Origin of the sequence: Kurthia zopfii (genome assembly GCF_003143955.1) — a bacterium.
Taxonomy (GTDB): domain Bacteria; phylum Bacillota; class Bacilli; order Bacillales_A; family Planococcaceae; genus Kurthia; species Kurthia zopfii.
This window is the reverse complement of record NZ_QFVS01000014.1, coordinates 1-57,671: the sequence shown is the minus strand read 5'-3', so window position 1 is coordinate 57,671 and position 57,671 is coordinate 1. Positions and strand designations below refer to the sequence as shown.

The window sequence follows — 57,671 nt, the reverse complement described above, 5'->3', positions numbered from 1 at the left end:
TCGCATATCGCATTTTCACATTGCATAGTAATCACTTAGAAGCACCACATACACTAGGAAGTGAAGTTAAGTCAGCGCATAAACCAATTCTTGAAAATACGCCAGAAGGTACACACATTGTTGTTTTGACCAATCGTCAAAAACTCGATATTGAGACACAATTCTCAGAGCGTAAATGGCATTTGAATGTTATTTCAAATGCCGTTAGTTCAGAATTGCATGAGGTGAAAAGGAAGGATAATCTAGCTGTAGTCGTAAGTCGCTACAGTGATGAAAAACGCCTTGACCTGATCATTCAAGCATTCAAAAAGACGTTGGAAGATGTACCAGATGCGAAACTTCACTTCTACGGTGATGGCAGTGAGAAACCAGAGTTATTGAAACTCATCAAAAAACTCAAACTATCACGCGCTGTAAAATTATATAACTATACGAATGAAGCTGAAAAACATCTAGGAAGCGCCTTATTCACAGTACTTACTTCAACAGCAGAAGGTCAAAGCCTCGCGCTGCTTGAAGCAATGTCGCAAAAGACACCAGCAATCACATTTGACATTAACTACATCGTTAAAGAAGTAGCAGATGGCAAGTGTGGGGTTGTTGTTAAAGACGGCGATGTTGATGCATTAGCGAATGAGATGACGGAAGCCTTCTATGAACCAGAGCGCATGAAAGCACTCGGAGAAGCAGGGTATGAAATTGCCAAACAAGAATATTCACAAGCGAAGCAATATGAACGCTGGCAAACACTATTTGAAAAAATTATCACAGAATAAAGAAAAGACGTCGAATTCAAATTCGATGTCTTTTTCAATATTTCAATAATCCACAAAAAAAAGCCACTCACTAGGAGTAGCTCTGCCCATCCATTACTTCGCTTTCTTTTGTTCAGCTTGTAACTTAAGGTCTTCTTTAATTTTTGTAGTTGAAATACCGTCCGTACGTGGCAAGTAAGTTACCTCACAATACTCGGAAAGAAAATCGAATTTGCCTTCCCAGTCGTGGCCCATGACGAATTGGTCTACATTATATTCTTGAACATCTTTGACTTTTTGTTCCCAATTATGCTCAGGAATTACTTTGTCAACATACTTAATTGCTTCTAAAATGAGTTTACGATCTTCAAAACTATAGTACGCCTTTTTCCCTTTAAGGGCATTGAATTCATCAGAAGAAATCGCAACGATTAAGTAATCGCCCATCTCTTTTGCTCTGCGAAGAATGTTAATATGACCAACGTGAAGTAAGTCAAACGTACCATATGTGATTATGGTTTTCATAGCTTGCCTCCAAAATTATACTTTTGGTTATTATAGTACACTTGATGTGAAAAGGAAAGTTGATAAATTAAGAAGAAACGATATATTCAGCTAATTGATCGGCAGAATTTCCTTTTGAAAATGTATTCCATTGAGCTGAATAATCCTCGATTACACGCGCATCAAAGTCCATGTGAAGAATCGTGTGAATCAATTCATCATCACTATCGACAACTGGCCCTGGTACCATAGTCGCATATTCCGACCAAAAACCACGACTCATACGATACTGATCTAAATCATATGGATAGAAGATTTGAGGCTTGTTGAAAAATGCGAATTCGAACGGAATCGAAGAATAATCACTAATTAAAAATTCTGTTACGGTCAAAAGTTTGTGGATCGGTACATGATTATCGAGAACGATGATGCGTTCATGCGATAGCGACTGCATGGATTGCTTCACAGCAGGGTGCAGCTTCACTAATAATAGATAGTCGTCACCAATTTCGTCCATGATGCGACTGAAATTAATCGGGATTGACTGACTTTGCAATTCGAAATCGCGGAAAGTCGGTGCATAGAGCAACACTTTCTTCGTCACGATCTGCGGATACAACTTCACTAATTCTCGACGCGCTTGCATCATCGCAGGCTCATCAAAATAAAAATCCGTACGCGGAATCCCCGTTCTTAAAAAAGCATCAGGCTCCTTATGCAGTGCTAGACGAAAAATCTTACTCATTTGTTCCGAACCAACGACGATTTTGTCCATGCGATCATAGACATCACGGAATCGCTGAATTGCTTTCGGCGAGCGATATGAAATGCTCGGATCAGAAAGGGCGAATTTCTTAATTGCGCCAGCTGCATGCCAAAGTTGGATGCACTCAATATGTTTAGGAATGACCGTCAAAATCGGTACATAATTATCAATCAGCAGTTTTTTACTCGTAGCTATATGGTAAATACCCTTTATGTAGTCGAATAAATGCTTAAATTCAAAATTTAAAGTAACTATGCCCTGTAATTGGCTGAAATCCTCGGTACATTTTGCGGTTTTTAATACGACAATTTTATGTGAATCTTTATGAAGTAAACTTTTAATTGTATGGTTGGCGTTATCTCCGAAATCACAAAGGAAGACAACTTTTTTTCGAGATGGAAAGATGGAAAATAACCCGAAAAGCGATTTATTAATCATTAGAAATAGTTGTATTAACCATTCTTTTCTCATGAATTCACCTATATCTTTTAGATTTTAGTAAGAAGTATGTACTTACTAAAATAAAGTATATCATATTATTTTCGAGAATTAGATTGAAAATATTTGGAAAGACGATTTACAATGTCATAAAGTTTTACGGGGGAAATTACTTTTGTGTCAGAAATACGTCATATATCTCAAGTATAATACAGAATTTTAGCATTAAAATTTCGTTAAATATGGTACTATAGAACGTAGTGTAATTTTAAGATGAAAGAGTGAAAAGAAGATGCCGATAAAAGATATTTTAGTGAGAATCTTGAAAAAAGGTTATCGCTATTTTTCAAAAAAACCACGTATAAAAAATCTAGTTGTTTTTGAAAGTTTCCATGGGAAAAGATACAGTGACAACCCCCGTGCAATCTACGAATACATGAAGGAGAACTGTCCAGAGTTCGACTTGATTTGGTCGGTAGATAAAGGTAGCATTCCGATGTTCAAAGAGATGAATGTTCCATACATGAAGCGTTTTTCACTACAATGGCTACGCACATTCCCAAGAGCGCAATATTGGGTAAATAACGTTCGATTAGCAAAATGGATGAAGAAACCCAAAGGTACTACATACTTACAAACATGGCACGGTACACCACTTAAACGCCTCGGCACAGATATTGAAGAAGTGCATATGCCAGGAACGGTGACGACGAAATATCGCAAAAATATTATTTCCGAATCAAAAAACTGGAGTTACTTAGTTGGACCGAACGCCTATTCAACTGAAATTCTATCACGCGCATTCCATTTCAAAGGACCGGTTATTGAATCCGGCTACCCACGTAATGATGTTCTACATGAACCATCAGATGTGCAAATCAAAAAAATCCGTGAATCGTTGAATATTTCACCTGACAAAAAAGTAGTGCTTTATGCCCCAACTTGGCGAGATGATCAATTTTTCGAAAAAGGGAAGTATCGTTTTGAGTTCCAGTTCGATATTAATCGCCTAAAAGAGCAGTATGGTGATGATTTCGTCTTATTAGCCCGCATGCACTATCTTGTTTCGGAGAGTTTCGACTTCTCACCTTACAAAGACTTCATTTTAGATGTGTCGGATTACTATGATATTGCAGATTTATACTTAATTAGTGATTTATTAATTACAGATTATTCTTCTGTATTTTTCGATTATGCGACATTGAATCGCCCGATTATTTTCTATATGTATGATTTAGAAGATTATCGTGACCGCCTACGCGGCTTCTATATCGACATCGAAGCAGACGCGCCAGGTAAAATCGTCAAAACGGAAGATGACTTATTTGCTGAAATCGGTCGTGCACTTGAAGAAGGCCACTGCGATGAACAGCGTTACGAAAAATTCCGTGACCGCTTCTGCGAATGGGAAGACGGCCGCTCATCAGAACGCGTTGTCAAACGAGTATTTTACAAGGAAACTCAGAATGCTATTGCAGTCGAAACAACTGAACAAAACAATGCATAAAAGTTCGGAAGTTTGTCATCATGACAGACTTCCTTTTTTAATGAAAAATGTCATTCTATGATATAATAGTGGATATGTTTTATAGGAAGAAACCCACTTTGAAACTTAATGAATCATCTTTCGTTCTAATAATTGTAAATACGCGGAATTGAGGAAAAAACTATGAGAGCACTTCTAAATATTCTGAAGGAACAAGTGAATTCCTTCTATCTAATACAACGACTTGCAAAATTCCAACTTCGCATTGACAACCAAAGTAATTACCTCGGTTTCCTATGGGAAATCTTGAACCCAGCGATCCAAATGGCGATGTACTGGTTCATCTTTGGTTATATTATGCGCCGTAATGACCCAGTTGATGGGCTACCTTATGCATTTTGGATGTTGGCAGGTATTTCGTTCTGGTTCTTTTTCAACAAGTCAATCTTGCAAGGATCGAAATCCATCTATCAAAAATATTCGATGGTCGCCAAGATGAATTTCCCATTATCGGCGATTCCGAGTTACATCATCATGAGCAAATATTATAGTCATCTATTCTTACTAGGTGCGATCATGGTCGTTTTCTGGATCGGCGGTTACTACCCAAGCATCCATTACTTTGAATTAATTATTTTCGTTCTCTGGTCGTATATACTAGCGTTCGCCATCACATTACTGACATCGACATTAACGGTTGTCGTACGTGATTTACAAATGATTATTCAATCGGTCTTACAGGCGATGTTCTTCATCTCGCCAATCTTATGGGATCGTTCGGGAAGCTTACCGGAATGGTTACAAAGTATTTTAATGCTCAACCCGATTTACTTCCTAGCGAATGGCTACAGAGCAGGCTTACTAACGCAGGAATGGTATATTATCAACAACTGGGAACTCGCACTTTACAATGTCGGCCTCGTAATCGTCCTATTATGGATCGGTTCAAAAGCGCATTATAAATTCCGACACCGTTTCTCAGACTTTGTCTAAACTTATGGAGGATGCTACATATGGCGGAATCAGTGATTTTAAAAAATGTTACAAAAAAATATAGAATGTACGAATCGAAGGGACAGCAATTAGCTGACCTTATTTTCCCAGGCAAAAAAGGCTCTACCTTTAATGCGATTGAGGACATCTCTTTCGCAGTAGAGGAAGGCGATGTTGTCGGTCTAGTGGGTATTAACGGGTCTGGTAAATCGACTTTATCCAACATTATTGGTGGCCTAATCCCTGCCAGCTCAGGTGAAGTCGATGTGAAGGGGGATGTCAATGTCATCGCCATCAAATCGGGCTTGAACAATGCACTTACTGGAGCAGAAAATATCGAATTCAAATGTTTATTAATGGGCTATACGAAGGAGAAAATTGCCGAAGTAATGCCTGAGATTATCGAGTTTTCGGAGCTAGGTGATTTCATCTATCAACCGGTCAAACAATACTCAAGTGGTATGAAGTCGAAGCTAGGATTTGCGATTAGCGTGACGGCCAACCCAGACGTACTCATCATTGATGAGGCGCTATCAGTAGGTGACCAGACTTTCACTGACAAATCACTCGCGAAAATGATGGAATACAAGAAGCAGGGCAAGACGATTTTCTTCGTCAGTCACAACTTGTCACAAGTGCGTAATTTCTGTACGAAAATTGCTTGGATCGAAGGCGGTAGACTCCGTGAATACGGCCCGACCAATATCGTCATGCGAAATTACACGGCATTTTTAAAAGATTATAATCAATTATCACCAAAGCAGCAGAAGAAATTCAGAGACGACTTAGCGAAGCAACGTAAACATAAATAAGGATGAAGGAGGTAATAACATGCAAAAAACATTGTTCGTAGTAAGTGCCGAGATGAATACGGAGCCAGTGGGCATTCATAAAGCAATATTAGATCGTGTACGTGTGCTTAATACTAAAGACTACAAACCTGTCCTTCTTACGACTGATTTCAAAAAGGATTACAAACGAGTTGAGCGAGAATTACATGCGACTGGGAAACTACATTTAAAAGTACCAATCTTAAATTTATACAATTATTACTGTGAAAAATTCTCATCGTCGACAATCTCACCAAAAGCGAAAGAGCATTTTGAGAGAAATCGCGAGAAATTTGAAGGTGACTATTGGGTGGAAGATGGCGGTAATCACGCTCGCTATTTCGACAATGGTCGCTATGTGAAGTACAAGCGATGGAATGAGGACGGAACACTAATGGTCGTCGATTACTTTGATGAGAACCGTGTCCGAATTTGCCGTGAAGAGTTCCATCCAGATGGCTACAAAGCGAAGGAAATTATCTATCACCCATCTAATAACAAGCGTAATCAAGAGAATTACTATACACCAGATGGATTTTGCTACTTAACATATTGGTTCAACTATACGACAGGCGGCCAACAACGTGCCTTCCTATTCGATCCAAAGTTCCCGAAAGCGATTGATTTTAAAAATCGAGCAGAATTACAAAGTTATTGGTTGGAGGAGCTTTGCCGACTTGAAGTGGTTCGTCCAGTAATGATTTCTGATGGTATGATGATTTCAGAGCGAGTGGTTAATGTCGATGAGAAGCTTGTAGACAAGGTTTATGTCATACATAGTGGTCATCTCACTTCTCCATTCACGCTCGGTAGTCCCGTTCGAAAATCATTGCAGCCGATTATTTCGGTTATTCCAAAAGGATATGCAACAGTCGTTATGACGGAAGCACAGCGCGATGACTTACATAGTGATGTCGGTAACCGTGGCAATATCCACGTCATTCCGAATATGATTGAATCGCTTGGCAACACGGCTACTCGTGATGACAAGAAATTCGTCATGGTGACAAGACTTACAGCAGAGAAACAAGTCGATCACGCAATCACAGCGATGAAGAAAGTCATCGAGCAGCATCCAGATGCGACATTAGCGATTTACGGAGACGGAGCGGAGCGCGACAACTTACAAAAAAGTATTGATGATTTAAAATTGTCGAAGCATATTCAATTGCATAGCTACACTGCGAATATTGATGAAGTATATAGCAGTGCATTAGCAACAATTGTCACTTCACAATTTGAAGGCTTGAGCCGCGCTTACCAAGAAGCTTCTATTAATGGTACAGCGACAATCTCATACGATTTCAAATATAGCCCAGCTGAATTCATCCACCATGATGTGAACGGTTATTTAATCGAAGCAGATCAAGTGGAACAATTAACAGAGGCGATGATTGCCGCGCTTGATGACCCAGCACATATGGCGAAGCTAGGCGCAGCCGCAAAAGCCCAAGCAGAAATCGTCTTCAATGAAGAAAGCTATAAACGCAAATGGCTAGCCGTATTGGAAGAAGCCATCCACCATAGCCCAAAAATCAATTATATATAATGACAAAGAACCGTGGAAACACGGTTCTTTTTTTATGCGAAAAGTGAAAAACGCTCGATCATATGCGGAAGATCTGGAAAATTCGAAGGAAAAGTAAGCGCCCCACCACTTTTCCCCGAGAATTTGAAGAGCTGAAAGCATATAGCGTTTGTAACTAGACACAAATAGAAAAGCGTTTCCACTCGGGACTCTCGAGAGCACTGCAGAAAACGAAACGAAAGTAAGCGCCCTATCACTTTCGTCCGAGTTTTTGAAGTGACTCAAAGAGAGTAGTGGAACAAGCTAGACAAAGAAAGAAAAGCGCAAAACGCTCGTTCATATGCGAGGGTACTGCAAGGTTTGAAGAGAAAGTAAAAGCTCCATCACTTTCTCCCGAAAACCTGAAGTATCCCATAGCATATAGCGTTTGTAACTAGACAAAGAAAGAAAAGTGAAAACGCTCGTTCATATGCGGAAGATCTGGAAAATTCGAAGGAAAAGTAAACGCCCCACCACTTTTCCCCGAGAATTTGAAGAGCTGTAAGCATATAGCGTTTGTAACTAGACACCAAAACCCGAGGAGAAAGCCTTTCGAAGTGACTCAAAGAGAGTAGTGGAACAAGCTAGACAACACTAAACCCGAGAAGGACCCGAAAACCCAATGCATATAGCGTGAATTTGCTAGACACAAAACGAAAACCGCAAATGCTTTCCGCCGACAAGTGCCGCACTATTTCTTTCCACTTTAGGTGGAAAGAAAGGATTGCTTCACACTTGTTTTTCGGCAGGAGTCATTGCGATTTCTTTCACCGTTGTAAAAATTTCAAATAGATGGCAAATTAGTCATATTATTTATGATTTTATGTGGTATAATTTTCACGTTATTATTCTAAAATAAGGAAGGTATTGAAATGCCAGATAAGAATGATCAACTAAACAACAGAAGAAATGATAAAGAAAAAAATGAATTTCTTTCTACAGAAGTTCAAGAGGTAGAAAAGAAATTTTCTGATGTTGTTAGATACATTGAAAAATTAGGAAAAGATGCCGCAAAAATCCAAGAACAACTATCGAAATTGAAGCCGAATTATCAAGATGAAGCTTCGAATATTAATTTCAGTTTTACTAGAAAACATTTGAATCATTATTTAGTTTTAATAAATAGGGATAAGAAGGGTCTAGGTATAAACTCTATTAAAAATCTATTCATTTGTTTGTTCTTCTTATTAGTAATAGCTTCAATTTTTTTTGAAAAAAAGAAAGTATCTAATTTTAACTTTGAAATTGCCAAAGGGTCTTTGACTTATGAAAAAATAATGTTTTCTGATTTAATTGTCATTGGTATTATATCCATTATTATTGTTCATTTAATGGCAGTTTTTTCACATTCTCATGCAAGAATAGAGAATGGTATAAAACCAAGAATAGGCTTAATACTAATTCTAATATCAATCCCAATAATAGTAGTAATGCCAATAATAATCCAAACCCCAAATTCAATAATAATCCTAACCCTAATATCAATCTTGATCATAAATTTTTGCATAGATAAAAACATGAAGTTTCTCAAGAATGTTTTTCAATTTGCTTTATCTCCAGATTTATTTTATGCGAGTCTTAATAAGGAATCTATTAAGAAAAGTATATTTGAGAACGAATACTTTGGAGGAAATTCCTTTTATAAAGATGAGAAGGGGTACACACCGAATCATTGGAATGCGATAAAGATTGAACTTAAAAGCTATATCCAAAATTGTAATTGGCTGAATGTTATTATTTCAGTAATATTGGCGATAATTGGGTTTATAATAATTAAATTAAATTACATACCGTATTTTTATATTCAATTATTCCTTTGCATTATTATTTTTAGAATTATTTCGAGAGGTATAGAAGTAATTATTTCATTTTACAAAGATATCGTAACTACAGAAACAAAACTATTTCATTCTGAATCAGATAATGGTAAAAACTATGAATATATTTACGGTTTTAAATCATCAATATTGAATCAAAAAGCCAGATTATCGTTAGCAATTCATACATTATTTGAATTCGTTATCCTCTTTGCGATCGCATATTATGTCTTCTTTAATTTTCTTGCATTGACTGACTGTTCTTTCATTAGTGTGAATCAGAGTTCTTGTGAAAAGAATGAAATAACACCACCGAGTTTTTATGAGATGTTACTTTTCAGTGGAAGTTTAGGTGTTTTCAATATTTCATATGGAAATTATCAAAATATTTTATTAGGATTCTTACATGTTTCACAAATTCTTATAAGTGCTGTATTAATACTTATATCAATTGCACAGTATGCTGGTGGAAATAGTAAACTTAGCAGTGAAGAAGAAGCTTTATATAGAAATGCAGCAATTGCGGAAAGAGAGAATGAAAGTATAGATGAGGAGATTCAAAGTATAATTGAAGATAAAGAGAAACTGGACGAAAGAATAAAAAAATTAAATGATGGTGAGAAAGAGAAACTAGGTGAGAAGATTGAAGATTTAGATAAACAGATTTGTAGTATAAATGATGAAAAAAAGAAGTTAGATGATTCTTATTTGAGAAAGAGTTTAGACTTATCGAATTCGTAAGCAATAAATATAAAATTAGATGAAGCCATGCCCGCGGAAATCGTTTTTCGAAGCGCGAATCTGACGAATAAACTCCACCTTCCTTAAATCGTTTTTCAAAACGCAACTCCGTCGAATAAAGCTAATCCTTCATTAGATTTAGCAGGATCTACTAAAGCTTTTCCCGTTGCGAAACTCAACTTCTCTCTCAATCTCCTCTCCCTATATTTGCATATCCAATGAATATCCAGTAAATTGGAAGTATTAGGGGTGATGACATGACGAAGAAATTGACAATCGCAGCACTTGCATTTGTTCTATTGCTTGCAATCTCAGGCGGTACATACTATGCGACATTCGACAGTAACTACAAATCACTGCAAAAATTTGAGCAGTTTGTCGTGCCAAAAGATGCCGTACTAGCGACAAGAGACGATCAAAAACTCGTCTTCAAAACAACACAAATGAAAGAAAATGGCCCAACATGGAAGTACAAAACAGCACTGAAAAAAGCAAATTGGATAGAATTTAAACGCCAAAAAGGCCAAATTATTTACGAAAATGACGGACATTTTATTCAAGTAACAACTGGGGATGAAAGAATGGCTGTCGCGAAATTATTAGTAAAAAAATAACATTTATATTACAAATACGCTATTTCTGTTTACCCATCTTTGATGACGGAAAGACTATACATGGTATAGTTTTGTGAAAACTCACATTTTTATAACCTAAAGTCCTATTAAATGGTCAACAATTATGTAATTAGACCGATTAAAAGGGTAGGATAAAAGAAAGGTGTGTTCCGATTGACAATCAAAAGAATGATGATGGTAGCAGCAGTAGCGTTTTTTGTCGTTTTTGCGACTTCAGGCTTTACGAGCCAAGCAGCAAAAGAAACGCAAATCGCTGAACTAAAATCAACAACAGCGAAATTTTACAAAACACCATCTAAAAAAGCGAAATATGTAAAAGCACAAACGACAGATCTCAAAAGATCTTATTATGTAAGAGAATCTAAGAAAGCAGACGGCACGACGTACTACCGACTAGAGAAAGGCGCAACATCACTTGGGTGGGTAGAGACGAAATTTTTAAAACGCACGAGCCGCACAGTCATCAATACGCAAAAGAAAACGATGTATTTAATGAACGAAGGATTTGCGTATACGATGCCAGCAACTACATCTGCGAATCAATCGTATAATTTATCGATTCGCCGCGGGAATTCAGTAGCCATCACACGCTATGAAAAACTAGGCAATGCCTATTGGTACAAAGGCAAAATCGCAGGAACATCAAAAACACGCTGGATTCATGCCGACAATTTAACGAATAACGGATATGTTGGATTAAACCTTCGAAAACCTTCAAATGTGACGACGAAGCAATTACAGCAATTATTACTCTCTAAAGGGAAGACACCAGACAATATTCTATACCGTCTTGCACCCGAATTCGTCAAAGCACAGAACACTTCAGGCGTGAATGCGCAATTCATGTTTGCCCACGCAGCACTTGAGACAGGTTGGGGAAGCTCAGTCATCTCGCAATACAAAAACAACTTCTTCGGCTACCAAGCATATGACTCATGCCCGACAAGTTGTGCGCAATACTTCCCGACAGGTGGAGAAGGACTGAAATTCTACGCATCAAAAATCGTCAACAACTATTTAACCACAGGCGGAGCATACTACAACGGTATGAACGTCTTAGATATGAACGTCCGCTATGCGACAGACAAGGACTGGGGTGGCAAAATCGCCTACATCATGAACTCAATCAAGCCATATGATGCCAACTACTATTCGAAAGTAAAAGCATCAACGAAACGAATTCCAGTCATCGCAAACTATAGCAGTGAAATCCCAGCAGGTAAGCCACGCCCTGATCGCTTCGAAGACTTCTTAGGTGGAGTAGTCGGCAATGTCACGGCAGATCAAGCGACAGTTTACGCGATTCCATACATTTATGGCCCACGCCTAAACGCTTACAAAAAAGGGACGAAAATCACGCTTAAAGGCTATCACTCAGATGTGAAAGAATTCAAAAATAGCGCAGGCAAAAACTCACGCTGGTTACGTGTGAAAACAGGCGGCAGAGAAGGATGGGTACGCAGTGATCAAGTGAAGACGACGAACCTCGCATTCACAAATATCGACGCCAACCTACGTGAAGACGCAGGCACTTCATTCATTCAAGTCAGCAATGCGAAAAAGAATACGCCGCTGAAACTCGTATTAAAATCAGGTAAACCAGTGACGAAAAAAGATAAGAAAAAAGCAACATGGTACCAAATTTATGAACCAAAAACGAAGAAAAAAGCATGGATTCGTACAGATTTAATCGAAATCTATCGTTAAGAACTAAAGGAGAAGTCACTCTGACAGAGAGGCTTCTCCTTTTAAAATAGGTAATTATTAGGTGGTTTATTGAACCTTTATTTGTTATCGTAGAATTAATAGACAATGGAGGTTCGCAAAAGTGAAAATATTCAGTGGCTTACTTATTTTAATCGCCATTATTTCGATCAGCTTTAATCTGAAAATGTTATACGATCAGAAAAAACAAGGGGAAGTGGAGGAATTACAACAATTAGTAGTCGCGACTGTTTTTGAATTGCAAAAACAAGGCTATAAAGAGAAGGATATTCAAGAAATTGAGATGAAGAATGACTATTCCTTATTAAAAGGGCGTGGGATTTACCCTTATAACTACATCGTCTATGTTGTTACGAAGGATGATCCAGATCACACGAAAACCTACACATGGGCAGATGACAACAAAACAGCCGTCAAACTAGAGAAATAAACCAATTCCCTCGGTTCAATGCCGAGGGTTTTTTCATTGGAAATACATGCACCTTCAGCCGATTCACAAGTAGCCTAAATGTAATATTTGGAACGATCCCATTATTAGCAAATGATATGTTATGATAACTAACAAAAGGAGGAGATTTTATGAATCAAAAGAAGGTGTTAGTAGGACTATTGTCGGCATCACTGCTATTATCTGCAGCGACACCGCTCACAACACCGACTGAGGCGAAGGCAGCAACGAAAGTTGTCTACAAGCAATCAGCGACAAGCCAACTCGGTCAATTGAAGACAGTGAATTCGAGAATCTATACGGCGCCCGGCTCAAGTAAGAGCGTAGCGGCATCGACTAAATATACGAATGAAATTTTCTATGTGATGAAGAAAGCAACAGCTACAGGGGGCGAGACATACTACCAAATCAGTCGACTATCGGATCCGAAAAAGCCAGCACTCGGTTGGATTAAGTCGAAATCGATGAAACGCTCATCTTACAAAGTAGTCACAAATGTCAAAAAGACACGCTATATTAAAGGCGTAGGAGCAGGATATACGCGCCCTGGTGGCTTGCAGCGCAATATTCTCCTACCATCATTAGCGAGCTACAAAAATACAGCATTTACGAATACGATGACGGTCAAAGTAGGTACAGTGACATGGTATCGTGCGACGATCAGTGGCAAGACGGTATGGCTTCCTTCGACTGCATTAATGACGAAGAAAATCACACAAGTCGCAGCTCCTGTCATTACGCCAATCAACCGCGTAGCACGTATCGATGACGGCGCATCACTTATTTATGAAGACATTACAAAACCAGCTACAGCTGAAGAAACATCAGATTTAACTGGTATGACTCACATCGTCAAACGCCAAGCTACATACAATAAGGAAGTATATTTTGAATTAGGTGATTACGGTTGGATGAAAGCAGCAGATCTCTCGTACTACAGCTATAAACCAGCAACAGCGACTTCAAAAACGCTCTATCTGACAGGTGCAGGCTATGGCTATACAACGCCGTGGGGGACGAAAGAAGACATCGTGACGAAAAATCTAGTAAAAGACGCGATCTTCGAAGTATCAAAACAAGCGACAGTCGGCAAAACGATTTGGTATTACGGACAGGTGAAAGGCTTAGACATGTGGATCTCGTCGACACGCACGACAACGACGAAACCAACTGAACTGGAGAAGCCAGTAGAACCAGAGAAACCTGTAGAACCCGAAAAGCCAGTAGAACCAGAGAAACCTGTAGAACCCGAAAAGCCAGTGGATCCAGAAAAACCGCAAGCACCTGTCTATAAGACAGAATCACGCCAAGCGACATTAAAATCAACGGCGACACTTTATAAAGATTTAGCGACATTAACGAAGAAAACGATCCAAACGAGCGAGAAAACAGAGCTATTCTCAATCAATCGCTCTGCGAAAATGGGCGCGACAACTTATTACGAACTATCACGCATGACGACAGCAGGCAAAAATTCGGTTGTCGGCTGGGTGAAGACGACAGATGCATCGGCGAAATCTGTAGTAGCCGCAAAATCAGCAACAGCGACAAACTTTTTGAATGGTAAAGGTTTTGCGACGAATATTGCAGGAGCGACTGCCGCAAGTAATAAAACGGTGACGAATCTTTCGAAATACGCCGCATCAACATTCAAAGTAACGAAGGAACAAGTGATCGGTGGCAAAACATACTACCTCGGGAAAATCGGCTCAAAATACGCATGGGTGGAAGCGCAATACTTCGGTAACCCATTCCAATACTTCAATTTACGCAAAGTATCAAATGTCACACAGGCAGAGATGGAAGCCTATCTGATTAAGAAAAAAGGAACAGGCATCAAAACGAATAATCTATACAAAAACATCCCTGTATTCCTAGAGATGCAGAAGAAATACGGAATTAACGCACAATTCATGCTTGCCCATGCCATTTGGGAAACAGGTTGGGGCGGTTCCCAAATTTCACAATACAAAAACAACTTCTTCGGCTACCAAGCGTATGATAGTTGTGCGATGACTTGTGCGATGTACTTCCCAACAGGAACGGACGGTATTCAATATTATGCAGATGCCATTTACCGCAAATATTTACGAGTAGGTGCAATCTATAACAACGGTACGTCACCTGAAGGCATGAACGTCAAGTATGCGACAGACAAAACATGGGCATTCAACATCGCTCGCCTAATGGCAGAGATGAAAGCCTATGATTCGGCTTACTATGACAATTTAGCACCATCAACAATTGATCCAGTACTACCGAACTTCAATTACGACAATGTCATTCCAGACAATAAACCGAAGCCAGCGACCTATCATACATTTGATCCGGGCGTTGTCGCAAAAGTAACAACAGATGCAAAAGCGCAAATACTACCATACGTATGGGGTAAACAACAAGCAGCTTATGCGAAAGGCACGACAATCACATTAGCAGGTACGAATAACGACGTATCTGGCCTATGGATGAAAGTCATGGTAGGCAAGACGGAAGCTTGGATCACACGTAGCTCGATTGAAATTCAAAATCTCGGTCAAGCGACGATGGAAGCCAATGTCCGCAATAACCCGACAGTGACAGGGACGGCTGTTCTCGCAACACTACCAGCGAAGCAGTTCTTCAAGTTAGAGCGAGACGTTAAAGGTAAGCCAGTCATTCAAAAAGATAGCAAAAATACAATATGGTATAAGATCACTATTCCGGGCAGTACGAAAACAGGCTGGATTAGTTCAACAATCGTACAAATATACAAATAACAGCAAAGAAGTGACATCCAATTGTCGACTAATGTCGAAGGGTGTCCCTTCTTTTTTTATGCGGAAAAATGCAAATTTAACGGATATATTACAACAATAAATGGATTTATATGTAAAGTATGCGTTCTGAGTGACTCTATATAATAGGAAGATACTCGTCAATAAATAGTGTCCAACTCGTGAAGTACTATATGACAAATATTACACCACAAATACTTGTTGGAAAAAATATCCTATTACTTTAAAATGAATCAAAAGTATCTGGAAGATGTTAGTTTTAATAAGTAATTAGTAATTATGATAATAATATGAATGTATTGCGAAAGGCAGCTAATATTATTCTGATAATATTATTATGATAATGATATAGTCCTTGATAAGTTGAATATTTTGGAACAAAAAAAGGTGGAAAATATCATCTTGTTAGACGATAATTAGGACAAGCATGGTTAGCTGATGATTTCATAACAGCATGTGCTAATCATATCCAATAAGGGAGGATTTTCATTCATGAGTAATTTTAAATTAATCAAAACAGCTGCTGCTTTAGCATTAGGTGCTTCAGTAGTGACTTCAGCAGTAGTACCAACAGACGCTTCTGCAGCAAGCAAATACAAAATCAAAAACGGTAAACTAGTGATCGCTAAAACTGGTAAAGTAGCTAAAGGTTACGTTACTTACAAATCAACAGTTTACAAAAACGGTAAAAAACTTACTGGTCTTAAAGGCAAAACTTATTACAAAGCTGGTAAAAAAGCAACAGGAACTTACAAAGGTGCTTACTACTACAAAGGCGCTAAAAAAGTAACAACTGGAACTTACAAAGGTGCTTACTACGTTAAAGGCGTTAAGAAAGTAACAACTGGTCTTTACAACGGTCGTTATTACAAATCAGGCGCTAAAGCAACAGGAACTTACAAAGGTGCTTACTACGTAAAAGGAACTAAAAAAGTAACAACTGGAACTTATAACGGTGCTTACTACGTAAAAGGCTTCAAAAAAGTAACAACAGGTCTTTACAAAGAAGAATTCTACCAAGACGGTAAATTAAGCAAAGGTTACGCTCTTTACAAATCAATCCTTTACAAAGATGCAGTACACAACGTTGGTTTAACTGTATTCGAAGGTAAATTATACGATGGCGTATCTGTAAACAAAGGTACTGAAGTATTCGAAGGTAAACTATACAATGGTGCAGTTCTTGCAACAGGTTTAGTTGAACACGCTGGCCTATTCTACAACGAAGGCGCATTAGCTAACGGCGTTGTAAACGGCGTTGAATACAAAGACGGCGTAGTTGTTAAATACGAAGTAACTGAAGTTAAAGCAATCAATGCAAAAGAAGTAGAAATTAAGTTCTCTACAGATGTTAATCATTTAACAGCTCTTAAAGCAGAAAACTACCAAGTTGAAATCAATAAAGTAGGTTCAGTAGGTTCAGTACTTGAAGGAGATTCTGAATTAAATGTTGCATATAAAGGTTCTTCAAAAGATACTGTAATTCTTGAATTGAAATCAGCTGCATTCTCTACTGGCGATAAAGTTGTAGTTCAAGTAAAAGATGGAATTAAAACTGAAGCTGGTAAAACAATTGAAAGATTTGCTTCTGAAGTGATTAATTATTCGAATTCGGCAGCACCAAAATTATTAACAGAGCCAAAATTCTCTAATGGTGATTTAACTCTTGTATTTGATCGTCCAGTTGATACAGATAAACAACCCTTAGTTAAAGTTGATGGTAAAGCATTCACAGGCTCTACACTGAAAAAATCAACATCATATTCTCCAGGAAATTACGTTTACGTAATTGAAGGAATGGAAGTATTTGATAAAAAATTCGTAGAAAATGGAACACATGAGTTAATCATGTATGATATTTTTGAAAAAGCTGGTAAAAACCCAGAGAAAACAAGTGTTATTTCTGATAAGTATTTAGTAACTGCTGATAATGAAGCACCGCGTTTCGAATCTGTTGAAGCGATCAATGCCAATAAATTTATTGTGAAATTTAGTGAATCAGTAACTTTAGGTGATGTAACTAAAAACCTTAAAGTTTCTAAAGGAAATCATACTTTCACATATATCGATGGTACTGAAAACAAACTTGCTACAGTTGAAGATGAAGTAAATGTTTCATATGAAAAAGCAAACACAGCTGGAACAGCTTATTATGTAGTAGTTAATGAACCAAAAAATGATGATGCAGCTAAAACTGCATTAAACCCACTATACGCTGGTAGTGAAACTTCAGTAACACTTGATATTACTGCAGAAAATTACGTTGATAGCTCAAAATTACTTGGAGTTAAAACAACTAAACAAGTGAAATTATCAAAAGGAACTATTTCACCAGAATCTAAAAAAGCTACATTAGTAAAAGATACTTCAACTGCACGAGTTTTATTTGCTGGTGACGCTATTATCTCAAATAAATTAAATGACACAGTGAATCTTGATTCAAATAAACTAGTAGTTCAAGATGAAAACGGTATTGTTATCCCGACAACTGATTATGAAGCTAAAATTGTTGCGCCAGATTCATCTGAACTACAACAAGGCTATAAAACTGTAGTTGAAGTGAAAATCACTAATCCTAAATACCAAAAACAATCTAAATATACAATTGGCTTTAAAGACGATGCAATTAAGTTTAAACAAGTTTTAAATGATGTATCTGAATACAATTTTGAAGATACTAAAAACAAAAAATTCACTGTAGTAGCAGGTGTATCGGCAGATAACAACTTTAAATACTACGCTTTAGATCTTGATGGTAAAGTTACAAGTTCGACAACTAAAGATAATGAGTTATTTGTAAACTTTGGTGCTGATATGGGAGATTCTGCTTTAGAAATCTCAAATTACCAAATTGATGGTAAAGACTTACCTACAGGAACTGAAATTAAATTCTTCGAATCTAAAAAACAAGTTCGTATCGTGTTACCGAAAGCTTATGTAACTAACTCAACAACATTCTTATTCACTGTTAAAAAAGACGTTAAAACAGCTGCTGGACAACAAGTAGTAAATAACTTGCAAAAATTAGAAAACGCTGAAACAAGAATTTCACTTGTTGATAACGTTGCTCCAACGTTAAAAGCTTTATCGAAACAAGTAGTTTCTAAAGATGCAAAACTATTCAACCAACTAGAAGTTGAATTTAGTGAGAACCTTCTTAAAGCTGATACTGGAAACTTTGAAGTAGTTATCAACGGTTCAAAAGTTGAAGTTAAAAAAGCTACATTATTAACTGGAGAAAATGCTAGTAAAGTAAGAATCGAACTTGCAGACTCTTATGCAGTTAATCAAAATGTAAAAGTTACTATTGTTGCAAATGCAACAAATGATGTATTAATCGAAGATAAATCAAATAACAAAGCAACTATTGGTTCATCAGTTGAACTATCAAAAGATGCTCTAGGTGAAGTAGATACTTTACTAGTTGCAGAATTATTATCTGAGAAACAAAAAGCACTTACTACATTAGAAACTGAGTATCCAAAAGCTGATTTTACTGCTAAACAAACTGCATATGAAGCTCAGATTAATTCTGTAAAAGATGTAACAGAACTAAAAGATGTAGCTGTTAAACTTGCAGCAGCAAAAACTGAAATCGCTAAACTTGATTCAGATCAAAAAATTGTTGATGCTAAAGCAGCAGCAGTAACTGTAGCAGATGTTAAATTTGATGCAACAGCAACAGCAACTCCTGTTATTAAAGCAATCGCTGACGCAACTTTCACAACTGCTGACTTAGCTGGAACAGGTGTAGCAACTAAAGTAGAGACAACTGGTGATGTAACAATCACTCGTGGTTCAGTTGATGGTACATTCACTTTAGTAGCAACTTTCACTGTTGGATCAAAAACAGCAGTTAAAGAATTCACTGTAACTGTACCAACTGCTGCATCTACTGCAGTAACTGTGGCAGTAAAAGCTTAATAATCCCTTACCCATCTAAGATGACGTAATCGGTACAATCGACCCCATGATTTCATGGGGTCTTTTTGTATGCATTTTTACCATAATTATTTGATAATGAGCATAAGGAATTGCTATTTTGTTAATATTTGGTTATCGTTTCATCTTTTTTGTTATAATGGAACTATACGATTAAAGGAGGAATTTACATGAAATTGCGTTCTACTTGGAAGGGTCTTCTCGCGATCCCTCTCTGTGCTACATTACTCATGACTGATTTTGATAAGGGGAAGGCTGCCGATGCGGAGTTGCATGAGGAAAATATTATCATCAACAACAATCCGGGGAATACCGACTTTATTACCGTTGCGGGCATCAAATCGGGTGATCAACTATATGTCTATGATCATCCATCAATGTACACACCAATCGAGGTGAAGAAAGCGACAAGCTCTGTCCTACGCTTTTCTACGAAGCTGCTAAAAGATGAGCAGCAAACATTATACTTCGTCTTAAAAAGAGGTGGAGAGCAAGTAGGTACATACAAATCAGTAACCTATGATGCACCGGGAACAAATCATATCGGGCAAAGCGGCTATCATCTAGTCAACCGTGCGGGTTTCAATGATTACTTGAAAATCCATGATGCGCGTAAAGGATTCTCGTACAAAATCTATGATTCACAAGAACTCTATCGTGAAATTGCTTCAGCAACTGCTTCGAAAGATGGTTACTTGAGCATCAAAGTGACATTGCCGAAATACGAAAATGACTTTGAGAAGAAGTCTGTCTATCTTACATCAACACCACCTGGTAACCGTGAATCAAAGGCACAGCAAATTCTCATCACACCTGAGCAATCGAATCCGATCAATGCCAAAACGGTTACTGTGAAAAATAATAAAACCTATGCGGATACAATCAATCTAAATCCAGCAACAATTGGTTCGACAATCAAAGTGTATCGTACGAAAAAAGAGACAACTTATGTGACACCAGCAACTGAGAAATACGAGCCAACTGTTATTGCGAGTCGTGTGGCGAAGGGCAATCAAGTAACAGTCTACGTTCCACAACTTGGCACAAAAGCAGGCTATGTCTACATGACGATTACAGAGCCGGGCCAACTTGAGAGCGATGCAGTGAAAATCAAATTCGGGAAAGAGAAATAGGAGGGCGTAACGATGGCAATTTCAAAATGGGCAAAACTTAGTTTAGTAGCTCCTGTATTAGTCGGGGCGACATTCGCATTGAATCAACCTGACAAGGCGGATGCAGATAGTGATACTAACTTTGATGCGGGTGCATTTGCGATTCTAAACAACAACGGCACGAAAGACTATATTACGATTGGCGATGTTTCTGCGAAGGATCGAATCGACATCTACACAGATCGGGCGATGAAGAAGAAAATTTACAGTACGACAGTTAAAACAACAGGCGTCTTGAAAATCAAAACGGCGAAATTAAGCGACCGAGGCGGCAATTTATATGTGAAGTATAAAAAGTCATGGCTACAGTCGGCTGATACAGGTGTCGTTCCTTACGTGGCGAGTCCTACCTACACACCGGCACTTCAAAATGCGTCGACTTTAGAACTGACAAATATTAAAAATGGTAAGGATCTTTTAGAAATTTCTAAACCGATTAAAGGCGCGACTTACCGCGTCTATGAAGATGCCAAAAAGAAAAAACGTCTACTACAAGTGACAGCGAAAAGCACTGCGACATTGAGCCGTTCAATCGAAGTACCGAAAGATTATTCATTGCATATGCCACAGACGGTCTATGTATCTGTACAAGAGAAGGGCAAGAAGGAGAGTGCTTTACTAGACTATACTTCAGTCGATCCAGAAGGGTTAGCTCCTCTAAAAGCGAGTCAAGTCACTGTGACGAATAATAAGGACTATGCGGATGTCATTAAAATTACGGGGATTCAATCGAATGATATGATCACTGTACGCTCGACAACTGCGCCATTCCACACCTATGTACTCGACCGCAAATCAAAAGGTAGTACGCTGTCGATCTATGTGGATCAATTGAGCAAACAAGGCAAAACATTGGAAATCATCCACACACCAGCACTCGGCACAAGTAATCCAAAATCACTAAAAGTGAAGTATGCGGCTGAGAAGTAATGATGCATGAAAGAACACTCATCTGATGATGGGTGTTTTCTTATATTCTAGTAAAATGAGCTTCTAAATTTGTTATAATATGGTGAAGGCTATATACAAATACTTATAAAAACCGTGAAAGTCGAGGGATCAACATGAATAAATTTGCAAAATGGACAATTAGTGGTGCGATGGCATTATCACTTGTGGCACCAATTACCTTCCAACCTAGTACGACAGCATCCGCATTCGTTTGGAAAGATACTGGCGAAGCTGCACCAAAAGGGAAATTCGCGACTGTTTACAGCTCTACAAGCATGAAGAAGAAGTTAGGAACGATTAAACTGGGAACTTCATTCATGACTACATATGTAGGGAAGAAATGGACAAAGCTGAAATATAAAGGGCAGACAGGCTATATTTTATCGAAAGAATTAACATATTATGCTGAGCGAGCGAATCCATATGATTCAGCTGTAACAATTAGCAAACGTTTGACGAAGAAAATAAATGCATTAAAAGCAGCTGAAGCAGAAGGCGATATTCAAAAAATCGTAGAAGAATTATACCCTACTTTAGAAAAATCAGTGAAAGATATGAAAGAGGAATTATCACGAGAAGGTTTGACGAAATCGCAAATCGCTAAATTCAAAAAAGAATCCTATAACCCAGCTGAAAAGCAAGCAAACCGTATGAAAAAAATGGTGCAAGCATGGGATCTATACACGAAAGCTGCATACAATATGATCGATTTTAAATATACGGAAGCGCGCGAACAGGTTGATTTAGCAAATAAACTAGTTAATGAATCTAAAAAAGTGAATACATATAATAAAAAGTTCACAGCAGCTGTCAATAAGAAAATGAAAGACATGGAACGTCGCTTTTCTTACTCGACATTTGACGAATTGGCATATGATTTCAGCGATCCGAAAATGATACAACTAACAGGTAAAGAGAAGGATGTATTCAATAAGAAACATTCAAACGGTATTAAGTCAACAAAATATACTTCTTACACTCATATTTTCAACTTTAATAATGGGAATTATTTTAATAAAGAAGATGACTCAAAACGTTTTAAAAAATTGACCTTTACAATGACGGCAGGCGAGTATTGGAAAAATAAAAAACAAGATGTTGAAAATCTAGCAGAAGTATTTGTTAATGGAACAGTGAATTCAAAAATGTATGTCCTTGATTCTACGAAGAAATCTGTAAAAGTCACAGTCGACTTAACAAAAATTCATACCGGTCGCGCAACTGTAATCTACTTAATCGGCTCATTAGATCGCGATGTCATCATCTCAGATATTCGTGTATATCGTTAATTTGAAAAAATATGAGGAAATGCCTTTAATCACGATGATTCTATTAAGTATTTTTGAAATGAGTTAATAATTTGTTATTCAAGTAACTTAAATTTGTGCTTATTTGATCATTATAATGAATAAATATTTCAAACCTAGTGCTTCTCAATTCCTTTCAATCTCAGCGAATGACCCATTTTCGCCCTTGAATGTCCCGTTTGCACGTGCGAATGACCCGAACCCAACACCGAGTGCCCCAACTGCCTCAGCGAATGACCTATTTCGTCGGTCGAATGTTCGAATTCACATAAGAATAGTCAACATAAGTTCTAGCTACTCAAAAGCCTTGAAGAAAGTACGGAGAGCGAGTAGCTCAGGCAGTTGGGGACGAGTGACCCATTTTCGCCCTCGAATGTCCCGTTTGCATGTGCGAATGTCCCGAACCCAGCACCGAGTGCCCCAACTGCCTCAGCGAATGACCTATTTCGTCGGTCGAATGTTCGAATTCACACAAGAATAGTCAACATAAGTTCTAGCTACTCAAAAGCCTTGAAGAAAGTACGGAGAGCGAGTAGCTCAGGCAGTTGGGGACGAGTGCCCCATTTTCGCCCTCGAATGTCCCGTTTGCACGTGCGAATGACCCGAACCCAGCACCGAGTGCCCCATTTTGTCGCCTGAATGTTCGAATTCACCAAAACAACTCAACTCAAGTCCTCAAAACTTTTGCAAAAGAAGACAAAGTTCTTAAACGATGGGGAAATACGCATATGTTTTTAGATAGATGAATGCTTTTGGCTAAATTTGAAGCTCATTTTCTAAAAAAGCGGTTTTGGTTTTTGGAGGTGGATGTCTTAAGATGGAAAAAAGGAGGATTTGATATGATTCAGAAAAGTTTTATGCCAAATATCCGAATTGCTAGTTGGCAAAAATTGAATGCGCGTCTAAAAAATGAATCAGTCCGTCTACGTGTTGCGAAAGATTTGGCGCAAATGGAGGCAGGGGATTTCGGGGAGCGGGTGGTTGCGAAACATCTGGATCGCTATCGTCATGCAGAAAATATTCATATTTTTCATGATGTAATGTTAGATTGTGATGGCTTTTTTCAAATGGATTTTTTAGTTTTAACAGAAAGTTGTATCGTTCTTTTGGAAGTGAAAAATATATCAGGTACTATTTATTTTACTAAAAACCCACAACAATTAATTCGGAAAATTGATGGACAAGGGGAACAAAAATTAAGAAGTCCAGAAGTACAAGTAGAGAAGCAAATTTACAAACTGCGTGAATGGTGTATGCGACGGGGACATGAAATATCGATCTATGGAGCAGTCGTTTTCCCAAATTTAACAAGTATTGTGGATGGTTCGAACACAACAGCTACTTTACTTGATTTATACGAAATTGAAAATTATATTCTAAAAAATATGCGACACCATTCTCCTCATCTAGCTATGGATTCTTTAATTTTAAAATTAAAAAACGGTCAAAAATTATATGAACCCTATGATTTAAGTGCCTATTATAAATTTGAATTCGCTGATTTACATACAGGATTTTTATGTCCTTATTGCTACAATTTTATGGAAAAATTAAATACAAGAACATGGCAATGTCCAGCGTGCCAGCAATTTAGTCGGCAAAATGTACTTGCTGATTTGAAAGAGTATTTTTTATATTTTCCAAAACCCGCTCATAAAAAAATCTTAAAAGCATGGTTGAGCGATTTATCGAGCAGTCGCTTTAAAAGAAGTTGGCGAAAGTTAGATTTACAAGTCCAATATCATCATCGTAAAGCATTTTATAGTTTGAAAAATACTATAAAATTTTATTGACATCATAAACGTACTAATTTAAGTTATCTGAGGTATATTTTGTATGTAAATTCCTTCATAATCTATAAAGATATTAGGAGGTTATACAGTGAATAAATTAGGTATTACAATAGTGACGGGTGTTATTACGGCAACATTTTTAACCCAGGGTATGACAGCACAAGCGCAATCGGCAAAAATTTAAATAAAAAAAGCTGGAATAATGTATCAAAAAGTTAGTACAGCTAGTAAATCCTTGAAAAAAATCAAAGTGTTCAAATGTTATGTATCCGTTACAACACCAGCAGGTACGAGTGCATCTAAAAAAGTGATCGTGAAATAAAGTGAAGTAGAGAAGCCCAGCATTCGCTGGGCTTTTTGTATGAATAAAAGAATAAGTGCAAAATGAGCATTAACGTTTTTCGATTTGACCACCGAAAATTGCAATGGAGTTTGTTAAACCGCCTGAGACATTGTCGAAACTATAGACGCCAAGAGGAGTACCCCAAAATTCTACGACATCGCCATCAAAAATATCCTTTGTTTTTTTATAACTAATATAAGAATACGTGTTACCTTCTTCATCAGTCACATCAACATTTGTAACCATCGGGCCATCTTCTGAAATTTCTTCGATTGAAATAACTGTACCCTTAACAGAGACAATATTTGATAAGTATGGTGTGACAGATTTGAATAGGTGTATTGCTGAAATCGTGGAATCAGTTTGTTTTTTCAATTCATTGAGATCCGCTTTTTTATTACTTGAGAATAATGTTTCATTCGCTTTAATGAATGAACTAGAATCGTCGCTCAATTCAATATGATCCTCCGTCAACCATGGCAAATCATTACTAAGTTGCTTTGCATATCCTAGTGACCCCGCCTTCGATTGACTTGCCTTCGTTTTTGGATCTGCTGTACCTTCTTCTGCGCCACACGCAACTAGTGAACTTGCTAATAATAAACTAAGAGCGATTGTGGACATCTTTTTCAATTTCATTTTATCATTCCTTCCTACACAATATTATATATTTTTTGTCTGATAATTGTCTTTAATAATCAAAAATGGTTAATAAATCCTTATTTTAAAATATAGTTTCAAAATAATGTAATAAAAATAGCGTTAATTTGTCTTTTTTCTATTGAAATGACAGCTGTTTTTGCCAATGCCAAATAGTCGACTTAGGTGTGGAAAATTTCAGCGCAGCTTTTTGTAAGGATGTGGCTTCGGCATAATCGACTGCGATTTGACGAAAGTTTTGTGTTGTACCTTTTTGAACGCCAAGTTGCCCATCACAAGTGAATTGATGTTTACAACAGCTACAGCGATAAGTTCGAATCATCAAATGAATCATGACGACACCCGATTCAAATGTATAGGAATGTTTGATTGCTTGAACTCTTTTCTCGTGCATATGGAGTCGCCCCTCACAGAAACAATTTTGTAGTTTCGGTGGTGTGACAAATAAATCGCCTTCGAAAAATTCGACATTTAAATTCTCTGGTAAATTAAAAATACAATGCATAAAATCCCTCCAAAATAGTGGTATGAGTCTATTTTATAAGGTGAAGAAGGGATTAAATGGTTTTCAGTAAAATAATTACCAAATTAATAAAATGAAGGTTGAATTCATTCGAAAATGCCATGTATTAAATAGCTGGATGTCGATTATGAAAATCGTGCAAAACGAAAGGGGAAAAGCGCAGGAATGATTGGATTTTGGCTAATATTCCCTTGCGATTCGGACGCTTTTTAAATTTGTAAAACCGGCTTTGTACGAAAATCCTCTTTTTTCGTAAGATGAATATACCCAAGGGAATACAAGCAATACCGGTATTGAGCAAAGAGGATCAGATGAAGTTTGAGGAAATGTTAGAGAAGTTGGAGCCAATGATTACATCACATATGAGAAAGTTAGGGATTTACAAAGATCATGAGCAGTTTCGTCAAGCCGCGCGCGTAGCGATTTGGAAGGCATGGGAGAGATTTGATCCAACGAGAGGTGACTTCGAGCCGTACGCTTCGCAGACCATTCGTGGGGCATTGCTGGATGAATTGAAGGCGAGCTACAAGTATGATGAGCATTTTGTGCCAACGGAGAATACGGAAATCCACGAGTTCTTACATGAGGTGAAGCCGAATCGAACGCCATTAATTGTTGAGACATTAGAGCTTTTTTTGACACAGGAGGAGCTGGCAATCATCATCGCATACTATATTGATGGCTATTCACATGAAGAAATAGGCCGCGCATTCGGTATGAACGCAGCAGCCCTCCAAAAAAGAAAAAGTCGCATCATCACGAGACTCCGCAAAGAATGCCGCTTACACATGTAAACAAAGAAACACCACGATCGCTATGCGACCGTGGTGTTTTGGGGTTTATTGTTTTGTTTTTACTCTTTTCGCCTCAAAAGTAGCTTTTACATTACCATTGTCAGAAGACAATTTAAGAATAAAAGGTGCTTCATTTGAAGGTGACTTAGGATTTACTGTGATGTTATAACGATTTGTGTAGTAGCCATCACCTGTAACTACTGGACCATCTAACTTGTCAAAGATTTCTTTTGAAAAGTTATTAGCAGTTACAGTGAACACAGTATAACCATGTTTTTGACTTGGTACAATGTTTAAAGAAGGATCATTCTCGTCTAGTGTCACTGGTTTAGCAGCGTTAATTCTTTCTAAAGTAGCTAGAATACCTTCGTTCATTTGAGTAGTAGTTAATGTTTTTGCTTCTTTTAGATTAGTTGGAGTAATTAATTTACTAAAAGCAGTGACAGTGTTATCCGTATCTAATGCAATACCAGCCATTTGGAAAGTGAATACATCGTCAAAGTTTAAATTTTCGCCTTTAACCGCTAATGAACCATCAGCTTGAATCCCTTTTTCAAGTTCAGCGATTTCTTTTTCTACTAGAAGTTTAGAAGCAGTTTCTAGTTTAGATGATAAATCCTTTGATTTTTGTGAATCTTTAATTTTGTCAACAAGAATTTTAGCAGCGCTGATTTTCGCTTCATCTATGTCAAGACTAAGCGTATTATCATCAGAGAAAAGAGCGTTCACTGCATCAGTAGCAGCATCGATTGAGAATTTATCGTCATTCACAGTACTCTCTACAAATTTCGCTTCTACCTTACCGTCAATAACTTGGAATAAGATTTTATAAGCTTTTGTAGAAATTCCCTCAGCTACTTTATTGTTTACAGTAATTAAATAAGCATTATTTTTATTGCCATCTAACTTGTCAAAGATTTCTTTTGAAAAGTTATTAGCAGTTACGGTGAATACAGTATAACCATGTTTTTGACTTGATTCAATATTCAAAGGAGGATTTTTCTTGTCTAGTGTCACTAGTTTATCCGCGTTGATTCTTTCTAAAGTAGCTAGAATACCTTCGTTCATTTGAGCAGTAGTTAATGTTTTAGACTCTTTTAGAGTATTACCAGTAGCGTTTCTATCAAAAGCAGTGACTTTTTCACTTTCACTTTCACTTTCCTTTACTAATGCAATACCAGCCATTTGGAAAGTGAACAGTTCATCAATTTGCTTGTTAGCGTCTTCTACAACAATTTGACCATCTGTTGAAAGTCCTGTTTTTAAACTTTCTAGAGCTTTCTTTAGTTGAGTAGAAGCTGAAATGATTTTTCCTTCAAGTTCAGTTTTCACTTGTGAGTCTTTAAGATTCTCAACAAGCTTTTTAGCTTCATTAATAGTATTTTGAACTACTGAATCAGCAATAACTGTTTTATTTTCGTCAGAGAAAAGAGCGTTCACAGCATTCGTAGCTTTTTCAATGTTTTCTTTTTCAGTTTTAGCATCTACTAATTTCTGAGCTTCAGCAATCGCAGAATTGAAAGCTTTAACATCATAGTCTTTATCTAAAGCAAGAAGAGCATCTACAGCAGCTTGAGCAGCATCGATTTTCTCTTGAGTAGGATTAGTTTCTAAAGCTTTCACTGCAGCTTCTGCTACTTTCATTGCGTTTTCAATTGCTTGTTTTTTCAGTTTGTTTTGAAGATCTTGTAATCCTTCAAGTTCAACTTTTGCTTCTTCAACTGCTTTTACAGCTTCTAAAGAAGTTTGTAATGCTGTTGAAATCGCAGCTTGTTGTTCTGGTGTAGCAAATGGTGTTAATTTTTCAACAGCTTTGTTGATTACACTGACAGTTGTTACTAAATCTTTCGCAGCCGCATTAAGTTTATCTGTTACTTGTTTTTGTACAGCAGTGTATTCTTTATTAAATTCAATTACTTTATCAGGGTTTAAACCTGTGAAATTAGTATTTTTATACTTGTCAATGAATGCTTTAATAGCATCTGTTTCAGGGGCAGCATCTGATTGGATTAGCTTAGCAGATTTACCTTCTACAACAGGTGGTTCGATTGGAGTTTTGGATTGAGCAGCATCTAATTTATCTTTAATTGCTTTTAATGATGTTTGTTGTTCTGTCGCTTCCTTAAAAGCATCTTGTTTTTCTGCAAGAGCTTTAGTAGCTGATTCGAATTCTTTCTTCGCTACTTCTTCTGGTGTCTCAATTACAGTACCGCCGCCAGTGTTACCGCCGCCAGTGTTACCGCCGCCAGTGTTACCGCCGCCAGTGTTACCGCCGCCAGTGTTACCGCCGCCAGTGTTACCGCCGCCAGTGTTACCGCCACCAGTGTTACCGCCAGTACCTGGAGTTTCAGTACCAGTCCCCGGAGTTTCAGTGCCACCGCCAGTACCTGGAGTTTCGATTTCTGGAACTTTGATGTCAGTTTGCTTTAAAGCGTCTTCTAGTTTAGAAGTATCTACGCCTGCTGCTTTAAGCGCATGAATAACAATATTCGCTTGAGTAGTTAGTTTTGTGAATTCTGCTTTTTGCTCTTCAGTAGCGAATGATTTCATTGCTGAGATCGCACTTAGTAATGACATTGTCGAATCATTTACTAATTTTGAAACTGCTTCTAAGTTTGTAGTAGCTTCTGCAGTACATTTACTTAATTCAGCTTTGAAAGCATCTAATTCAGCAGCTGAAAGTGTTTTGAAATCTGTGTTGCTATATTTAGCGATGAAGTCTTGGATCTCTGTCGCTGATTTCACTTGTAGTGATGCCGCTTTAGCAGGAGTTACACCAGCTTTTTTCGCAAGAGAAGTTAAATCCTCTACTTGTTTTTGAGCCGATTTGAATGAAGCTTCATGTAAATTGAAAGCCGCTTGTGCGTTAGAGAATACTAAATTAGCCGTTTTGTTTGCGTCAACTTTACCATTTACATATACTTCATCTTTTAAAGTACCGTTGAAAGGCTTACCTGATTTATAAAGAACGTCTTTGTATACACCGTTTCCTAATTTACCGTTTTTGTAGTAAACGCCTTTGCTTGTAAGGCCAGTTAATTTCTTACCTACTGAGTAATAGATTCCTTTGTAAGAACCCGTTCCTAATTTACCTTTTTTATAGTAATTGCCTTTAGATGTCACACCCGTGAATACTTTACCTTTTTGATAGTAAACACCTTTTAACTTACCAGTGAATAGTGAACCTTTTTTGTAGTAGTTGTTTTTATATGTGCCAGTTCCAAGTGAACCGTTTTTGTAGTATTTAGATTTGAAAAGGCCAGTCGCTTTTTTACCGTTGTTGTAATAGCGTTTGTTAAGAAGTCCTTTGAATTTCTTACCGTTTTTAAAGATTACGCCCTTGTATGAAGCATAGCCCTTAATGATTTTACCGTCTGATTTTTTAACAAGCTTACCTTTTTTGATTTTTGCTGAAGAAGTTACGTTTTTAACTTTTGTTGCAGCATCTGCTGTAGTAGCTAGACCAGTTAATGAAGATAGTACTAGGGCAGAACTAAGAATTGCTGCGCTTGCCGGTTTTAATTTGTATTTCCTTATAAAGTACCAAATGATAGCAAAAATGGTCTTTTTGGAAAAATAATAATACTTTTATGCTTAAAATTACAAATAATAAGATATTTTTATGCTGTTTTTTGATTATTTTATTAAAGTTATTCATTATATTTTGAAGAAAACGGAATAATGAGTTTTGAACAAATAAATAGTATAAATTATAAAAACGAAGATTATTCTATATGGTCATGGAATTTGTTGGGCATTTTGGTATAATGAAGCGGAAGGGGTGACGAGTAGATGGCTAGATATCCAGCGCAAGTGTTTGTTGATTTGATCGACAAAAAGACAATCGAGGTAAATGGAGTTAAAGTGAAGCTGAGATTCATGCTACAAGCAGATCATATGGAGAGTAATACGGAGATGAAGGTAACTGTCCTCAATCTACACCCACTTGGAGCGGAGCAGTTCAATTCAGATATTGAGACGAACCAAATGATTCGCTTCTTATGTAAGCAAAATTATCAGGTTTTGACGTTTGTTAATCTTTTTCCTTATAATGTAGGGACGTCAGAGCAGTTTAGAGAGCTTGCTTCGGACGATTCATTGAAGGAATTTATTTTAATGAATCGAGAGTCGATTAAATTGGCAATCTCTAACTGCGATACATTCATTTTGGCATGGGGAGATCGACCGAGTTATATCACGAAGAAGCGTTTTGATGAAGCTGTTCAATTTGTCTACCAATTAATAGAAGAAACAGGTCTATTAGAAGACACATTTGTATTCAAATATGGACATAGTCATTCCGTAACGAGAAAGGGGAATCCTGAATCTCCAAAGAAGAAAGTCATCGAGGAGATTTTGCCGATATCCGATTTTGAAGCGCTAACTGATCCCCAAAATCGTAATCAACTCGGTTAACCCATGATGTGTAAATTCAAATTCATCATCAATTGGACGGCCAATTAATGCTTGAGCAAGCGGTGTCGTATAGGAGATGCGATGCTTGTTCAAGTCTGTCTCACCGTATCCTGTAATCGTATATTTCACAATCTCTTCATGATTATATTGTACTTTCACGCGGGAACCGATCTCTATGATAGGAGATGACGGTTTCTTTTTTATGATTTTTATTTGAGGTTTCATAAAGTTTAGTTGTTTAATCATTGCTGAGAGATGTTCCACTTCATTCAGTAAAGGCTGGATATTCACGCCATGCTGATCCATCTGGATGATTTCTTTAAGTTCTTGAAACATTTCATGATGATGTGTAATTAATCGTTGTTGTTCGGCTTCAAATCTTTCAAATCCGTTTGCGGTGAACCAATATGTAGACAATAGCTACACAACCTTTCTCATAAGTTAACTTGATTATATAAGATGCGATGTACAAAAAAGTGTACACAATGCAAAAAGACTGACATATTTATCATATGTCAGCCAAGAAAGAGCGATTCCTATTGAATTTTATTGAATAAGTCACGACTATAATCCGCGATATCTCCAGTGTTAAGAAGTTTATACTTTGACTGCACTTCAGCGAAATAATCAGCCATCGATTCCTTCGTCAAAATGTGCTGACTTGGACGATCAGGAGCTAATTCTCCTCTCGCCTCGATCCAAGGCTTTTCCAAATGCGTCATATTTTTTAGCATGGAACCGCTGTAACAACCGAAATGCTTAATTACCTGATCAAGTATTTCCATTTCATTATAGGAAAGTTCAATTGACTCAAACTCATCTGCTACGTTGCGCCCGTTAATCGGATTGTATTGATATTCTTTAAATTGATCATATACTTCTTTGTAAACTGGACCATGAATCCAAGCTTCGCAATCTTCTTCAAATAAAAATTCTCCTTTGAAAACCTTATAGAAGTTTTGAGTGTAGTAGAGTAATTTTTGCAATGCAAGAGGCGTCGTATCTTTTGAACGCATTAAAATATATACACAAACTGAATTAATTTTTGAAGATGTGTTTGTGGATGAACTTTTCTGTAATAAATCATTTAATGCTTTTCGGCTCTTTTTATAGGCGATCGGTGTAATTAAAGATTGATTCATCTCAAGAAAATGTTCAAATTCAGTCGGTGATTCTAAAATCTTCTCCAGTTGCTGTGCGTAAAGAGGCGAAATCGTAGAATCATCCTGATAGTAGCGAGCAATTGTAGATTCGCCCCAACCAAGAATAAGTGATAAAGGTTTCTTACCAATTTTATAACGTAATAAAATTTGATCAATCATCGGTAATACGGAATCTTTAGAATACTGTGCCTTCTTAAAAGCGAGTACTGCATTTTGGAAAGCTTCATTATTTTCTTTCTCAATTTCAGGAATGTACAATACAGTGTTACAAATAGGACATTCAGCTACTTTTTCTTCATAAGCAATTGAAAAGTCTTCGTAATTCACCTCCGCATCCTCAAAGTACGTACGGCATTCAGAAATTTCTTTTCGACAAGATGTGCAAAATAAATTTTCTGGTAATTTAATTAGTTCGAATTTGTCCTGTTTAAACATAATTCTCCCTCCAAAGGTAATAAATTTAAACCAAAGAGTGACTGAAAATGTCAGTCGCTCTGTGCATTAAATTTAGTAATTATAATAATTAAATTCTTTTTGAGGATCTGCGATATGAATGGAAATAAAAATGCAAAATAAGATTGGTTTTTCAATTAAGTTCGTTTTTATATAAAGTGTTACATGATCATATTCAAAAGTTACTGAGTTAAAAAGTTGTGTTTCTAATTTGAAAATATAAAGTATTTCATTTTGAAATCCATGTTTGTAATTTCTAGTTGAGGTTGAAAAGTTAGTAGGTGAAAGCATATTAATTAGGTCAATATAATCTTCATTAGTTATAGAATAAGTTCTTTGAAATGCTCTATTTTTTTGGCGATTATTGTTATCAATTCTATAGTTACTTAGTTTAATACAAAGTAATACATCGTTTAAATATTTCTTAATTGAATCTTCACTAACAACCTGATTTTCAACTTCTCTCAAATTTAATCCTCCTCCTTGATTTTATAGTACCATATGATACTGTTTTTAACAATTGATACGATTTATTTACATCTCCAACTTTTCCAATATAGGTTATAATTAATAGGAAGAAATATCATGTAAAGAAGCTTTAGGAGGATCATTCATGCAAACGAAAAATTCGTTTTTTTATACATATTTCATTTTGAAAAAGTTTTCGAGTAAACAACATCCAATGAATGCTTCGGAAATTGCCGATAAAACTTTTGAATACTTTCAATTAGATAAAAAGCCAGATCGTCGTACAATTTATGCACATATGAACGATTTAGAAATCATTTCGGAGTTTTATCAAGAAGATTTGGCAATCACTTTCGTCCGAAATTCAAATAAGACGGTCTATTTGGAGTCGACAATTACGATTGGGGAAGCGCATTTACTTTGTGATGCCATTGCAACTTCACGCTTCATCGACCGCGAGCAAAGTCGCGAGCTGATCGACAAATTCGGAGTCATTGTAGGCAAGAATTTAGGCAGTTTTTTCGAGCCGCGTATTCAATTCAAAAATACGGATCGTAAAGAATATAATAAGAAGCTTTTTGAAAACATTGATTTACTGACAAAAGCGATTCACGAAGGCAAAAAAGTCACACTCCAATATTTGAAGTATGACGTCAATAAAAATCTCGTACCGAGTCGACCAGAGAAGGACGGCTACAAAAAGGTGCGACCGTATTATTTAATATGGCAAATTAATAAATATTATTTGATGTACTACTATGATGATAGTACTGCGCCAAGATTCATGCGTGTCGATAAAATTCGCGATGTACAATTGATTGAAGAGAAAGTGGAGCCATTGAAAAACATCACCAACTTGTCGGACTATACGCGTAACCAAGTGTATATGTTCGGGGGGATGCCTGAATTCATCCAATTCCGCTGCAAAATGTATTCGGTTGGGCAGGTCATAGATTTCTTCGGTGAAGATGTCACGATCAAACCGATTGATGATGAATACTTCCATGTTGAAATTTATACTTCACCGGACAGTATCAAATTCTGGTTAATGCAGTACATTACTTCCATTGATCAAATCAAACCAAAAAAACTAGCGATTGAGATTCAAGGCATGCTAGAAGAAGCACTTGAACGCAATCGCATAGAAGTCGAGGAAGAAAGTATTTAGTTAAGCAAAACTTAAGTTAAGTTTACTAATTCTGGGATTTGTTCTTGAAAATCCTTTTTCAAACGATAGGCGAACTCTTTCATGAGCTGTGTCTCATGTCTGCTCGATTTCGTCACAATGCCGAATGAGTGCGTCGTCGGAATCTCTGTTAGAAAGTCAATCTTCACGGATTCCATATCTTGCATAAAGCGCTGCGAATGGTCAAACGTCAGATCCAAGCCTACCGTATATGCCTTATTCTCTTCTACGTATTGTTGTACGATATGTGGATTATTCACACTGATGACAATGTCATTTCGCCCAAACACGCGTTTAATCTCATTCATCGTGCCAATCACAATTTTATCATCAAATAAAATAACGGGCTGTTCACCTAATTCCTCTGTCATCGCGCTACCGCCTTGTATGACAGGGGAATCTTTATGTGCGACAACGAGCATTTCACAATCTTTAATTTTTGTGAATGCTAAGTCGGGATATTTTGCCAAATCTTCGTTATTATAGACAACAAGTGCAAGGTCGACTTTTTCGCTTTGCAATTCTTCTAACATCGTTTGCGAGTTCTGTTCACGGATTTGGATATTAATTTCTGGATAGATATTCTTCAATTGTTGGGCAGTCGTAAACAGCTGGAAGAAAGGACCAGGTATAGATGCGACTTTTAATACGCCTGTCAGCTTATTTTGCATCACATCGGCTGATTCATAAAGGTCATCGAGCGCATAGAGGATTTTCTTCGCCTGTGCGACAATGATGCGACCTTCCTTCGTAATGGTAGAGCCACGTCGATTACGTTGGAAAAGTGTGATGCCAAGTTCTGTCTCGACCTTATTCAATCCCTGACTCAATGCGGAAAGTGTGACGTGAAGTTCTTCGGATGCGTCTTTTAATGTGCCGAATTTTTCAATCGCCACGATGTATCTTAATTGTTCAAAAGTCATGTGTATTCCACCCCTTAGTTTAATGTACGTTAACTATTGTTAATTATAATGAAATTTACATTAACTAAAAAGTTATTTACACTTAAACGAGAGAAAACGTTTTCTAAACATTTAAAAAGGAGTGATTTCTTGTGAAAAATGAGCGTTACCGCATCGCCCATCGAGAAGCGTGGATCGGCGTAGCATTAGTTATTGTCAACTTCGCAATTTGGTATGGTTTTGCATATGGTCTTGGTAGTGGAGACCCTGAGAAATATACATATGTCTTCGGATTCCCAGCCTGGTTCTTCTATAGTTGTATCGCTGGCACGGCTTTCATGATTGTACTAATTTTTATCGTCATCAAATTCTTCTTTAAAGATGTCGATTTTGAAGAGGAGGATGAAGACTAATGCATTGGTCAGTCATAGCTCCACTCATAGTTTTTGTCATAATTATTTTTGGAATCGGCTTCTGGTCGAATAAATTTGTAAAAAGTTCGGACTCATTTTTATCAGAATACTTCCTCGGCGGTCGTGAAATGGGTGGTTTCCTATTAGCGATGACGATGATGGCCACATATGGTAGTGCTTCTTCATTCATTAGTGGGCCGGGTGTTGCATACAATACAGGGCTTGGTTGGGTACTACTTGCTTTAGCGCAATTACCAGCTGGTTACTTCGTCTTAATGATTTTAGGGAAGAAATTTGCAATTGTGACGCGAAAATTGAAGTCCATCACATTAATTGATTTTCTGCGTTCTCGTTATAACAGTAATGTTGTCGTATGGTTGTCGGCAATCAGTATCGTCATTTTCCTATTCGCTTCAATGGTTGCACAATGGGTCGGTGGCGCTCGTCTAATCGAGTCATTAACTGGAATGAGCTATACTACAGCATTATTCATTTTTGCGGTAGTTGTATTAGTCTATGTAATTATCGGTGGTTTCCGTGCCGTTGCTTTAACGGATGCACTGCAAGGATCAATCATGGTAGTCGGCACAATCATCTTATTAGTCGGCGTAGTCATTGCTGGTGGCGGTATCGACAATATTATGGGTGATTTAGTGAAGGAAAATGCGGAGTTAGTATCGCCATTCGGTGTCGGTCATGCGTATTCTCCAGCCTATGTATCGTCATTCTGGATTCTTGTCGGAGTCGGTGTCATCGGTCTTCCGCAAATCGCCGTTCGTGCCATGAGTTACAAAAACTCTCGCGGTATGCATAGTGCCATCTTAATCGGTACAATCGGTATCGCAACAATCATGTTCGGTATGCACTTAATTGGTATTTTCGGTCGTACCGTAATTCCTGGAATCGAGCTAGGGGATAAAGTAATGCCTACCTTAACAATGGGTGTTCTACCTCCAGTTGTAGCGGGGATTGTACTTGCTGCTCCAATGGCGGCAATCATGTCGACAGTAAATGCCTTATTAATGATGGTCAGCTCAACAATCGTCAAAGATATTTACTTACATTATATTAAGCCTGATGCAAGCGACGATCATGTCCGCAAAACGAGTTTCCTCGTAACGGCAGTAGTCGGTGTTGTAGTTGTCTTAATGTCATTAAATCCACCAGAAATTATCGTTTGGTTGAATATGTTCGCATTCGGTGGGCTTGAAGCGGTATTCATCTGGCCAATCGTGCTAGGTCTCTATTGGAAAAAAGCCAATAAATTCGGTGCGATTGCAGGGATGGTCGTCGGATTGTCCATGTATATCGTCATTACGCAGTATTTCCCGAATGTCCTCGGTGTGCATAGTGTGACATTCCCCGTAATTAGTGCGCTGATCGCATTCGTACTTGTCAGCTTTGCAACGCATCGTAAAATTAAAGATACACCTGAATTTATTTAGGATTGAAGTAGGCGACTTTCACTTTCGAGTGAGGTCGTCTATTTTTCTGAATAAATCAATACTTTACCTTAGTAAATGGTTATCAAACTACTGTGCTACTTACTTTTTACAATTAGACCTTTTCCGAAAAAATGTATGTTATTATAGTAAAAAAATTGTTAAGAGGTGTCTTAGTTTTGGCAGTAGTTGGAGCTTTTCTCGTCATGTCCTTTTTATTAATCATTTTACCAGGGCCCGACTCTAGTTTAGTTATACAAAATTCAATCATGCACGGTAAAAAAGCAGGAGCGCAAACGGTTCTTGGCTCTGTATCGGGCTTACTTATTCATACAGCGGCAGCGGTTTTAGGGCTGTCAGCAATTTTAATGAAATCCGAAATGTTATTTACCGTCTTAAAATACGTTGGTGCGGCATATTTAATTTACATTGGTGTATCGGCTTTATTATCACTTAGACATAAGCAACAACCGGATGAAGTAATTGTGGAAGGGAAGCAGAAATCATTCTTCCTACAAGGATTCATCACTTGTGCTTCAAATCCAAAAGTTGCGGTATTTTTCCTGACATTCTTACCGCAATTCGTTCAGCCAGAATACAATCATATGCTTCAATTTGCATTGATGGGACTTGCTTACGCGGTCATGACAATTATCTGGTTCTTCCTCTATGTGTACTTGATCGACCTATTTTCAATTTGGTTGCGAAAACCAGTCGTAGCGCGATCAATTCAAGGCTGTACAGGAATTGTCTTATTGATTTTCGGAATTACATTAGCATTCGAAAAATCATTGTAATGAATACAAAAAGTAGTTCAATAATAAATAACGTTGGTGAAGAAAAAAGCATCGATCTCTAAGCAGGTTGGTGTGGGAACTTCATGAACGTTATTTTTTTGTCATTAATAATAAATTCACAACTCGTTTTGTGAGTAATATTTGAGGGAAAGCAATTTACATGAAGTTGATTGAAAGAAATAGCGAGGACTCCTGCCGAAAAACAAGTGTGAAGCAATCCTTTATTTCCACACAAAGTGGAAATAAATAGTGCGCCACTTGTCGGCGGAAAGCATTCGCTATTTCTAATGTCTAAAACGAGAATCTTTAGACAACGCTATTCTCAACTATTTACGCATTTTTGAATTGAAATAAATGTATAATTTTGTCGAATGCTATATAATTAGTCCTATAAAAGTGAGGAGTGGTGACAGGTGAAGTGCGTAGAAAGTAACTATGATTTTAAAAAAAGAGTAGCTTATTTTTCAGAGGACTTGCAGCAAAGGTATTTATTGAAGGCGATTAATGATGAGAATGGACTGAAGAAAGTAGCTATAATCATGATGAATCCGAAACTACAGGACGAGAATTTCACGGATCCTGTCGTTGACCACACTGTCGAATTTTTAAAAGCACAAATCAAAGAAACCATCTCGGAAGTGAATATCGTCAATTTATTCCCGTTTCGAGAAGATCATTTGAATCAGCTCGACGATTATTTCTTAGGGAAGAATATGCGAGAATTCGAGTCGATTCGTCAAAATCTACATATGATTAAGCGAGTCGTCAAAGAGATGGACTACATCATTTTAGCTTGGGGGAGTTTGCGCGATCAATTTTCGGAAATGCATTATTTGAATTCGATTCGAGATATTCACCATCTATTTCGCGTATTCCAAAAAGAGCAAAATTGCTTCGTTTTTTCATTACAAGGAGTTTCGGATGGCATTAATTCTGATGGCCAGCCATTTCATCCAAGGGAAGGTGCGCTCGCAGGTATTCGCCGCGTGCGGATGATGCATATGGAAAATGGGAAATTAATACTGCGAATTAACAGTATCTAATGTAAAAATCAGAAGAAAACTGTTACTATCGAAAGTAGGACATAATTTATTTTTCAGGAGGGTGACAAATGGTACAATATCGAAATATTATCGTAGCAATGGATGGATCAGATCACGCAAAGGAAGCTTTGAAAAAAGCAATCGCCGTTTCAGGTAGAAATAATGCGACTTTGCATATCGTCAATGTGATTGATACTCGTTCTTGGGCGAACCTAGAAGCACATAATGCAGAAAAATTACAAAAAGATTCAGAAGTTTTTTCTCAAAGCTTAATCGACAGCTATAATGAAGCGGAACTTGCGGGCATTGAAAATATTAATATTATTGTGGAAACAGGATCACCACGTACACTGATTACACATGAAATTTCTCGCCGCGTAAACGCTGATTTAATCGTATGTGGCGCTTCAGGAACGAACGCCGCAGAAAAAATCCTATTAGGAAGCGTCTCTGAAAACATTGTACGCACTGCCGAATGTGATGTATTAGTCGTTCGAGGAAACTAATTATAATGGTTCATGGGGTATTCTCTATTTGAGAATGCTCCATTTTTCATAAATTAGGCAGAAAAAAACCGCATTCACTAAAAATGCGATTAAAAATTATTTTTTTGTTAAGGTGAAGGTGACATCCTCGCTCGGATTACCATCTTTGCCAATTTTATAAAGTTCAAATGTATTTGAATCGGTTTCAACTATGTTATAAGTAGGAATATTATTAAAGTAAAGTAATCCTTTTTCAATCGTATATTCACTAACCGTTTCATCTTCGCCATTCGTAAGTGTTACGAGTTTAGCGTCGGGGTTGAAGTCCATATCAATAATATCTTGGTCATTTCTTGCTGTGAATTTCCCATTAAGTGCAGTTGCACCACAAGCTGCTAATAATGTGGATAAAAAGAAAATTGCGCCTAAACTAGACAATCTGCGCATTGTATCAAACCTTCCTGATCGATTATTTTCGATAAGAGTATTTTAACATAAAAATTTTTAAATTAGCTGAATGTCATTAGTTTGACAATATAAAGATAGTAAAAATCGCATACATTTTGCGAAGGGAGGGTTCATTTTGAAAAAATGGAAGCTATTATCGGTGAGCATACTATCAATGTTTATAGTTGCTGCGCCATTAACAGATGTCGAAGCGAAAGAACCGATGAAAGAAGTAAAGGAACTTGTAGAAAATTATTATTATCCAAATGTATCAAAAGAGAATTTGCAATCATCTAAAACCATTAAACAATTGATGTCAAAACTAGATCCATACTCGGTATTCATGTCGACATCTGAAGTAACGGACTTCTTCAATCAAATTGGCATGAAGTTTGCGGGAATCGGGGTAAGTATGGTGGAAGATCCGAAAGGCTTAAAAATAACCGAGGTTTTGCCGAAATCGCCTGCTTTAAAAGCGGGTTTACTGAAGGGGCAAATTATTACGGAAGTGAATAACCGAATTCTTGCGGGAGCGCCTTTTGAAGAAGCATCGAATTTAATAAAAGGGAAGGTAAATACGGCTGTCACTTTGAAAGTGTATGATCCGAAAACGAAGAAAACATTGACGAAGAAAATCATTCGAAAAGAGATTTACTTGCCAAATGTGGAAGTGAAGCAGCTTGCGGGGCAGGTAGGGTATATTCGTCTAAACAGTTTTGCGAGTAATAGTGCGGCGGATTTAATCGCTCATATGAAGAAATTGCCGAATGCAAAACGTTGGATTGTAGATGTGCGTGGCAATGGTGGGGGAGAGGTTGAAGCGGCTGAAAAAGTCATCGGCATTTTCTCAAAAGCTCAACTTGCTTACATTATGAAATATGCGCATGATCCATTAAATTATGTGCAGATTGCCAAAAAGCAGTCGACTCAAATCAATTCAAAAGTGGCGTTATTAGTAGATGGCCATTCCGCGAGTGCTTCTGAAATGTTGGCAGGAGCTTTGAAAGAACAAAATGCGGCGACATTATATGGGCAAAAAACATATGGCAAAGGTGTGCAGCAAGTACTTTTCCAGCTTAAAAAAAATGCTGGTTTTATCAAATTGACTGTCGGTGAATTTTACGCGCCAACTTCAACTGGTAAAATGGTAAAAATTAATAAAATCGGTGTGAAACCGCATGTCGTAACGAAAAAAGGCGATGAGGTGAAGGTGAGCCACCAAGCGTTAATGCGCCAATCAATGGCGAAGGAAGATCGCTTACCGAAAATTAGCGTTTCAGCAAAAAAACAGCAAATGATCCTATCACCTTCAAAGCAATTCACTTGGACTCAACTGAAGTCAGCGAAGCTTTATTTACTACAAGTGGGCGGGGTTTCACGAAAAATCACGGTGAAGCAACTGCCTTCGAAAAAGTTACAAATCACAGCGCCAACAGGTTTGAAAGCGGGCAGCAGCTACTACTTGAACGTCAAACCGACGAAGGGGAAAGCGGCATTCGCCTATGTATCTGTAGGGAAGTAAATTCAAAAGCACTCTCCATTCGCATTGAATAGAGAGTGCTTTTTTTTGTATTATATGATTCCTTTGAAAGTTGCTGTACACATCGCAACAAGTTCATTCGCTGGATTATGGATTTTCGCTTCAACGATGACAGTCGAACGCGTTTGTTCAATCACTGTCGCAGTCGCTGTATGCAGACCTTCATTTCCTTGGCGCACAAAACGTGTCTCCATTTGAATCGTCAGTACATTTTCAAAACCAAGTGACATTGTCGCCATACCCATGACATTGTCGAGTGACATCATGATGATCCCGCCATGCAGTGTGCCACCTGTATTCGTTAATTCTTTACGGAAAGGAACTTGTAAAGTCGCAGTGCCGTTTTTTGCTTCGATAAATTGAAATCCAACTGCGTCCCATAAATCTAAGCTTTCAAAACGTTGTTGGATCGAAAGTGTTGTCGTCAATGAAATTTCCTCCTGATGCTGTTTACTACTTCTAATGATAATGAAGTTATTTCAAAAATGCTATGGAAAAAGAAAAAATTAATTTTTATAACAATGGAGAATTTCGATAGGATTGCAACTACTTTTTCTCGGAAATGTCGTATTGTAAATTATATTACACATATTTTTGTCAAGATTTCGAAATCTTTTTGAACGACTTGTGTATATTATTTCTGTCATGCCAAAATCCATGATATGATTATACTACTTACTATTAGGAGGGTTTTTTCAATTGATGAAAAAAATTATTGCAGCAGTATTCGTAGCATCATTAACATTTGCTAGTGTTGGCCCAGTTATTGCTAACAACGTTACAACAGCAGATGCACGTAGCTACAAATCAGGTAAAAGTGGTTTCAACACAAACAAATCAAACTTCAGCACAAACAAAAATTCAAATTCTAACACTCAAAATAAAGCAACAGACAAAAACAAAACAAACAACCAAACAGCAGCTCAAAAAAGTAACAAAGGCGGCCTTATGAAAGGTCTTATGCTTGGTGGTTTAGCTGGATTATTATTCGGCGGTATGCTTTCTGGTATGGGTGCAATGGGTAATATCTTCGGTTTATTAGTAAACATCATCGCAATTCTTGTAGTTGTTATGTTAATCGCTAAAATCGTTTCTATGTTCCGCAACAAACGCAAAAAAGAAGATGAGCAACAAGCATGGAAATAATCATTCCAGAACAAGATGTCATCAACTCAATCTGTCTTTACTATGCACGTGAAAAACACGTCATGCCTGAAGATGTTGAAGTTGAATTATTATTCGATGACGAGCGTGGCTTTGAAGCAGAAGCTCACGTGAACGGTGCAGTCACTCTTTACTCAGTAGGGAATATGACTTCAGCACTTCGCATCTGGGTGGAAGAATACTTAGAGATGGACCCATACGCTACAGGTATTCGCATCGATCTTGATGATGAACAAGGAATCATCGCTTACGTAAACGACTAAAACGATAAAGCTTCAGCCCTCGATTGAGGAGCTGAAGCTTTTTTTGGTTCAATTATATATGTGAAAAAAGGCAAGAAATATATTGGTTATGTAAAAACGAGTCACACATATTAAATGAAAGTAATACCCCAACACAAAAAGTCCTCGACATACGATCTGCCGAGGACTTTCTTCATCTAATTATTGAACAACTGCAACTTCTTGTAGTCGTTTAATCATTTTGCGTACTTTTGATACTTCTTTGAATTGAGAGAATTCCTCTAATACTGCGATTGCAGCTGGAATATCCCCGTTCGCTTCATGACAATCAGCAAGTAAAATTGCGTATTTGTACTGTGAGCCGAACATCGCATTTGATAAAGTGGCGTTTTCAATCGCTTCTTCAATACGATTCAAACCAAGTAAAGCTTCTGTCTTCGTCGCATAAGGGCGATCGAAATTCATATCCATTGAAATTGACTGTTCCGCAAACTGTAGAGACCAACTGAAATGCTTATGAGCAAGTGTTCTTTCAGCCATAACCCAATAATATTCCATTGAATTACGACGTAGATCACCACGTTTGATTGGCGTAATCGTTTTTTTGCCTAAAAATTCTTTCACTGTTGGTCTCAATTGACCTGTTTGTGATAGGAATTTAGGAATACGATGGCCCGCATATGGAATACGAAGCACTTGAGCATTCGGATATGAAGGAAGAATTTGTGAAGCAATATAGTTTTCATCATTCGGATTACGTGGATCATAGATGATCGTAATCTGAGAATTTTCATTTACGGGATGTGGTGAGACGTGTTTGAATGGTTCTCGTACAAGAATATTTGGTGAGCCATATTCCGGATGCGCTGAATTTCTAGGAGCCATCGAAAGTATGCGAACGCCATCAATATTCGAACCATAATAGAGTGAACTATAACCGCCTAGACTCGTACCATAGGCAAATTTATGTTCATATTGCGAGAATATAGCATCTGTCGTGTCACTATATTGTTCTTTCGAAATATCCTGGTGGAAGTTACGTGTATGATTTCGGCGTAAGGATACCAAATCTTTTTTGTTTTTCTTAACTAAATTATAGGCGAACGGAATTAAATCCCATGACTTATCAATCGTATCGAATGTCGCAACAACCTCAGTCGCAGGTTCGATATGTTTATACAATTCAATTCGAGATTTTCCATTATCAAATAATGTGTAAATTCTGTATGAATCGGTAAACAGACTATCATATTTGCCTTTAAATTGCGTATGTATTTTCTCAATTGTCTCAGTCATACGGCTTTCCTTACCTTGCAGTTGACGGAGAACTTCGATGTCATAAAGTAGCTCAGGTGTAGCTTTGATCATGGCAATTTGTGAATATAAATCTTCAGCTAAAGCCCAATCAAATAATTTCATCGCATTTTCAGCGGAAACAACAAGTAATGAATAATTCGATTTATTCTTTTCAAGACCGATTTTCATTAGTTTCGCTGCATTTTCTTCATCATTATTAAGAAGTAAGTATTGCGCACCTTGTCTGAAGAAATGCGTTGTAGGCTTATTCTTCTTACAGATCAATGCTTTCGAATAACGACGAATCATTTTCGTTTGAACATTTTCCTCTTTTAATAAATTCATAATCTTATTACTAAAAGGGAAGTATTGAATTCCTTCTTTTAAGAGAGAAATACGACTTTTGCCATTCAATTCTTTTGCTAACTCGATGTATTGTTCTTCGGTGGGAGTGGGGCGTTGTCCACTGAAGATTTTTTCAAGTTGTAAGTTGTTCACTTTGGAATCCACCTAGGATTCACTCCTCTCGAGTTTATATATACTGTTCAGTATAATTAAATCACAAAATAATGCTGAATTAGAGGACATTTACCAAATGTAATAAAAGGTTATTCGTATGTAACATATAGGTAATATAGAATCAATTTGTAAAGGAATTGTAATGGAGTTTTTTCAAAATATATGAAACTAACTACTGTTTTCGAATAAATAAGTTCATATTTACTATAAGAAATTAAAATAAATAGACCGAAAGTGGTTTTTGAATTGTCTGAATTTGAGAAAGGAGTTCTGCTGTAGGAGGTAGAATATGACGAATAAAAAACGCTTTATTTCAATTCGCACTAGAATTTTACTAGGGTTCTGTTTAATTGTTTGCATTTTAGCGTTGGTGAACACATATATCATCGTGGAACAAAAGAGTAGTTCGGATGAAATTAAACAAATGGTCGAGCAGGATTTATATTTGAATACAAAGGATCAGCAATTGGTCGTGAATTTTTCTCAAAAGTTGGTTTCTGTACAGAACTATTTATTAACGGGCGATGAAGCTGAGAAGGCGACTTTTGAGAAGTTAGAGCAGGAATTCACTACATTACAACAGCAAATTTTAAAGAAATCCAATTCGGCAAAAGCAAAAGAGACACTTTCTAAAATCGAGCAGTGGGATGAAATGATTAAATCACAAGTTTTCCCTAAATTTGAAGGTGATGATCGAAAAGGTGCGGAAAAAATCATCATCGATCAAGGTGAAAATACGAATGCAATCAAAACAACAATCGAACAACTAAGCGATAAAAGACAGAAGGAATTAGAGCAGCGCGCAGATGAAGTTGTGAATACGAATAAATCGATTCAAACGCAGCTCATTTTAACAACGATTATCGTCATTATCCTGGCGATTATTGTGGCATTTTTCACCGCAAATCTCATCGTCAAACCAATCATTCAAGTGACAAAACGCATGAAGAAGATGGCAAAAGGGGAATTGGTGACGGAAAATCTCCCACTCAAAAACAATGATGAAGTCGGTGCATTGACCGAAGCGGGGAACACTTTGAACGCAAAACTCGTAACGATGATGGATTCCATAAGCAAAGTTTCGAGCGAAGTGAAGTCTTCGAGTAAGCATGTGGCGCACTCGGCGGAAGAAGTGAGGGAAGGATCGCAGCAAGTGTCGCTGACAATGTCCGAGTTGGCGGAAGGTGCAGAGACGCAGGCGAGTCATGCGACAGATTTAGTGCAGGTCGTCGAATTATTTACTTCGAAAGTGAATGAAGTGAATGAGGAAGGTAGTGGCATTGCGAAAAGGGCGGCGGAAGTACTCGGTCGCACAGCGGAAGGAACGCAACTCATGCTGGAAACGGTCGATGAAATGAATGAAGTGCAGAATAATGTGAAGGCAACAGTGGATCGTATGGAAATACTCGAAGCGAAATCCGCCGATATTACAAAATTGGTGCGCGTCATCCAAGATATTGCCGAACAAACGAATTTACTCGCATTGAATGCGGCAATTGAAGCAGCGAGAGCGGGAGATGAAGGTAGAGGGTTCGCAGTAGTGGCAGATGAAGTGCGCAAATTAGCAAAACAAGTCGATTTATCCGTAATGGATATCTCGCAAATTGTCACAACGATGCAAAAAGAGACGAAACTCGCTAGCCAATCCCTGCATGAAACGTATGAGCAAATGCAATTAGGGACAAATCAAATGACCAAAACGAATGAAAACTTCAAATTAATCTCTCATTCTATAGAAGATGTCGACAGTTCCATTCATCAAATGTCGCAGCAACTTGGGGAAGTCTTAAATGAAACGACGAAAATTAACGAAGCGATCGACCAAATCGCATCCGTGTCCCAACAATCTGCGGCTGGTGTGGAAGAAACAACTGCAACGATCGAAGAAACGACTAGTTCTATGGAAGAAATCTCGCATTCGACAAATCATCTCGCTTCAAATGCTGAAAAACTGCATGAAGAGATGAGCTTTTTCAAAATTCATAAGTAGATCTGAAGCGGCTATCCATCAAATATGGGTAGCTTTTTCTGTATAAGCTAAACTTTTTACTAATATTTAACAATCACATGGTGAAATTTGTTATAATTGTACAATAATGAATTCATTAGAAGAATATCATTATTTGAGTTTCTTCTATTAATAGTAATTTTTTCGTATTCCGTCGAAATTAGCAGGTCGCACATTATTCGTCATATGTGGTCTGAATTCTATTTATCTTGCTGGAATGATCGAAATAAATGGAAATTAAATTATAGGTAATCAATACTCTTTTGCAATTGGATTTATTTTGAAATTATCTGAATTTTATTGAAGTCGATATTATATAATGCTTTCTTATTACAAATTCTATTTCAAAAACCTGGGACAATCGATAAAAAACGATGGTTTTTGGAACTGTTCTATTTGCACCATATGCAGAAAAATGGAGAATTATGTCGAAAAGTGTCTAGTGCATTTTACTTATGCGTGATTTTTTATGTGAAATGACATTTTCACACTATGGAACATCCATATTATTACGCAATAATAGTTAAATATAACTACAAAATGTCGAATGGTAAAAAAATGATATTTTACATCTTTTTATAGTAAGAAAATGCTTCTTTATAAATATTTGATAAAAAAGCTGCAAAATAAACGTTTAATATTAACAAATTGATATTATGACGTAAAAAAATAGGTATAATAAATTATTATTGTTAATTTTAATAAAAAAATAAGAAAAAGAGTAAAAAAATTTCAATTTATATGATATAGTAGTCTTCAAGTAATACGTTCGGGACAAAAGTAGGGTATTGTTTAGTAATATTCACACTGTCTTGTGTGTTACGAATGATATATTAATAATAAGGGAGTTTTTAAACATGACAATGAAACTTGTAAAAACAGCAACAGCTTTAGCTCTTGGTGCTTCATTAATCTCAACAGCGGTAGTATCTACTGACGCTTCAGCAGCAAGCAAATACAAAATCTCTAAAGGTAAATTAGTAATCGCAAAAACTGGTAAAGTAGCTAAAGGTTTTGTAACTTACAAATCTCTAGTTTATAAAGACGGTAAAAAACTTACTGGCTTAAAAGGTAAAACTTATTACAAAGCTGGTAAAAAAGCAACAGGAACATACAAAGGTGCTTACTACTACAAAGGCGCTAAAAAAGTAACAACTGGAACTTACAAAGGCGCTTACTACGTTAAAGGCGTTAAAAAAGTAACAACTGGTCTTTACAACAACCGTTACTACAAATCAGGCGTTAAAGCTACTGGAACTTACAAAGGTGCTTACTACGTTAAAGGCGTTAAGAAAGTAACAACTGGTTACTATGCTGGTGCTTACTATGTTAAAGGATACAAAAAAGTAACAACTGGTTTCTACAACGACGTTCTTTACATCAAAGGTAAAGAAAACAAAGAATTAGCAATCTTCAAAGATAGCCTATTCGACGGTTCTAAATTAAACGAAGGCGTAGTTTTATTCGATGAGAAATTATTCGATGGCTACAAATTAAACAAAGGCTACAAACTTTATAAAGAAGATCTTTACAACAACGAAAAATTAAACGAAGGTCAAGCAATCTTCGGTGATAAATTATATGTTGGATCTAAACTTAGCGAAGGTCTAGTTACATTCGTTGGCGAAGATAAAAAAGAAGTAGTATACAACAACGGCGAATTAGCTAACGGTACTTTCGAAGTTGAAGGTAAAGAAGTAGCTTACGAAGACGGTAAAGAAGTAGCTGCTAAAGTTGCATCAGTTGAAGCAATTAACGCTACAACTGTTGAAGTTAAATTCAATAAAACAGTTGATAAAGACGCAGCAGAAACAGCTGGTATTGTTGCTATTGATGGCGTAACTTTCGAGGGTTCTAAAGGGAAGTTAGCAGAAGATGGACGTACTTTAACTCTATCAACTACAGCTGATACTACAGTAAATGTAAAATCTGCTAAAGTAACAGTTAAACCTGTTCTATTAAAAGGAAGCAAAGATGTAAAAACAGCTGAATACAACTCTTTATTAACTTATGAAGATACTGTAGCACCTACTGCTGTAGATGCAACTGCAAAATTAGTTGATAAGAATGAATTCGTTGAAACAGTTTCTGTTAAATTCTCAGAAAAAGTTAAAGCTGAAGGCGTATTTTATGTAAACGGTAAAACAGTAACAGTAAAAACAACTAATAGCTCTGATGTACTTGAACTAAATGTTGCAGATTTAAAATTAAAAGTTGGAGAAAATGTAGAAATTAAAATGTTAAATGTTAAAGATTTAGCAAACAACAACATTACTCCAAACCCTGTAACTATTTCTACTAAAGTACAAGCAGCAGACGCTCCTGATACAGTAGCACCAGTTGTAGAATCAGTTACAACTGTAGCAACTAAAGCTGAAAACAAAGTAGTTGTAACATTTAGCAAAGAGTTAGATAAAACTAAAACTGAAGCTATTAAAACAGCTTATCTATCAAAAAATGGTCAAACTCTAGGTACGTTAAAAACTGTATCAGTAGATAAAAATAAAGTAACTTACACATTTGATGGTGTAACTTTAACTGATAATCTTGCTACAGCAACACTTTATATTCCTAAAGACTCAGTAGTAGACACTAAAGGACTTGTTTTTGCAGCAGATTACTCTACTTCTGTAAGCTTCTCACAAGATCTTGTAGCTCCAACACTTGTTTCTTCTGAAATTGTTGAAAATAAATTAGTACTTAATTTCTCAGAAGAAGTTAAACTTGACGCTACTAAATTAGCAACTGATTTCAAATTAGCTGCAACGAATTTAGTGACTGGTAAAACTGAAAGCCCAGTAGCATTCCCATTAGTAACTGAAGCAGGTGTAACTCAAAACACTACAGTTTCTAAAGATGGTAAAGTAGTTACTATTGACTTATCTTCTAAATCAAATGCTGAAAAAGAATTAACTTATATTGCTTCATACACTACAGATTTATTTAAAGATTTAGCAGACAATAATGCAAAAGAGTTCTCAAAAACAATCACACTTTCTAAATCAACAGTTACAGCTCCAGAAGCGGACACTAAAGCGCCTGTAGTAACACTTGTGGATGGTTTCATTAAATTAGATGGTGAGACACCAAAAGCAACAGATTCTGAGTACAAAATTGTATACACAATTTCAGATGATAAAGCACTTGATTTTGCATCAATTCGTGACCTAGGAAACTACACAATTGCAGGTAAATCATTACCAACAGGATCTACGATTACTACAGATGCAGCTTCAACTGATTCAAAAGAAAACGTTAAAGTAACAATTACTATTCCTAAAAAATCAGTAACATCTACTTTAACAGGTGTATTCGCAGTTAAAGGTGTTAAAGATATTGCTGGTAATACTATTGAAGGCGTTCTTACAACTTCAACTAAAAACTTCTTAACATTAGCAGAAGGTATTGCACCAACACTTAAATCAGCAGTAGCATACAAAGCTGATAATAAAGTTATTATCGAATTATCAGAAGCATTAAAAACTGAAGTTGCTGGAGACTTCTTAGTTTCAGTTAACGGAACTGAATTTGTAGCTGCAACAGGAATTAAATTAGCAACAGGTGCAGATGCTGGTCTTGGAAAATACGAATTAACATTAGCAACTGATGCTTTAGCTACAGCAACAAAAGTTGAAGTTAAAACTATTGAAACTCCAACTTCAAAAGATTCATCTGAAAATGTTCTTGAAGCAGTTAAAACAGCTATTTTAGCAACATTAAAATAATCACTAACGATTAGTAATAACCCACAAATCAATTAATGATTATAAAAGCCCGATCCTATACAGGATTGGGCTTTTAACTTTAATTAATACATACTTACAAGTAATATAGCTGCTTTCTTGAATAAAATTGCAGGAAATAGGCAAATAGTGAGGGAAAATACGTAATTGAAAACATGTTTAAGAAGAAAATCATAATAAATGAGTAACTGTAACCTGATAAGAGATATAAACCCAGAAAAAACAGATAAGATCGTTAAAAATAGGACTCAAAAACCAATTTATACAGCCAAATAAGAGAAATTGACCTGAAAATATAGCTAAAATGCTGAGAAAAGGCACATTATATGTCCCAACAAATAAGAAACTAAATAAAATAATACATAACAGAGCTAGAGATACTCAAAAGCCTGTTCAAAACCCAATGAATGCAGCGGTATAAGAGAATTAACCCTGAAAACATAGAAAAAAGCCTGAAAAGAGAACAAAAAACCTTAAAACTAAATAAAATAAATACATAATAATGCTAGAGATACTCAAAAAGCCCGTTCAAAACCCAATAAATGCAGCCGTGTAAGAGAGTTAACCCCGAAAACAGAACGAAAAACCTTAAACCTAAATAAAAAAATACATAACACTGGGGAGAGTTACTCAAAAGCCCGTTCAAAACCCAATAAATGCAGCCAAGTAAGAGAGTTAACCCTGAAAAAAGAGATGAAATCTTCAGAAGAGTACTAAAAAGTCCTAAATAAAATAAATTAATAAAAATTAGTTCATATATGAAGTTGAAATCACTCAAAAACCGATTACAAATCAGTAAATATAACGAAAGAACAGAGATTATTCCAAAAAATATAGAAGAAAATATGAAAATGCACTCAAAATCAACGAGTATAACTAGAATTAATACATAATAACCAAAGGGGTATAAGTAGAGAACATAAGGGTTCACTGCTATAAGCTTGTGAGTTAAATTAAATAAATACATACGTACAGAAGTTATACCTAGTTATTCCAAACAAAAACCCCCACCTCGCGTCTGCGGAGTGGGGGAAAGTAAGAATACTACATATAATTTGTAAAGGATCTCATTGAATCAATTACTTGGTTTAGCAACACTTTGTAAAGCACGTAGTAGATGGCGAATAGAGAAGCAATCATAATCAGGAAACGCACGAAACGGTCTAATTTATGATCAGATTCAAATGCTACAATTGCCACGTACAATGGAATTAGCAAGGCGATGAACAGACTTGCAATACTCAATAGCGAGCTTGAGAATGCGAAGAAGTTCATGAATAGAGGAATGAAAGTAAATAGTAGTAAGACAATCACCCAGTTATTATATGTGCCGACAATCGACACAATTTGTTTCCAAGAGCGATACTTGCCCATCTTCGTCGCAAGTAGTGAAAGAACAGCTACAATACAAGCGTATAAGACGAATAAAGTAACAATCGTACGAATTAAAATACTAATATCAACAGATGGATCACCAACGCTTGTGCCGAACCAACTCGCCGTATATGTTAGAACACGTTGTAATGCGACAAATGGAAGCACTGCCCATAGGAACACTGTAATGGCAATCGAGATTAAGCCGAAGTTGAATGGGGCATCCTGAGCTTGTTTAGAAGGCTTTTTGAAACTGTTTAAGAAGTATGCCCAATAATCCGAAATAGCTGAACTCGTCGCTGCTGGTGGTACTGGTTGTGGTTGTGGTGTTGGAGGAACGGGTGGGATATGATTCGTCGGTTCTTCCTTTGCCAGTTTGATTGGTTCTTCTTGTTCAATCTTAGGTTCTACAAGTGTTTCCTCGGTTTTTTCAGGTAGAATAGCGCCGCATTGGCCACAGAATTTTCCTTCTGCCTGTTCGTTCTTACAATTTGGACAAATCATTTATTGTACACGCTCCTTAGTCATAGTCGTAGTCGTCTTCTTCTGTTTTATAACGTTTTTCGTTAATTTTCTCACTATCAATTTTACTTACTTTGTAGCTGTCGCCGCTTGTCACAATCGTATATTGTTTTTTGAAGAAATATTCGACGGTTTCATTTTCATGGCTGAAGAAAGTGTAGTTTTCTTCTGTAGAGAAGGTGTAAGTAGTATCATTCACGGCTTTTAAATTTGACATATAGTTCGAGTGATTCGAAATTTCATCGCCATCTTTAAAGTCTTTGAAATAACCTTTATATGTTTTCTCCAATTCTGTTCCTGGCACGACATAGTAGGATACGGCATCATAGCGATGGTTATTGACATCTGATGCATGTGCTTGGCGGAATCGTTGGTAGAAATCATCAATTTTACTCTCGTTGTTCATCACTAAATTATCAAGCGCTTCAAATTTTTCATCTGCGGCAATTTGGTCTTCGATGTATTTGAAGTTCAATACAGTGCGATCACCTTTTACAGCAGCTTCATTTGATTTCTGCGTTTTGCCATTTACTAAAACTTCCGCATGGATTTTTGCCTAACCGTCAAATGGAATTGGCCCAAGTGGATTTAGTTCATCAATAGTTTTCTTCGTGCTTTCGCCATTTACGAATAAAGTCGCATCCATATTATTCGACATCACTTCTGTTTCTGTCGGTGTATAGTCAAGTTTGTAAGTGAATTTATTGTTGTTGGCATCTTCAGAAATATACATTTTTCCTTCTTTTTTCAATGAACCGAAGTCGCTTTTTTGAACAAGTGACCATTCGTAATTTCCTGGTAGGAACTGGCCAAATGTTGTAGCGGATTCATCGTTCAGGTCAATGGTTTTCTTGCCATGTGTAAATTGAATATCATTATATTCGCTTTCGATTTCTACGCGGATTGGCACAATTTCAAAAGTCGCCTTTTTATAAAGTCCGCCTAAAAATGGTTTTTCCACGATGCGAATCATATCATTACCATTCATATCTACAACAGGGTCAAACATTTCTTTTTGCTTGAATTTACGTACATTATTTACTAATTTCTCGCGCACGCTTGACCATGTTTCATTTTGAATATAGGCATAGTAACCTTCAGAATCCGTGTATGTGCCTTTTTCCACGTCAAAGTTTTTCAAGAAATGTTTTGCATCTTTACTTTGGAAATCATCATTCATTTTTGAGATTTGTTTCTCTGGATCGATCAAAGTCTTAATCGTAAAATGAGCTGCAATAAGAATAATAATAAGTGCAATTAACGCAATTAACCCTTTTTTCCTTTTCTTCTTAGGTGTAATTGCAGTACGTGTTTCGACTTCTCTCTCTTTGATCACTTCTTCACCCAGTTTATGTCCACAATTATTACAAAACTGCATATTATCAGCGCATTCAGCTTTGCAATTATTACAAATCAACATAGTATCACTTCCATTTCTACATATTTTTAACAAACATCTATATAGTATAACAATATTTAAGTCATTATAGGAGTTTATAATACAATTTAACCAAATTAATACATATTTAAGTGGATCGTTGAAAAAGGGCTAGAATTTCGTATTTTCATACAAAAAAAGACCAAACTATAAGCGTTTGGTCTTAGCAAATTAGACTGAGGTTTGTGCTGCGAATTTCAGTAATTGGTAAGCAATTAGGAACATGACACAGCCGATGAAAAAGTCTAAAATGCGCCATGCGGATGGTTTTTTGAAGAAGGGAATGAGCCATCTTGAGCCATATCCAAGTGCGAAAAACCAGATGAATGAAGCGAGCAATGTCCCGATTAAAAACTGTAGTTTTGCATCCCATGCAAGCGTACCTGCCACGCCACCAATGACTACAAGTGTATCTAAATAGACATGCGGGTTGAGCAATGTAATCGCAAGTGTAACGGCAATCGTTTTGTAAATCGGTGTTTTCTTTGAATCACTTTGAATCTCAAGCGAACTTGTTGCGAGCCAAGAGCTTCTGAAAGATTTGAAACCATAGAATAGTAAAAATAATCCGCCTGCTACTGCGAGGATGACGGTTGCGATCTCATTACTACTAATGATCGAACCGACGCCGAGAATTCCGAGAGTCATCAAGATGAAATCGCATAGAAAACAAGTGAGGGCAACCCAGAAAATATTATTCTTCAATAAACCCTGTTTCAGAACGAATACATTTTGAGCGCCAATTGCCACGATTAAACTACCCGATATTAATGCACCTCTAACTATTTCATTCAATACTAATTCCTACTTTCAAAGTATGTAATATAGTATAATTATACATTTTTTGAGTAAGGATTAATAACCCTATTTCTGACGTTTTGATTTTTTTACTTCGCGTAAGAAAAGCGGGATTTTTAACATACGTTTTGCACGAGTTGGTTGCGTAATTAAACGGTGGAACCATTCTAAATTCAGTTTGATGAAAATTTTTGGTGCGCGATTTACTTGGCCGGATAATACGTCAAAGCTACCGCCAACGCCCATCATTAAAGTATGCGAGAAACGATGTGCATGTTCGGCAATCCATTCTTCTTGCTTCGGTGCGCCTAATGCGACGAAAATATGATGTGGTTGCAGCGCTTCGATTTTTTGCGCAACCGTGTCACCATCTCCATCACCGCCGTAACCATCCGAACAGCCGACGATCTTCGCTTGTGGATATAATTCCATCGCTTTTTTTGCGGCTTCCGCAGCTATACCGGGCTTACCTCCGTAAAAGTAAAATGTGTCATGACCGGGTGCAGCATTTTCTAAAAAGCCATGTACAAGTTCATAACCTGGAATTCTTTCTTGTAAAGGTGTATCGAGCATTTTTGCGCCGATTACAACGCCGATGCCATCTGCAACGACATGATCCGACTCAAGTAGAAGCTGTTCATAACGCGGATTTTCCTTTGCCAGCATAATAATTTCAGGATTTGCTGTCACGACTTTGATCGGTGTGTCATTCGTTTGGATATTTGACACTATTTCTTCAATAAATTGGTGTTTCGTTGTGTTGGAAATGGGAATATTTAAAATGGGTACTTTTTTCACTACATACTCAGTCCTTGTTAGATTAATACTTTCATTATATAAGATTTTATTGTAAAAGAGGTATGATAACTAGTAAAAGCATTTTCAATGAATAAAAACCTACTAAAATAGGGAGAATTGACGTAAAATTACCTGTTGTTAATTTTTGGTGAATAGTGTAAATTTAACTGTTGACAGCATAAAATATAATGTTCATTAATTTGTGGAATTCCTGTGTAGGAACATCTTATATAAATGAATAGATATGTTATGATAGGATTTGTTCCAACTTAATTAATAGAGAAAAATGAAACTTTTTTCCTTTTCATCCGTTAATTAAAGAGAAGAGAATATAGGGATAGGAAGTGGATGTTATGAGTGAGAACAAACGTTTCAAACTGAAGAAAGCATCCGTCAAGCGTTTAGCGATTGCTTTCATCCTCATTGTTGCTGTAGCAGCAGGTATTTATACGATATTAACAAAAGCTGATGATCAAGCAACTGAGAAGGAAAATATTCGAGTTCATAATGAAGAGAAGCAGGAAAAACCAAAGTCAAAGCCAACCTCTGAAGAATCAAAAGAACCGGAAAAAGGCACAGTTACAAACGAAACGCCTAAAAAAGATAAAGATGACGGTATCACAAGCGAAGAAGGTACGACGAATAAGAACGAAACAGATGTCGTCATGCCAACAATTAATAAAGATGCGATTATTGCCAATGCGAAAACACAGATTTACACAGTGTATACGGATTTACAACAAGGATCAGGCTTCCTCATTAATAGTAGCGGTGACATTTTAACAAATGCCCACGTTGCCAAAAATGCAGGATATGTTGTTGTAAAAAACCAACATGGTCAAGAATTCCAAGGGAAAGTCATTGGGATTTCTAAAAAGACGGATGTCGCATTAATTCGAGTGCCAGATTTAGCAGGGAAGAATCCATTAGTATTGGATGCGACAACAGCTAAGGTCGGCACAAAAGTTGTAGCGATTGGTAGTCCGAAAGATCAATATGGTACGACAACAGAAGGAATCGTGAAAAGCGTAGGTGCAGAATTCTTTGATGACTATACATACAGTCATTTATATGAAATCACAGCTCGCTTAAGTAGAGGTTCAAGTGGTGGCCCACTAATCAATGCGGAGTCAGGGAATGTCATCGGTATTAACTCAATCATTTTAGAAGATCACCCGGAAATCGGCTATGCCATTCCGCTAAGTGCTGTGATGGGACTAGTAAATGACTGGGTAGTAAAAGCACCGGAAGTTAATTTTGATGATGAAAATGAAGAAGGTTACAATCACGCAGACGAAGCGTATTTCGATGAAGAACTTTTATCTGAAAATATGAAGAGTTTCTACGTATTAGTAATCGAATCATTAACAGATGGCAAGCATAATTACTATGACGCTTATATCTCACCGAAGAGCGAAGCATTAAAAACTGCGAGAGCATTCATTGGGAATTATAATTCAGATGGTAAGAAATTCAAATCATTACAATATAATGTTACAGGGGTAACGATTGGCGACAAGAGTTCAAATGTAACAATGTCTACGATTACGACTTATATGGATCGTAATAACAAGAAACAAACAATCAAAGAAAATATTACATTCAAAATCATCATTGATGATATTGGTGAGTATATGATTCAAACAATTACAGTGAACAGTTCAGTAGATTCAGGTAAATTGGCACCACCAGTGGAAAAACCTCAAGTTGATCCAAACACAGGTAATAAACCAGATGAAGGTACGAACACTGATACAGATACAGATAGTAACGAAGGTTCATCTGATCCAAACGGCACTGAAAAGCCAAAAGATGAAGGTGAATTAGAAGAGGTGGAGACAGATGGTGTAGAAACACCAAAAACACCACCAGTTGAAGAACCGAAAACACAAGAACAATAGTCCCACAACCATAAACAATGAAGGTTCTACAATAAATAACGTTGGTGAAGAAAAAAGCACCGATCTCTAATCAGATCGGTGCGGAAACTTCATGAACGTTATTTTTATTCAAAAAAATAGAAAACAAGTGAGTTTCCCTATAGAATAAA

Annotated in this window: 47 protein-coding genes (1 of these 47 running past the window's edge); 30 read left to right on the top strand and 17 right to left on the bottom strand. The window is 37.0% G+C overall.

Annotation, left to right across the window (positions count from 1 at the left end):
- Positions 1–776, top strand: partial view of a glycosyltransferase gene (locus DF281_RS06905; protein ID WP_166636100.1) — the 3' portion only. Its footprint begins 751 nt before the window's first position; the window shows 776 of its 1,527 coding nt (coding positions 752–1,527); its start codon lies beyond the left edge, outside the window; its stop codon occupies positions 774–776.
- Between the two features lie 93 nt (positions 777–869).
- On the opposite strand, the gene tagD is transcribed toward DF281_RS06905, so the two are convergent.
- Both tagD and DF281_RS06895 read right to left on the bottom strand, forming a co-directional pair.
- Positions 870–1,280 carry a glycerol-3-phosphate cytidylyltransferase gene (tagD, locus tag DF281_RS06900; protein WP_109349524.1) on the bottom strand — a complete coding sequence of 137 codons (411 nt, stop codon included), beginning with the start codon at positions 1,278–1,280 and terminating at the stop codon, positions 870–872.
- A 67-nt stretch (positions 1,281–1,347) separates the two neighbouring features.
- Positions 1,348–2,496 (bottom strand): CDP-glycerol glycerophosphotransferase family protein, encoded by a 1,149-nt coding sequence (locus DF281_RS06895; RefSeq protein WP_109349523.1) that lies wholly within the window; start codon positions 2,494–2,496, stop codon positions 1,348–1,350.
- Between the two features lie 259 nt (positions 2,497–2,755).
- Here DF281_RS06895 and DF281_RS06890 point away from each other — a divergent pair, with 259 nt between their 5' ends.
- The 14 genes from DF281_RS06890 (at position 2,756) to DF281_RS06825 (ending at position 24,644) form a co-directional block, all read left to right on the top strand.
- Entirely contained in the window at positions 2,756–3,970 is a 1,215-nt protein-coding gene (locus DF281_RS06890; RefSeq protein WP_109349522.1) for a CDP-glycerol glycerophosphotransferase family protein, read from the top strand.
- A gap of 162 nt (positions 3,971–4,132) precedes the next feature.
- A complete protein-coding gene (locus tag DF281_RS06885) occupies positions 4,133–4,942 on the top strand; it encodes an ABC transporter permease (RefSeq protein ID WP_109349521.1) in 810 nt (269 codons plus the stop codon).
- A 20-nt stretch (positions 4,943–4,962) separates the two neighbouring features.
- A complete protein-coding gene (gene tagH / locus DF281_RS06880; RefSeq protein WP_109349520.1) occupies positions 4,963–5,754 on the top strand; it encodes a teichoic acids export ABC transporter ATP-binding subunit TagH in 792 nt (263 codons plus the stop codon).
- A 19-nt stretch (positions 5,755–5,773) separates the two neighbouring features.
- On the top strand, positions 5,774–7,321 hold the full coding sequence (locus DF281_RS06875) for a glycosyltransferase (protein ID WP_109349519.1): 1,548 nt from the start codon (positions 5,774–5,776) through the stop codon (positions 7,319–7,321).
- 890 nt (positions 7,322–8,211) lie between these two features.
- On the top strand, positions 8,212–9,897 hold the full coding sequence (locus DF281_RS06870; RefSeq protein WP_109349518.1) for a coiled-coil domain-containing protein: 1,686 nt from the start codon (positions 8,212–8,214) through the stop codon (positions 9,895–9,897).
- A gap of 257 nt (positions 9,898–10,154) precedes the next feature.
- Positions 10,155–10,511, top strand: a complete 357-nt coding sequence (locus tag DF281_RS06865) for a hypothetical protein (RefSeq protein ID WP_109349517.1) — start codon at positions 10,155–10,157, stop codon at positions 10,509–10,511.
- Between the two features lie 174 nt (positions 10,512–10,685).
- Positions 10,686–12,239, top strand: a complete 1,554-nt coding sequence (locus DF281_RS06860; protein WP_109349516.1) for a glucosaminidase domain-containing protein — start codon at positions 10,686–10,688, stop codon at positions 12,237–12,239.
- Positions 12,240–12,360: 121 nt separating this feature from the next.
- Positions 12,361–12,687 carry a DUF3139 domain-containing protein gene (locus DF281_RS06855; RefSeq protein WP_109349515.1) on the top strand — a complete coding sequence of 109 codons (327 nt, stop codon included), beginning with the start codon at positions 12,361–12,363 and terminating at the stop codon, positions 12,685–12,687.
- 149 nt (positions 12,688–12,836) lie between these two features.
- Positions 12,837–15,461 carry a GW dipeptide domain-containing protein gene (locus DF281_RS06850; protein WP_109349514.1) on the top strand — a complete coding sequence of 875 codons (2,625 nt, stop codon included), beginning with the start codon at positions 12,837–12,839 and terminating at the stop codon, positions 15,459–15,461.
- Positions 15,462–15,971: 510 nt separating this feature from the next.
- Positions 15,972–19,403: a hypothetical protein gene (locus DF281_RS06845; protein ID WP_109349513.1), complete on the top strand. Its 3,432-nt coding sequence runs from the start codon at positions 15,972–15,974 to the stop codon at positions 19,401–19,403.
- 188 nt (positions 19,404–19,591) lie between these two features.
- Entirely contained in the window at positions 19,592–20,554 is a 963-nt protein-coding gene (locus DF281_RS06840) for a hypothetical protein (RefSeq protein ID WP_109349512.1), read from the top strand.
- 12 nt (positions 20,555–20,566) lie between these two features.
- Positions 20,567–21,523: a hypothetical protein gene (locus tag DF281_RS06835; RefSeq protein ID WP_109349511.1), complete on the top strand. Its 957-nt coding sequence runs from the start codon at positions 20,567–20,569 to the stop codon at positions 21,521–21,523.
- A 134-nt stretch (positions 21,524–21,657) separates the two neighbouring features.
- The gene (locus tag DF281_RS06830; RefSeq protein ID WP_109349510.1) at positions 21,658–22,833 is read left to right on the top strand and encodes a hypothetical protein; all 1,176 of its coding nucleotides are present in this window, start codon (positions 21,658–21,660) and stop codon (positions 22,831–22,833) included.
- A gap of 770 nt (positions 22,834–23,603) precedes the next feature.
- Positions 23,604–24,644, top strand: coding sequence for a nuclease-related domain-containing protein (locus DF281_RS06825; protein WP_166636099.1), 1,041 nt, complete (start codon positions 23,604–23,606; stop codon positions 24,642–24,644).
- Positions 24,645–25,035: 391 nt separating this feature from the next.
- Here the strand turns inward: DF281_RS06825 and DF281_RS06820 are convergent, their stop codons facing one another.
- Positions 25,036–25,626, bottom strand: a complete 591-nt coding sequence (locus tag DF281_RS06820) for a hypothetical protein (RefSeq protein ID WP_109349508.1) — start codon at positions 25,624–25,626, stop codon at positions 25,036–25,038.
- Between the two features lie 139 nt (positions 25,627–25,765).
- Positions 25,766–26,041, bottom strand: a complete 276-nt coding sequence (locus tag DF281_RS06815; protein WP_133538398.1) for a hypothetical protein — start codon at positions 26,039–26,041, stop codon at positions 25,766–25,768.
- 440 nt (positions 26,042–26,481) lie between these two features.
- Between DF281_RS06815 and DF281_RS06810 the strand changes: the two genes are divergently transcribed.
- Positions 26,482–26,964, top strand: a complete 483-nt coding sequence (locus DF281_RS06810) for a sigma-70 family RNA polymerase sigma factor (protein ID WP_166636098.1) — start codon at positions 26,482–26,484, stop codon at positions 26,962–26,964.
- A 45-nt stretch (positions 26,965–27,009) separates the two neighbouring features.
- Here DF281_RS06810 and DF281_RS06805 read toward each other — a convergent pair whose 3' ends face one another.
- Positions 27,010–30,087, bottom strand: a complete 3,078-nt coding sequence (locus DF281_RS06805; protein WP_109349505.1) for a toxin Cry1Ac domain D-VI-related protein — start codon at positions 30,085–30,087, stop codon at positions 27,010–27,012.
- 238 nt (positions 30,088–30,325) lie between these two features.
- Here DF281_RS06805 and DF281_RS06800 point away from each other — a divergent pair, with 238 nt between their 5' ends.
- The gene (locus tag DF281_RS06800; protein ID WP_109349504.1) at positions 30,326–30,544 is read left to right on the top strand and encodes a hypothetical protein; all 219 of its coding nucleotides are present in this window, start codon (positions 30,326–30,328) and stop codon (positions 30,542–30,544) included.
- A 212-nt stretch (positions 30,545–30,756) separates the two neighbouring features.
- On the top strand, positions 30,757–31,380 hold the full coding sequence (locus DF281_RS06795; protein ID WP_109349503.1) for a DUF1643 domain-containing protein: 624 nt from the start codon (positions 30,757–30,759) through the stop codon (positions 31,378–31,380).
- Here DF281_RS06795 and DF281_RS06790 read toward each other — a convergent pair.
- The 3 genes from DF281_RS06790 to DF281_RS06780 all read right to left on the bottom strand — a co-directional run bounded on the left by DF281_RS06790 (position 31,345) and on the right by DF281_RS06780 (position 33,464).
- Positions 31,345–31,797 carry a GreA/GreB family elongation factor gene (locus DF281_RS06790; protein ID WP_109349502.1) on the bottom strand — a complete coding sequence of 151 codons (453 nt, stop codon included), beginning with the start codon at positions 31,795–31,797 and terminating at the stop codon, positions 31,345–31,347. The two genes, DF281_RS06795 and DF281_RS06790, sit on opposite strands and share 36 nt — an antisense overlap.
- Before the next feature lie 119 nt (positions 31,798–31,916).
- Entirely contained in the window at positions 31,917–32,978 is a 1,062-nt protein-coding gene (locus DF281_RS06785) for a type II toxin-antitoxin system antitoxin SocA domain-containing protein (RefSeq protein WP_109349501.1), read from the bottom strand.
- A 72-nt stretch (positions 32,979–33,050) separates the two neighbouring features.
- Positions 33,051–33,464 carry a hypothetical protein gene (locus tag DF281_RS06780; protein WP_109349500.1) on the bottom strand — a complete coding sequence of 138 codons (414 nt, stop codon included), beginning with the start codon at positions 33,462–33,464 and terminating at the stop codon, positions 33,051–33,053.
- 145 nt (positions 33,465–33,609) lie between these two features.
- Between DF281_RS06780 and DF281_RS06775 the strand changes: the two genes are divergently transcribed.
- The gene (locus tag DF281_RS06775; RefSeq protein ID WP_109349499.1) at positions 33,610–34,632 is read left to right on the top strand and encodes a helix-turn-helix transcriptional regulator; all 1,023 of its coding nucleotides are present in this window, start codon (positions 33,610–33,612) and stop codon (positions 34,630–34,632) included.
- 11 nt (positions 34,633–34,643) lie between these two features.
- Here DF281_RS06775 and DF281_RS06770 read toward each other — a convergent pair whose 3' ends face one another.
- On the bottom strand, positions 34,644–35,573 hold the full coding sequence (locus DF281_RS06770) for a LysR family transcriptional regulator (protein ID WP_109349498.1): 930 nt from the start codon (positions 35,571–35,573) through the stop codon (positions 34,644–34,646).
- Between the two features lie 131 nt (positions 35,574–35,704).
- On the opposite strand from DF281_RS06770, the gene DF281_RS06765 reads away from it, so the two are divergent.
- The 5 genes from DF281_RS06765 to DF281_RS06745 all read left to right on the top strand — a co-directional run bounded on the left by DF281_RS06765 (position 35,705) and on the right by DF281_RS06745 (position 39,753).
- The gene (locus DF281_RS06765) at positions 35,705–35,965 is read left to right on the top strand and encodes a YhdT family protein (RefSeq protein WP_109349497.1); all 261 of its coding nucleotides are present in this window, start codon (positions 35,705–35,707) and stop codon (positions 35,963–35,965) included.
- On the top strand, positions 35,965–37,410 hold the full coding sequence (panF, locus tag DF281_RS06760; protein WP_109349496.1) for a sodium/pantothenate symporter: 1,446 nt from the start codon (positions 35,965–35,967) through the stop codon (positions 37,408–37,410). Before DF281_RS06765 ends, panF begins: the two co-directional genes overlap by 1 nt.
- Before the next feature lie 203 nt (positions 37,411–37,613).
- Positions 37,614–38,204 (top strand): LysE family translocator, encoded by a 591-nt coding sequence (locus DF281_RS06755; RefSeq protein WP_232025954.1) that lies wholly within the window; start codon positions 37,614–37,616, stop codon positions 38,202–38,204.
- 413 nt (positions 38,205–38,617) lie between these two features.
- Positions 38,618–39,247 carry a DUF1643 domain-containing protein gene (locus DF281_RS06750; protein WP_109349494.1) on the top strand — a complete coding sequence of 210 codons (630 nt, stop codon included), beginning with the start codon at positions 38,618–38,620 and terminating at the stop codon, positions 39,245–39,247.
- Between the two features lie 68 nt (positions 39,248–39,315).
- A complete protein-coding gene (locus DF281_RS06745; protein WP_109349493.1) occupies positions 39,316–39,753 on the top strand; it encodes a universal stress protein in 438 nt (145 codons plus the stop codon).
- Positions 39,754–39,849: 96 nt separating this feature from the next.
- Here DF281_RS06745 and DF281_RS06740 read toward each other — a convergent pair whose 3' ends face one another.
- A complete protein-coding gene (locus DF281_RS06740) occupies positions 39,850–40,179 on the bottom strand; it encodes a hypothetical protein (RefSeq protein ID WP_109349492.1) in 330 nt (109 codons plus the stop codon).
- Between the two features lie 136 nt (positions 40,180–40,315).
- Between DF281_RS06740 and DF281_RS06735 the strand changes: the two genes are divergently transcribed.
- A complete protein-coding gene (locus tag DF281_RS06735) occupies positions 40,316–41,701 on the top strand; it encodes a S41 family peptidase (RefSeq protein ID WP_109349491.1) in 1,386 nt (461 codons plus the stop codon).
- 50 nt (positions 41,702–41,751) lie between these two features.
- Here DF281_RS06735 and DF281_RS06730 read toward each other — a convergent pair whose 3' ends face one another.
- The gene (locus tag DF281_RS06730; RefSeq protein ID WP_109349490.1) at positions 41,752–42,147 is read right to left on the bottom strand and encodes a PaaI family thioesterase; all 396 of its coding nucleotides are present in this window, start codon (positions 42,145–42,147) and stop codon (positions 41,752–41,754) included.
- A 274-nt stretch (positions 42,148–42,421) separates the two neighbouring features.
- Between DF281_RS06730 and DF281_RS06725 the strand changes: the two genes are divergently transcribed.
- The gene (locus tag DF281_RS06725; RefSeq protein WP_109349527.1) at positions 42,422–42,865 is read left to right on the top strand and encodes a hypothetical protein; all 444 of its coding nucleotides are present in this window, start codon (positions 42,422–42,424) and stop codon (positions 42,863–42,865) included.
- The gene (locus tag DF281_RS06720; RefSeq protein ID WP_109349489.1) at positions 42,856–43,146 is read left to right on the top strand and encodes a DUF2653 family protein; all 291 of its coding nucleotides are present in this window, start codon (positions 42,856–42,858) and stop codon (positions 43,144–43,146) included. Before DF281_RS06725 ends, DF281_RS06720 begins: the two co-directional genes overlap by 10 nt.
- A 180-nt stretch (positions 43,147–43,326) precedes the next feature.
- Here the strand turns inward: DF281_RS06720 and DF281_RS06715 are convergent, their stop codons facing one another.
- Positions 43,327–44,919, bottom strand: a complete 1,593-nt coding sequence (locus DF281_RS06715) for a tetratricopeptide repeat protein (protein WP_133538392.1) — start codon at positions 44,917–44,919, stop codon at positions 43,327–43,329.
- A 310-nt stretch (positions 44,920–45,229) separates the two neighbouring features.
- Here DF281_RS06715 and DF281_RS06710 point away from each other — a divergent pair, with 310 nt between their 5' ends.
- A complete protein-coding gene (locus DF281_RS06710) occupies positions 45,230–46,930 on the top strand; it encodes a methyl-accepting chemotaxis protein (RefSeq protein WP_109349487.1) in 1,701 nt (566 codons plus the stop codon).
- An 875-nt stretch (positions 46,931–47,805) separates the two neighbouring features.
- Positions 47,806–50,673: an Ig-like domain-containing protein gene (locus DF281_RS06705; protein ID WP_109349486.1), complete on the top strand. Its 2,868-nt coding sequence runs from the start codon at positions 47,806–47,808 to the stop codon at positions 50,671–50,673.
- Positions 50,674–51,735: 1,062 nt separating this feature from the next.
- On the opposite strand, the gene DF281_RS06700 is transcribed toward DF281_RS06705, so the two are convergent.
- The 5 genes from DF281_RS06700 to DF281_RS06680 form a co-directional block, all read right to left on the bottom strand.
- A complete protein-coding gene (locus tag DF281_RS06700; RefSeq protein WP_109349485.1) occupies positions 51,736–52,569 on the bottom strand; it encodes a zinc ribbon domain-containing protein in 834 nt (277 codons plus the stop codon).
- Between the two features lie 16 nt (positions 52,570–52,585).
- Positions 52,586–53,062 carry a TcaA NTF2-like domain-containing protein gene (locus DF281_RS06695; RefSeq protein ID WP_109349484.1) on the bottom strand — a complete coding sequence of 159 codons (477 nt, stop codon included), beginning with the start codon at positions 53,060–53,062 and terminating at the stop codon, positions 52,586–52,588.
- Positions 53,063–53,143: 81 nt separating this feature from the next.
- The gene (locus tag DF281_RS06690) at positions 53,144–54,007 is read right to left on the bottom strand and encodes a TcaA 3rd/4th domain-containing protein (RefSeq protein WP_109349483.1); all 864 of its coding nucleotides are present in this window, start codon (positions 54,005–54,007) and stop codon (positions 53,144–53,146) included.
- A gap of 189 nt (positions 54,008–54,196) precedes the next feature.
- Positions 54,197–54,820, bottom strand: coding sequence for a LysE/ArgO family amino acid transporter (locus tag DF281_RS06685; RefSeq protein ID WP_109349482.1), 624 nt, complete (start codon positions 54,818–54,820; stop codon positions 54,197–54,199).
- 69 nt (positions 54,821–54,889) lie between these two features.
- On the bottom strand, positions 54,890–55,621 hold the full coding sequence (locus DF281_RS06680) for a WecB/TagA/CpsF family glycosyltransferase (protein WP_109349481.1): 732 nt from the start codon (positions 55,619–55,621) through the stop codon (positions 54,890–54,892).
- 353 nt (positions 55,622–55,974) lie between these two features.
- Here DF281_RS06680 and DF281_RS06675 point away from each other — a divergent pair, with 353 nt between their 5' ends.
- Complete coding sequence (locus DF281_RS06675) at positions 55,975–57,522, top strand: S1C family serine protease (protein WP_109349480.1); 1,548 nt, start codon at positions 55,975–55,977, stop codon at positions 57,520–57,522.
- Positions 57,523–57,671 lie beyond the last annotated feature (149 nt).

Coding starts and splice junctions, on each gene's coding strand:
- DF281_RS06850 (WP_109349514.1), top strand. CDS start 12,837: ATGAATCAAAAGAAGGTGTTAGTAGGACTATTGTCGGCATCACTGCTA.
- DF281_RS06720 (WP_109349489.1), top strand. CDS start 42,856: ATGGAAATAATCATTCCAGAACAAGATGTCATCAACTCAATCTGTCTT.
- tagD (WP_109349524.1), bottom strand. CDS start 1,280: ATGAAAACCATAATCACATATGGTACGTTTGACTTACTTCACGTTGGT.
- DF281_RS06840 (WP_109349512.1), top strand. CDS start 19,592: ATGAAATTGCGTTCTACTTGGAAGGGTCTTCTCGCGATCCCTCTCTGT.
- tagH (WP_109349520.1), top strand. CDS start 4,963: ATGGCGGAATCAGTGATTTTAAAAAATGTTACAAAAAAATATAGAATG.
- DF281_RS06895 (WP_109349523.1), bottom strand. CDS start 2,496: ATGAGAAAAGAATGGTTAATACAACTATTTCTAATGATTAATAAATCG.
- DF281_RS06815 (WP_133538398.1), bottom strand. CDS start 26,041: ATGCACGAGAAAAGAGTTCAAGCAATCAAACATTCCTATACATTTGAA.
- DF281_RS06890 (WP_109349522.1), top strand. CDS start 2,756: ATGCCGATAAAAGATATTTTAGTGAGAATCTTGAAAAAAGGTTATCGC.
- DF281_RS06785 (WP_109349501.1), bottom strand. CDS start 32,978: ATGTTTAAACAGGACAAATTCGAACTAATTAAATTACCAGAAAATTTA.
- DF281_RS06705 (WP_109349486.1), top strand. CDS start 47,806: ATGACAATGAAACTTGTAAAAACAGCAACAGCTTTAGCTCTTGGTGCT.
- DF281_RS06835 (WP_109349511.1), top strand. CDS start 20,567: ATGGCAATTTCAAAATGGGCAAAACTTAGTTTAGTAGCTCCTGTATTA.
- DF281_RS06745 (WP_109349493.1), top strand. CDS start 39,316: ATGGTACAATATCGAAATATTATCGTAGCAATGGATGGATCAGATCAC.
- DF281_RS06775 (WP_109349499.1), top strand. CDS start 33,610: ATGCAAACGAAAAATTCGTTTTTTTATACATATTTCATTTTGAAAAAG.
- DF281_RS06795 (WP_109349503.1), top strand. CDS start 30,757: ATGGCTAGATATCCAGCGCAAGTGTTTGTTGATTTGATCGACAAAAAG.
- DF281_RS06820 (WP_109349508.1), bottom strand. CDS start 25,626: ATGAAATTGAAAAAGATGTCCACAATCGCTCTTAGTTTATTATTAGCA.
- DF281_RS06870 (WP_109349518.1), top strand. CDS start 8,212: ATGCCAGATAAGAATGATCAACTAAACAACAGAAGAAATGATAAAGAA.
- DF281_RS06845 (WP_109349513.1), top strand. CDS start 15,972: ATGAGTAATTTTAAATTAATCAAAACAGCTGCTGCTTTAGCATTAGGT.
- DF281_RS06875 (WP_109349519.1), top strand. CDS start 5,774: ATGCAAAAAACATTGTTCGTAGTAAGTGCCGAGATGAATACGGAGCCA.
- DF281_RS06800 (WP_109349504.1), top strand. CDS start 30,326: ATGATTTTACCGTCTGATTTTTTAACAAGCTTACCTTTTTTGATTTTT.
- DF281_RS06770 (WP_109349498.1), bottom strand. CDS start 35,573: ATGACTTTTGAACAATTAAGATACATCGTGGCGATTGAAAAATTCGGC.
- DF281_RS06710 (WP_109349487.1), top strand. CDS start 45,230: ATGACGAATAAAAAACGCTTTATTTCAATTCGCACTAGAATTTTACTA.
- DF281_RS06725 (WP_109349527.1), top strand. CDS start 42,422: ATGAAAAAAATTATTGCAGCAGTATTCGTAGCATCATTAACATTTGCT.
- DF281_RS06865 (WP_109349517.1), top strand. CDS start 10,155: ATGACGAAGAAATTGACAATCGCAGCACTTGCATTTGTTCTATTGCTT.
- DF281_RS06700 (WP_109349485.1), bottom strand. CDS start 52,569: ATGATTTGTCCAAATTGTAAGAACGAACAGGCAGAAGGAAAATTCTGT.
- DF281_RS06810 (WP_166636098.1), top strand. CDS start 26,482: ATGAAGTTTGAGGAAATGTTAGAGAAGTTGGAGCCAATGATTACATCA.
- DF281_RS06690 (WP_109349483.1), bottom strand. CDS start 54,007: ATGTTGATTTGTAATAATTGCAAAGCTGAATGCGCTGATAATATGCAG.
- DF281_RS06755 (WP_232025954.1), top strand. CDS start 37,614: ATGTCCTTTTTATTAATCATTTTACCAGGGCCCGACTCTAGTTTAGTT.
- panF (WP_109349496.1), top strand. CDS start 35,965: ATGCATTGGTCAGTCATAGCTCCACTCATAGTTTTTGTCATAATTATT.
- DF281_RS06740 (WP_109349492.1), bottom strand. CDS start 40,179: ATGCGCAGATTGTCTAGTTTAGGCGCAATTTTCTTTTTATCCACATTA.
- DF281_RS06830 (WP_109349510.1), top strand. CDS start 21,658: ATGAATAAATTTGCAAAATGGACAATTAGTGGTGCGATGGCATTATCA.
- DF281_RS06675 (WP_109349480.1), top strand. CDS start 55,975: ATGAGTGAGAACAAACGTTTCAAACTGAAGAAAGCATCCGTCAAGCGT.
- DF281_RS06885 (WP_109349521.1), top strand. CDS start 4,133: ATGAGAGCACTTCTAAATATTCTGAAGGAACAAGTGAATTCCTTCTAT.